Source organism: Streptomyces sp. x-19, assembly GCF_046549115.1.
Lineage (GTDB): Bacteria > Actinomycetota > Actinomycetes > Streptomycetales > Streptomycetaceae > Streptomyces > Streptomyces albulus_C.
The window spans coordinates 1-56,588 of the sequence record NZ_JAJPWK010000015.1; the positions used below are offsets into that span (position 1 = coordinate 1).

At 69.4% G+C, this 56,588-nt stretch carries 50 protein-coding genes and 7 pseudogenes (1 of these 57 running past the window's edge); 29 read left to right on the forward strand and 28 right to left on the reverse strand.

Features of this window, described 5'->3' with window-relative positions:
• Positions 1-722: 722 nt before the first annotated feature.
• A complete protein-coding gene (locus ACLJT4_RS27825; RefSeq protein ID WP_411126270.1) occupies positions 723-1,112 on the reverse strand; it encodes a hypothetical protein in 390 nt (129 codons plus the stop codon).
• Between the two features lie 2,887 nt (positions 1,113-3,999).
• Complete coding sequence (locus ACLJT4_RS27830; RefSeq protein WP_411126272.1) at positions 4,000-5,481, reverse strand: MFS transporter; 1,482 nt, start codon at positions 5,479-5,481, stop codon at positions 4,000-4,002.
• 666 nt (positions 5,482-6,147) lie between these two features.
• Between ACLJT4_RS27830 and ACLJT4_RS27835 the strand changes: the two genes are divergently transcribed.
• Complete coding sequence (locus ACLJT4_RS27835) at positions 6,148-6,777, forward strand: hypothetical protein (protein WP_411126274.1); 630 nt, start codon at positions 6,148-6,150, stop codon at positions 6,775-6,777.
• 105 nt (positions 6,778-6,882) lie between these two features.
• A pseudogene (locus ACLJT4_RS27840) lies at positions 6,883-6,996 on the forward strand (IS5/IS1182 family transposase); the annotation flags it as partial.
• A gap of 19 nt (positions 6,997-7,015) precedes the next feature.
• Here ACLJT4_RS27840 and ACLJT4_RS27845 read toward each other — a convergent pair.
• Positions 7,016-7,504: a GNAT family N-acetyltransferase gene (locus ACLJT4_RS27845; protein ID WP_411126276.1), complete on the reverse strand. Its 489-nt coding sequence runs from the start codon at positions 7,502-7,504 to the stop codon at positions 7,016-7,018.
• Positions 7,505-7,645: 141 nt separating this feature from the next.
• Here ACLJT4_RS27845 and ACLJT4_RS27850 point away from each other — a divergent pair.
• A pseudogene (locus ACLJT4_RS27850) lies at positions 7,646-8,158 on the forward strand (GNAT family N-acetyltransferase); the annotation flags it as partial.
• Between the two features lie 54 nt (positions 8,159-8,212).
• Complete coding sequence (locus tag ACLJT4_RS27855) at positions 8,213-8,761, forward strand: AAA family ATPase (protein ID WP_411126577.1); 549 nt, start codon at positions 8,213-8,215, stop codon at positions 8,759-8,761.
• 310 nt (positions 8,762-9,071) lie between these two features.
• On the opposite strand, the gene ACLJT4_RS27860 is transcribed toward ACLJT4_RS27855, so the two are convergent.
• From ACLJT4_RS27860 to ACLJT4_RS27895, 8 genes are all read right to left on the reverse strand, one after another.
• Entirely contained in the window at positions 9,072-10,001 is a 930-nt protein-coding gene (locus ACLJT4_RS27860; RefSeq protein ID WP_411126579.1) for an NADP-dependent oxidoreductase, read from the reverse strand.
• A 385-nt stretch (positions 10,002-10,386) separates the two neighbouring features.
• Positions 10,387-10,887, reverse strand: a complete 501-nt coding sequence (locus ACLJT4_RS27865) for a hypothetical protein (protein WP_411126278.1) — start codon at positions 10,885-10,887, stop codon at positions 10,387-10,389.
• Between the two features lie 261 nt (positions 10,888-11,148).
• On the reverse strand, positions 11,149-11,679 hold the full coding sequence (locus tag ACLJT4_RS27870; protein WP_411126280.1) for a hypothetical protein: 531 nt from the start codon (positions 11,677-11,679) through the stop codon (positions 11,149-11,151).
• A gap of 6 nt (positions 11,680-11,685) precedes the next feature.
• Positions 11,686-12,384, reverse strand: coding sequence for a DNA/RNA non-specific endonuclease (locus tag ACLJT4_RS27875; protein ID WP_411126282.1), 699 nt, complete (start codon positions 12,382-12,384; stop codon positions 11,686-11,688).
• Entirely contained in the window at positions 12,381-13,805 is a 1,425-nt protein-coding gene (locus ACLJT4_RS27880) for a PrsW family intramembrane metalloprotease (RefSeq protein ID WP_411126284.1), read from the reverse strand. The genes ACLJT4_RS27875 and ACLJT4_RS27880 overlap by 4 nt, the downstream gene beginning before the upstream one ends.
• A gap of 50 nt (positions 13,806-13,855) precedes the next feature.
• Positions 13,856-14,239 (reverse strand): hypothetical protein, encoded by a 384-nt coding sequence (locus tag ACLJT4_RS27885; protein WP_411126286.1) that lies wholly within the window; start codon positions 14,237-14,239, stop codon positions 13,856-13,858.
• On the reverse strand, positions 14,232-15,614 hold the full coding sequence (locus tag ACLJT4_RS27890; RefSeq protein WP_411126288.1) for a PQQ-binding-like beta-propeller repeat protein: 1,383 nt from the start codon (positions 15,612-15,614) through the stop codon (positions 14,232-14,234). The genes ACLJT4_RS27885 and ACLJT4_RS27890 overlap by 8 nt, the downstream gene beginning before the upstream one ends.
• A 140-nt stretch (positions 15,615-15,754) precedes the next feature.
• Positions 15,755-16,072 carry a hypothetical protein gene (locus tag ACLJT4_RS27895; protein WP_411126290.1) on the reverse strand — a complete coding sequence of 106 codons (318 nt, stop codon included), beginning with the start codon at positions 16,070-16,072 and terminating at the stop codon, positions 15,755-15,757.
• Between the two features lie 557 nt (positions 16,073-16,629).
• On the opposite strand from ACLJT4_RS27895, the gene ACLJT4_RS27900 reads away from it, so the two are divergent.
• The 3 genes from ACLJT4_RS27900 to ACLJT4_RS27910 all read left to right on the forward strand — a co-directional run bounded on the left by ACLJT4_RS27900 (position 16,630) and on the right by ACLJT4_RS27910 (position 17,948).
• Positions 16,630-16,938: a hypothetical protein gene (locus tag ACLJT4_RS27900; protein WP_411126292.1), complete on the forward strand. Its 309-nt coding sequence runs from the start codon at positions 16,630-16,632 to the stop codon at positions 16,936-16,938.
• Between the two features lie 75 nt (positions 16,939-17,013).
• On the forward strand, positions 17,014-17,451 hold the full coding sequence (locus tag ACLJT4_RS27905) for a hypothetical protein (protein ID WP_411126294.1): 438 nt from the start codon (positions 17,014-17,016) through the stop codon (positions 17,449-17,451).
• A gap of 38 nt (positions 17,452-17,489) precedes the next feature.
• On the forward strand, positions 17,490-17,948 hold the full coding sequence (locus ACLJT4_RS27910) for a hypothetical protein (protein WP_411126296.1): 459 nt from the start codon (positions 17,490-17,492) through the stop codon (positions 17,946-17,948).
• A 98-nt stretch (positions 17,949-18,046) separates the two neighbouring features.
• On the opposite strand, the gene ACLJT4_RS27915 is transcribed toward ACLJT4_RS27910, so the two are convergent.
• From ACLJT4_RS27915 to ACLJT4_RS27935, 5 genes are all read right to left on the reverse strand, one after another.
• A complete protein-coding gene (locus tag ACLJT4_RS27915) occupies positions 18,047-19,663 on the reverse strand; it encodes an MFS transporter (RefSeq protein WP_411126298.1) in 1,617 nt (538 codons plus the stop codon).
• An 87-nt stretch (positions 19,664-19,750) separates the two neighbouring features.
• Positions 19,751-20,101 (reverse strand): DoxX family protein, encoded by a 351-nt coding sequence (locus ACLJT4_RS27920; RefSeq protein WP_411126300.1) that lies wholly within the window; start codon positions 20,099-20,101, stop codon positions 19,751-19,753.
• A gap of 47 nt (positions 20,102-20,148) precedes the next feature.
• Positions 20,149-21,027: a fumarylacetoacetate hydrolase family protein gene (locus ACLJT4_RS27925; protein ID WP_411126302.1), complete on the reverse strand. Its 879-nt coding sequence runs from the start codon at positions 21,025-21,027 to the stop codon at positions 20,149-20,151.
• A gap of 71 nt (positions 21,028-21,098) precedes the next feature.
• A complete protein-coding gene (locus ACLJT4_RS27930) occupies positions 21,099-21,785 on the reverse strand; it encodes a VOC family protein (RefSeq protein ID WP_411126304.1) in 687 nt (228 codons plus the stop codon).
• The gene (locus tag ACLJT4_RS27935; protein WP_411126306.1) at positions 21,782-22,627 is read right to left on the reverse strand and encodes an alpha/beta hydrolase; all 846 of its coding nucleotides are present in this window, start codon (positions 22,625-22,627) and stop codon (positions 21,782-21,784) included. Before ACLJT4_RS27935 ends, ACLJT4_RS27930 begins: the two co-directional genes overlap by 4 nt.
• Positions 22,628-22,722: 95 nt before the next feature.
• On the opposite strand from ACLJT4_RS27935, the gene ACLJT4_RS27940 reads away from it, so the two are divergent.
• The 6 genes and pseudogenes from ACLJT4_RS27940 (at position 22,723) to ACLJT4_RS27965 (ending at position 27,933) form a co-directional block, all read left to right on the forward strand.
• Positions 22,723-23,403, forward strand: a complete 681-nt coding sequence (locus tag ACLJT4_RS27940; RefSeq protein ID WP_411126308.1) for a TetR/AcrR family transcriptional regulator — start codon at positions 22,723-22,725, stop codon at positions 23,401-23,403.
• On the forward strand, positions 23,400-24,041 hold the full coding sequence (locus tag ACLJT4_RS27945; protein ID WP_411126310.1) for a polysaccharide deacetylase family protein: 642 nt from the start codon (positions 23,400-23,402) through the stop codon (positions 24,039-24,041). The genes ACLJT4_RS27940 and ACLJT4_RS27945 overlap by 4 nt, the downstream gene beginning before the upstream one ends.
• Before the next feature lie 1,238 nt (positions 24,042-25,279).
• Positions 25,280-25,411: a hypothetical protein gene (locus ACLJT4_RS27950; RefSeq protein WP_411126312.1), complete on the forward strand. Its 132-nt coding sequence runs from the start codon at positions 25,280-25,282 to the stop codon at positions 25,409-25,411.
• 254 nt (positions 25,412-25,665) lie between these two features.
• Complete coding sequence (locus ACLJT4_RS27955; protein WP_411126314.1) at positions 25,666-25,875, forward strand: hypothetical protein; 210 nt, start codon at positions 25,666-25,668, stop codon at positions 25,873-25,875.
• Between the two features lie 287 nt (positions 25,876-26,162).
• Positions 26,163-26,719: pseudogene (locus tag ACLJT4_RS27960) on the forward strand (IS5 family transposase); the annotation flags it as partial.
• 266 nt (positions 26,720-26,985) lie between these two features.
• Positions 26,986-27,933, forward strand: a complete 948-nt coding sequence (locus ACLJT4_RS27965; protein ID WP_411126316.1) for a bacteriocin fulvocin C-related protein — start codon at positions 26,986-26,988, stop codon at positions 27,931-27,933.
• 228 nt (positions 27,934-28,161) lie between these two features.
• Here ACLJT4_RS27965 and ACLJT4_RS27970 read toward each other — a convergent pair whose 3' ends face one another.
• Together ACLJT4_RS27970 and ACLJT4_RS27975 are read right to left on the reverse strand one after the other, a co-directional pair.
• Positions 28,162-28,533: a winged helix-turn-helix domain-containing protein gene (locus tag ACLJT4_RS27970; protein ID WP_411126318.1), complete on the reverse strand. Its 372-nt coding sequence runs from the start codon at positions 28,531-28,533 to the stop codon at positions 28,162-28,164.
• Positions 28,530-29,141: a hypothetical protein gene (locus ACLJT4_RS27975; RefSeq protein ID WP_411126320.1), complete on the reverse strand. Its 612-nt coding sequence runs from the start codon at positions 29,139-29,141 to the stop codon at positions 28,530-28,532. Before ACLJT4_RS27975 ends, ACLJT4_RS27970 begins: the two co-directional genes overlap by 4 nt.
• Positions 29,142-29,366: 225 nt before the next feature.
• Between ACLJT4_RS27975 and ACLJT4_RS27980 the strand changes: the two genes are divergently transcribed.
• Complete coding sequence (locus ACLJT4_RS27980) at positions 29,367-29,678, forward strand: helix-turn-helix domain-containing protein (RefSeq protein WP_411126322.1); 312 nt, start codon at positions 29,367-29,369, stop codon at positions 29,676-29,678.
• A gap of 286 nt (positions 29,679-29,964) precedes the next feature.
• Here ACLJT4_RS27980 and ACLJT4_RS27985 read toward each other — a convergent pair whose 3' ends face one another.
• Positions 29,965-30,387 (reverse strand): Rid family hydrolase, encoded by a 423-nt coding sequence (locus tag ACLJT4_RS27985; protein ID WP_411126324.1) that lies wholly within the window; start codon positions 30,385-30,387, stop codon positions 29,965-29,967.
• A gap of 75 nt (positions 30,388-30,462) precedes the next feature.
• Positions 30,463-31,137 carry an HD domain-containing protein gene (locus tag ACLJT4_RS27990; RefSeq protein ID WP_411126326.1) on the reverse strand — a complete coding sequence of 225 codons (675 nt, stop codon included), beginning with the start codon at positions 31,135-31,137 and terminating at the stop codon, positions 30,463-30,465.
• A 71-nt stretch (positions 31,138-31,208) separates the two neighbouring features.
• Between ACLJT4_RS27990 and ACLJT4_RS27995 the strand changes: the two genes are divergently transcribed.
• The 4 genes and pseudogenes from ACLJT4_RS27995 to ACLJT4_RS28010 all read left to right on the forward strand — a co-directional run bounded on the left by ACLJT4_RS27995 (position 31,209) and on the right by ACLJT4_RS28010 (position 35,317).
• Positions 31,209-32,189 carry a GlxA family transcriptional regulator gene (locus ACLJT4_RS27995; protein ID WP_411126328.1) on the forward strand — a complete coding sequence of 327 codons (981 nt, stop codon included), beginning with the start codon at positions 31,209-31,211 and terminating at the stop codon, positions 32,187-32,189.
• Between the two features lie 281 nt (positions 32,190-32,470).
• Positions 32,471-33,597: pseudogene (locus tag ACLJT4_RS28000) on the forward strand (IS630 family transposase).
• Positions 33,598-33,922: 325 nt separating this feature from the next.
• Entirely contained in the window at positions 33,923-34,432 is a 510-nt protein-coding gene (locus tag ACLJT4_RS28005; RefSeq protein WP_411126581.1) for a helix-turn-helix domain-containing protein, read from the forward strand.
• Between the two features lie 474 nt (positions 34,433-34,906).
• Positions 34,907-35,317, forward strand: a complete 411-nt coding sequence (locus ACLJT4_RS28010; RefSeq protein WP_411126330.1) for a RidA family protein — start codon at positions 34,907-34,909, stop codon at positions 35,315-35,317.
• Here ACLJT4_RS28010 and ACLJT4_RS28015 read toward each other — a convergent pair.
• Complete coding sequence (locus tag ACLJT4_RS28015; RefSeq protein WP_411126332.1) at positions 35,263-35,832, reverse strand: WD40 repeat domain-containing protein; 570 nt, start codon at positions 35,830-35,832, stop codon at positions 35,263-35,265. The two genes, ACLJT4_RS28010 and ACLJT4_RS28015, sit on opposite strands and share 55 nt — an antisense overlap.
• A 463-nt stretch (positions 35,833-36,295) precedes the next feature.
• On the opposite strand from ACLJT4_RS28015, the gene ACLJT4_RS28020 reads away from it, so the two are divergent.
• Both ACLJT4_RS28020 and ACLJT4_RS28025 read left to right on the forward strand, forming a co-directional pair.
• Positions 36,296-36,673 (forward strand): hypothetical protein, encoded by a 378-nt coding sequence (locus ACLJT4_RS28020; RefSeq protein WP_411126334.1) that lies wholly within the window; start codon positions 36,296-36,298, stop codon positions 36,671-36,673.
• Positions 36,674-37,097: 424 nt separating this feature from the next.
• Positions 37,098-38,552: an FAD-dependent oxidoreductase gene (locus ACLJT4_RS28025; protein ID WP_411126336.1), complete on the forward strand. Its 1,455-nt coding sequence runs from the start codon at positions 37,098-37,100 to the stop codon at positions 38,550-38,552.
• Between the two features lie 562 nt (positions 38,553-39,114).
• Here ACLJT4_RS28025 and ACLJT4_RS28030 read toward each other — a convergent pair.
• Positions 39,115-39,612 (reverse strand): GNAT family N-acetyltransferase, encoded by a 498-nt coding sequence (locus ACLJT4_RS28030; protein WP_411126338.1) that lies wholly within the window; start codon positions 39,610-39,612, stop codon positions 39,115-39,117.
• A 92-nt stretch (positions 39,613-39,704) separates the two neighbouring features.
• Here ACLJT4_RS28030 and ACLJT4_RS28035 point away from each other — a divergent pair, with 92 nt between their 5' ends.
• The 4 genes from ACLJT4_RS28035 (at position 39,705) to ACLJT4_RS28050 (ending at position 44,646) form a co-directional block, all read left to right on the forward strand.
• The gene (locus ACLJT4_RS28035) at positions 39,705-40,049 is read left to right on the forward strand and encodes a hypothetical protein (protein WP_411126340.1); all 345 of its coding nucleotides are present in this window, start codon (positions 39,705-39,707) and stop codon (positions 40,047-40,049) included.
• A 6-nt stretch (positions 40,050-40,055) separates the two neighbouring features.
• A complete protein-coding gene (locus ACLJT4_RS28040) occupies positions 40,056-41,465 on the forward strand; it encodes a hypothetical protein (RefSeq protein WP_411126342.1) in 1,410 nt (469 codons plus the stop codon).
• 672 nt (positions 41,466-42,137) lie between these two features.
• On the forward strand, positions 42,138-43,355 hold the full coding sequence (locus tag ACLJT4_RS28045; protein ID WP_411126344.1) for a cytochrome P450: 1,218 nt from the start codon (positions 42,138-42,140) through the stop codon (positions 43,353-43,355).
• A 325-nt stretch (positions 43,356-43,680) separates the two neighbouring features.
• Positions 43,681-44,646: an alpha/beta hydrolase gene (locus tag ACLJT4_RS28050; RefSeq protein ID WP_411126583.1), complete on the forward strand. Its 966-nt coding sequence runs from the start codon at positions 43,681-43,683 to the stop codon at positions 44,644-44,646.
• Between the two features lie 417 nt (positions 44,647-45,063).
• Here ACLJT4_RS28050 and ACLJT4_RS28055 read toward each other — a convergent pair whose 3' ends face one another.
• The 6 genes and pseudogenes from ACLJT4_RS28055 to ACLJT4_RS28080 all read right to left on the reverse strand — a co-directional run bounded on the left by ACLJT4_RS28055 (position 45,064) and on the right by ACLJT4_RS28080 (position 52,226).
• Positions 45,064-46,611, reverse strand: a complete 1,548-nt coding sequence (locus ACLJT4_RS28055) for an MFS transporter (RefSeq protein WP_411126346.1) — start codon at positions 46,609-46,611, stop codon at positions 45,064-45,066.
• Between the two features lie 355 nt (positions 46,612-46,966).
• Positions 46,967-48,460 carry a bifunctional transcriptional activator/DNA repair enzyme AdaA gene (locus ACLJT4_RS28060; RefSeq protein WP_411126348.1) on the reverse strand — a complete coding sequence of 498 codons (1,494 nt, stop codon included), beginning with the start codon at positions 48,458-48,460 and terminating at the stop codon, positions 46,967-46,969.
• A 175-nt stretch (positions 48,461-48,635) separates the two neighbouring features.
• Positions 48,636-49,982 (reverse strand): phospholipase D-like domain-containing protein, encoded by a 1,347-nt coding sequence (locus tag ACLJT4_RS28065; protein WP_411126350.1) that lies wholly within the window; start codon positions 49,980-49,982, stop codon positions 48,636-48,638.
• 278 nt (positions 49,983-50,260) lie between these two features.
• Positions 50,261-50,458: pseudogene (locus ACLJT4_RS28070) on the reverse strand (alkanesulfonate monooxygenase); the annotation flags it as partial.
• A 155-nt stretch (positions 50,459-50,613) separates the two neighbouring features.
• Positions 50,614-51,131, reverse strand: a pseudogene (locus ACLJT4_RS28075) (acyl-CoA dehydrogenase family protein); the annotation flags it as partial.
• Between the two features lie 243 nt (positions 51,132-51,374).
• Entirely contained in the window at positions 51,375-52,226 is an 852-nt protein-coding gene (locus tag ACLJT4_RS28080) for an SDR family oxidoreductase (RefSeq protein ID WP_411126352.1), read from the reverse strand.
• 124 nt (positions 52,227-52,350) lie between these two features.
• Here ACLJT4_RS28080 and ACLJT4_RS28085 point away from each other — a divergent pair, with 124 nt between their 5' ends.
• From ACLJT4_RS28085 to ACLJT4_RS28105, 5 genes and pseudogenes are all read left to right on the forward strand, one after another.
• The gene (locus tag ACLJT4_RS28085; protein ID WP_411126354.1) at positions 52,351-52,764 is read left to right on the forward strand and encodes a winged helix-turn-helix transcriptional regulator; all 414 of its coding nucleotides are present in this window, start codon (positions 52,351-52,353) and stop codon (positions 52,762-52,764) included.
• A gap of 224 nt (positions 52,765-52,988) precedes the next feature.
• Positions 52,989-53,965 (forward strand): annotated as a pseudogene (locus ACLJT4_RS28090) (AraC family transcriptional regulator).
• A 267-nt stretch (positions 53,966-54,232) separates the two neighbouring features.
• The gene (locus tag ACLJT4_RS28095; RefSeq protein ID WP_411126356.1) at positions 54,233-55,090 is read left to right on the forward strand and encodes a helix-turn-helix domain-containing protein; all 858 of its coding nucleotides are present in this window, start codon (positions 54,233-54,235) and stop codon (positions 55,088-55,090) included.
• Positions 55,077-55,937 carry an oxidoreductase gene (locus ACLJT4_RS28100; RefSeq protein WP_411126358.1) on the forward strand — a complete coding sequence of 287 codons (861 nt, stop codon included), beginning with the start codon at positions 55,077-55,079 and terminating at the stop codon, positions 55,935-55,937. Before ACLJT4_RS28095 ends, ACLJT4_RS28100 begins: the two co-directional genes overlap by 14 nt.
• Before the next feature lie 299 nt (positions 55,938-56,236).
• Positions 56,237-56,588: the 5' end (the start) of a dienelactone hydrolase family protein gene (locus ACLJT4_RS28105; RefSeq protein ID WP_411126360.1), read on the forward strand. The gene runs 371 nt beyond the window's last position; 352 of the gene's 723 nt are visible here — the first part of the coding sequence; the start codon lies at positions 56,237-56,239; its stop codon lies beyond the right edge, outside the window.

The following is a 56,588-nucleotide window of genomic DNA, read 5'->3' on the forward strand; positions in this document are numbered from 1 at the left end:
GCGCGCGTCCTCCTCCGGAGGAACGACGCACGCCCCTACGGGGCGTCAAATGCTATTCCCCTCCGGGGAATTACCAGCCCCTTCGGGGCTTGCTATTCCATCGGAATAGCTGGGGAATTCCTCCGGAATTCCGCGCTGCATTCAGTGTGGCTCGCCTCGTGTGGCGTCTGGCGGGCCGTCCGTAGTGCCGGGCGTGAGGCTGGCTACGGGACGGGGTTCCCGTGTCTGGCTTGGAGTTCCGTCTCCGGGGCCCGGTCGCTGCTCCGGCCTCGGGAGCCTGGCGCAAGTCACCCGCATTCCGTCGCCCGGCAGTTGACGGCGGAATGAACCGCTCGTCTTCGAGCCTACCGCAGGTCTTTAGGGAAGCGCGAGACTTACGCGCCGATGCATCACAACATTGCCCGGGGTGGAGACTGGGAAAACACACCACCACCTCCGAGCCGAAAACCCTGCCCTGTATTCCTCTTCAGGCAGGCTGTAATTCCCGCTCAAACAGCTGGACATGACACCACTAAAAACCGGGTGCGCTCCAGTGCAGGCGCGCCCCGCAGGACCGCTGCAACTCACCACCGACCACACCCCGAGGGACCTCGGAAAAGCGGTAGAGATTGCCGGTCAATTCGCAGCGGCTCACTGCTGGTTCGGGTGGGCGGCGGCCGAAGCGACCGCGAGACGGTCAGCGGCGGGCTGCCGGCCCTGGTTGTCGAGGTGGCAGCGGGCGGTCAGGCGTCAGGGGCGACTTCGGGGTGCGTGAACCGCACGGGCTTGCCCAGCGACCGGGCGTAGGTGATTTCGGCTCGGGTGCTGTCTCCGATGTAGTCGCCGACTACGAGCACCTCATCAGCGAGCCGGATCTTCGCCCGGTGCAGATCGTCGAGTCGAACCTTCAGCGCCTTGGCCTCGACAGGATCGGGCCAAAGTTCGTGCGGCGACTTCATGTCAATGCCCGGTTTGACAACAATCTTTCCTGCTTTGGTCTCCCGCAGATCGGCCTCGTTCATCTCGGTCATGAAGCGGGTGGAGCCGCAGATCACGACGATACGCGGGAGGCTCAACAGCTTCTTCGCGTCGGCGAGCTTCCCCTCGGGGGTGAGCGGTTGCGGGTATGACACTGGTTTCTCCTGGTGGTGTGGTCCAAGGGGTGCCTGCGGAGACGTACGGGAATACCCACGCGCGCGTGTAGGGCGCCGGAGGTTCATCGATTCTCTCGATGATGAACGGCCTTGACGAACGCCCCGGGCTTACCGCCTTCACGTCACCAGGCCCAGCTCGGACCCCGCTCGCCGGCCGCTCTGGACCCGCTCACAGACCGCTTCGGTCGAGCGGGGACGACGCGCCCCGCGAGTGGGCACGACAGGGCGCTGACCAGCAGTCGAGCGGGTAGAGCGGGGCAGCTGATTGGATTGATCGGTTTTCGCTGGTCAGCATCGGTTTTCCGATTCGCAGCCGATCGGCCGCCGATTGGCCGGGCCCGCCGATCAGGAGCCGATCGGCGGCGGTGACCACGACGGCCTGGCCCTCCAGCAGGTGCGCTCGCGTGCACGCGAGCGCACCCTTTCGTCCCCGCCCCCCAGCCCAGGACCGAGGCCGGCTCGGGAGGCCCAGGCCGCCGTCGGCTCCCCGGCAGCGGCCCGCCCCTCGTACGACGCGGACGGGTGTCCGCGGTTGCAGGGGCGCGAGCCGGCGCTGCCGCCCTCGCGCACGCATGCACAGCACGGGGGACATGCGGCACGCGGTGGCCGCCCGATTCGGCGGCCTGGAGCGGGACTTCATCCGCCGGCCGGCGACGGCACCGCGGCCACCCCGGCGCGACGGCCGCGGTCCGGCCCTCAACACCCCAAAGGCGCTGTGCGGCCGCCAGACGCCCGAATGGGACCCGTCTCGCCTGGGGGGGGGGGAGGCCAGGGCTGGACGAGAGGGTGGGAGACGGGCGTGCAGACCCCTTGGCGGGGTGATGGCGGGGAAAGTACGGCTCCGCCGTGGTCCGAGGGCGTCCTTCGGGCGCGCCGCAGGCGTACGTGGCACGCGTAGTTGAGCCCCTGAAACCCGGCCGCTCACTGGTGACGATGACGGTGCGGGGACGAAAGCCACCTCGGCGGCACTGCCGAAAGCGCACTCATTTCGCACGACCGCATCCTCCCGACATCCCTTGCGAACGTCCTGGAGAACTCTCTTAATTCTCGCTTGTTTCATTGCACTTGATTACCAGAGAAACGTCCGTGTGCACAATTCGATATGCACGGTTAATTGCGCTCTCAATCGGCCCGTAAGTGGCTGGGGTTGGGTGCCTCGCCCGCGAAATTCCCGGCGAGGCACCCGACACCCCGGCCACTACCGCCGGTTGCCTCGCCGGCGGTCACGGGAAGCGTCGGCCGCCAGCCACGTCTTGGCGGTGCCGGCGAAGACCGCGACCTTGCTTATGACCTGCCACAACGGAGTCAGACGGAGGTAGACCGCCGTCAGCACTCCGCAGGCGATCGCGACCATCAAAAGCGCGCACACCGCCACCACGGCACGCCACGAACCCTGGGCGGCAGCGGCTCGGGGACGTCAGCCGGGGTGGACGGGCTGGCAGGCGGACCGGCTGACGAGTTGAGGCCCGCGGCCGGCGCAGCAGCGGGTACAGGGGCAGTTGCCGTGGCGGAGTGGCCGATGGCCACGGCGAACACGGGAGCGCCGTCAGCGCCCGTCGCAGGCAACCGCCACCACCGCCCAGGGGGCTGGGCGCCTGCGGGCCGCTGAAGGGCCTCCAGGGCCTGCTGTGCGGCCAACGTGGGCAGCGGAGCCGGGGGATGGAGTATCGGGCGGGAAGAAGGCCGCGGGGGCGGTCTGCGGTGGGGTGGTGGTGACGGGCTGGTGGGTCGGGCCCGGCTGGGCCGGCGACTGGTGGGTCGTCATGGCTCTTCTCTCTCGGTCGGTGTGCCGTGTGCAGTGCCCGGTTGGGCGCGATGGGGGCCACCGTCGCCATCGGATCCGCGCTGATCCAGTTCTCGCGAAAATCCGCAAACACCCCGTCAGAGCAGGTTCTGACGGGAATTCGCGAGGAGTGGACCGGCAGGCTCGAGGGGCTAGCGACGGTGATGTCAGCACCATCGAGCAGGCAGGGGTTAGCCACGCAAGCGACCCGAAGCCGGCAGTTCACGACGGCGAGGTCGGGGCGTCGAGGACGGTCGTACGAACACGCCCATGCGCACCACACGCCGCCGGCCCCTCGACCACGGCCCCCAACGCCGCGACACCACCGCCGCGGACGACCTCGGGGCCTCCAACCCCGGGTGCGCACCCTCGACGCCGACATCGAACTGACCCCGATGCGCCTCGCCGCCCGCCTCGACGACGTCCTCGCTCACTTCCGCGACAGCGGCACCCTCAGCCCGAAGGGCAACAACTGAGGGCCCAACACCAGTGGAACGGCCCGAGGTAGCCGGTTTGTTCGAGCGGCCCCGGGCCGTCGTGCTGGACGCCCTCTTGATGGCCAATCGGAGGGAACGCGGCGGAAGGGATCCCGGCGCGCTCACCAAACTCACATCGAGGCCAACCGTCGGCCGCCGCGCGCCCCACGAGTCGCGCAGCACGTCCTCTGCGTCGGCTACCGCGGCAGTGGAGATGCCGGCACGTGCTGCGGTCGGCGTGCAGCGGGCGACCGCGGGCCCCGGCGAGCGGCGGCCAGCAAGTGCTCGGTCCCAGCCGGCAGCGGCCGGCCAGCGACAGCACGCGGAACTGAGGCGCCGGGCTCATCGTGTGGAGTGCTGGCCGCCAGCTTCGAGCCGGCCCTCAAGGCGAAGGTCAGGACCGCCTCCTGCGCGTCCTCGATCTCGTGGCCGTCGCGGAGGTGGAGCAGGTACGGCAAGCACGCCGATCCGGGCGAGATACTCGGCCCCTGCCGGGCGGGGGTCAGGTCGTCGGCGACGACCGACAGGACCTCGATCGCGGCGGGCCCGGCTCGTGACTGCGTGAGGTGTACAGGGAGAGGGGGTGTCGCCGCCCTGGGGAACCGGCTTACCCGGCCCGGCTCTTGGTTCGCTCGGGCAGGCAGAACATCAGGGTCCACATCAACACGAGGGTGCCGCCGACCCACCAGAGGATGTCGGTGAACGCGTCGCGGTTGATCGCGCCGTCGGGTGAGCCGCCGGTGGCGGCGAAGAACACGAGGGCGGTCAGCGCGGTGCCGAGGGCGATGCCCAGGTGCATTGCGGTGTTGAACAGGCCCGAGGCGGAACCGGCGTTCTCGTGCGGGATCTTGGTGAGGGACATGTCGGCGAGCGGGCCGCCGATCATGCCGAGGCCGAAGCCGATCAGCGCGACCGGGATGGTCATCGCGAGGAGGGTCAGGTCGGCCTGTCGACTGCTGATCTGAAGTCCGTAAGCCGCCATCGAAGCGAGTGTGATCAGGGCTCCGGCCTGGGGCAGGCAGCGCCCGAAGCGCCCTGCGCTCTTCATCGCGGTCGTCGCGCCGGCCAGCTCGCCGAGAGCGAGCAGGACGAAGGCCGCGGCCGCCGTCAGCGGATTCATGCCCAGGCCGCGCTGGAGGTAGAGCGTCCAGGTCATGAAGAACAGGCCGCACAGCAGGCCGAGCATCAGCTGCGCGGACAGGCCGCCCGAGAACTGCTTGCCCCGGAAGAGGGAGAGCGGCACGAGCGGGGAGTTGTCCTTCCTGCGCTGCTGGTGGCGCAGGAAGACGCCGAGTACGAGGAGTCCTGTGGCGAGCATGGCCAAGCACCACAGCGGCCAGTGGTGGGAATGGCCCTCGGTGAGCGGGAAGGTGATCAGGACCATGGCCAGTGCGGACAGCAGCATGCCGGTGAGGTCGAGGCGGTCGGCCTTCTGCGCGGTCGACTCGGGGATGAACCTCCGGCCGAGGAGGATCACGGCGAGGCCGACGGGCATGTTGATCAGGAAGATCGGCCGCCAGCCGAGTGCGAACAGGTCGGCCTCGGTGAGCACGCCGCCCAGGACTGGGCCCAGGACGTTGGCGAGCGACAAGACGGCCCCGTAGAGGCCGAAGGCCCTGCTGCGGATCTCGCCGTCGAAGATGACGTGAAGGGTGGCCAGGACCTGGGGGATCATCATCGCGACGCCGGCGCCCTGGATGACGCGGGCGGCGATCAGCACACCGGGGCCGGTGGCGATCGCGCACAGCAGCGAGGCCAAGGTGAACACCACGGCGCCGATGAGGAGGATCTTGCGTCGGCCGTGGATGTCGCCGAGCCGTCCGCCGGTGATCAGCCCGACGGCGACGGTCAGCGAGTAGCCGGCGGTCAGCCACTGCACCGCCACCGGTCCGGCGCCAGTCGACTCCTGCACGGCGGGTAGAGCGGTAAGGACGACCGACTGGTCGAGGATGTCCATGAACTCGGCGACCACAAGCACGACAAGGGCGATCCGAGCGGCGCGGGTCATCTTCGACGACCGGTCCGGCACGTCATGGGCCGGCGGCTCGGCGGTGTGCTGCGGCTCGTTGCCAAGCGCGGGGGAAGGCACTGCGGGCTCCTGATGCAGGGAAGCGGGGAGCCCTGCCGTCAGCCGCGCCGGGGCCGGAGAACACGAAACCCGGGGCAGTCGGCAGAGCTGCACCCGGAAAGTGACAGGGAAATGCGGGAGTGGGCGACGCAACTCAGGCCAGCGCAACGTCCGCCCCGGACACGTTCGAAGCCTCAGAACGTGGGGAACTGCGGACGGCTACTTGGCCTGGGAGATAAGTCGTCACCTCGAAACACAGCGCCGGGGCCCCGGAACGGACACAGGCGGAACCCAAGCAGGGTAAAGGCCCCTCTGGCGCCCGTGCAACGCGATAACTCACCCCACCGCACCCGTCTCGCCCGGGCGGGCGGCCGGGCGCCAGTAGCGAGAGGGCCAGGCCGCGGCGGCGGGCCGACGGAGGCGGCGGGCCGACGCCAGCCGGTTCAGAGCAGCGCAACGGCCGGCGCAGTCGAAGAGACCGGGCCGGCCGACCTGGCGCTGGTCATCTCCTCCTTGGCCAGCAATCGGGCGTACACCGTGCTCCTCCAGGAAGCCTGCGGCCGGGCCCGTTCAGCCCGCACGACACCGGTCCGCGGCCGCGTACCGGCCACCGGCACCCAGCGACCGGACAGCCCGGGGGGGGAAAATTGGTAGGCGGGCAGGATCGCCCGCAGCGAGAATGACGCGGTGTTGATCGTGAATGCCGTCCTGGAGACCCCAGGCATCGTTGACTTCTCCTTCTGGCCGGTGGCCGACCTGCCTCCGTACCAGTTCATGGCTCTGTCGGGCAGTATGTCCCCGCTCGAAGTCGGCAGCGCGCTGGCCATGTTGGCTGACTGCAACTCGCGTGCAGGTGCAGGCGATCGCCCTTTGTCAGGCGCCAGCGAGGCAATTCGCCGCCTGCTGGAGGCAGACAAGGTCATCGCACCAGGAGGGCTGCGCGTCCACGACACCCGAACCAACGTCACCGTCCGGCCAGGATGTTGTTGTGGCCTGGAGGACTGGCGCGAGTGGCTCGACGTCGCAGACGGAGAGACCCGGTGGCTCGGCCATGACCCTTCACCAAGGCTTGAGCATGCCGACGAGGTCGTGCAGCTGTGGCCGGACAGCATAGACGCTCAGAACGCTCCTTCCGGGCAGCCCATCAAGATCGTGATGGGTGACCTACCCGGGATCCTGCATACCGTGCAGGAGGGACTGCAAGGCTTTCTCTCCCTCACCAAGCAGTGGGCCAATCGCCATGTTCCGACTCTCGCCGAGGACCTGGCAGCGAAACTCGACGAAGATCTGGCCATCAGTGAGCCTTTTCCAACCTGATCGGTGTGGTGGGGTGCTCGGCGGGTGGGGGCGGTGTCTGGACATGAAGAAGCTCCTGGTAGACGGGTTCACGACCAAGATCGCCTGTCTCCCAGGATCTTCCGCGTGCTTGTGTACCCCTCCGGCGTCGATGTGTCCACTTCGACCTTGCGCTACCTGGCCGCTCGACTGCGGACCCGCCGTCAGGAACGCGGAACGCGTTGGCGTCGTGTAAGCGCGCCCGGAGAAGGGCGAAGCTCTACGCCAGGTCCTTGCGCATCATGGTGCACATCGTTTCGTGGCGGTGCAGCGTTCCGTCGAGGGCCTGCTCTTCCCACGCGTCCGGACGGTGGTCGTAGGCGCGGTAGCCCAGCCTCTCGTAGAGGGCACGGGCACGTGGATTGCCGTCCTCCACGCCCAACTCGGCCTGGTACAGATCCCGATTCCTGATGCGCTGTTCCAGGGCCTCGACGAGAACCGTGCCCACGCCACAGGACTGCAGCGCGGGGTGGACGGCGAGTTGCCACAGCGTGCCTACGCCGTCCTTCGCCCGGTAGTCGACACCGCCCTTGGCGATCGGAATCCCGGCACGGGCGCAGACGGTCAGATAGTCGACGTCGCCGGACGGCCTGCGATCCAACTGCATGGCGACATTGTTGAGATGATGCGCAGATCCGGCCCAGCCGCACGACTCCAGATCCGCGTGCACCAGATCTCGCACGGTCAGTCCCAGCACGACGCTTGTCACGTGGAGCACCTCCGCAAGGCAGCATCCTCCCGCGTCCCGAACCGGTGCAACCCGGATTCGGCCGCTCCGTACCGTCTCCCCGCGCACCGCCCCGCGCGGGAAGTATGAGGGGGACACGCACACGAAAGGGGTCGGAATTCCGTGAAGGACACACCAGAGGGCGGCATCGAGGGCGAGGCCGTCTCGCTCATCCCCGCCACCGAGGACCACCTGCCACTGCTCGCCGGGTGGTTCGCCGATCCCGAGTTCGTCCGCAACTGGGGCGGACGGCCTCTCACCCGCGAGGAGGTGGCCGCCAAGTACACCGGAAGGCGGCGTCCCGCAGTGGTCTCGTGGCTGGTCCTCCGAGGCGGTGATCCCGTGGGGTATGCCCAGTACGTCGCCTCCGGCCCTCGCGAGGGCGGCGTGGACATGGCGCTCCTGCCACACGCACAGGGTCAGGGGTATGGCCCTGACGCCGCCCGGGCCCTCGTCCGGCACCTCCTAGCCATCGTGGGATGGGACCGGGTGACGGTCGATCCCGAAGCAGCCAACCGCCCGGCGATCAGGGCATGGAGCAAGGCAGGCTTCCGCCCGGTTGCCGCACGGGGAAGCCGAGTTCTGATGGAGTGCAGGACCGCACGGAACGGCCCGTCACAGACGGCCCCGGCGGGTCTCCCCTCTGAGGGAACCCGTCCAGAGCCTCACGGGCCGGCACCGTCAGGGCTGATGCGAGTACCCGCGGGACTCGTGGTCCTCATCGGCCCGCCGGCTTCGGGCAAGAGCAGCTTCGTCCGAGCACTGATCGCCCACGGGCGTATCGACGAGGACGCCGTGGTGTCCAGCGACGAGATCCGCGCGGAGCTCTTCAGCACCGCACCCACCGAGGCGCACACCGACGCGGCGGACGCTCGGATCTTCATGGAACGCGACCGACGGGTCGTCGCCCGGCTTGCCCGCGGACACACAGCAGTCGCAGAGTCCACGAACGTAACCCCCCAGGCACGCACCCGCCTCATCGCCATCGCGAGGCGCTTCGACGTCCCGGTGACCATGCTGCGGTTCAACCCGGACCTCGGCGTACTCCTCCAACAGCAGGCGGAGCGTGGCCGGACCGACATCACCACCGCCGACGTCCACGCCTTCGCCGCGCTCATGGCCCGGCACGCCGGCACCGACCAACTGCGCTCGGAGGGCGCACACGTAGTTCACGACGTCCCCGGGCGTAGTCAAGGGGTGACTCCCGCCGATGCCGCGACGCGCTTCTCGTTCAGCTGACAGGCCGGCCCCGGCCCTACGCTCACGCAGCCGTCTTCTGCCGCCCCCACGGACTTGCGCGGAGCAGCACCGGGGCTTCCCGAAGGCACGGCGGGGGCCAGACACCTGGCCGGCCAGGCTGGAAAGGCTGACTGCATAATGACGGCCCGCCGGCCTTAGGACGACGGGCCGTTGAGGTAGGGACCCGGCAAGGTCAGCCGACCTTGGCCGGTTACTCGGCTAGAGCTCGCGTGCCGACGGGGCGGCAGGAGTCGGTACCGGGCTCGATGAAGGCACCGTTGAAAATGAGGCGGTCGACGACGGCCAGGGCTCAGCTCGTGTCGACATCCAGCACGATCTTGCCGCGGGTGTGGCCTTCCTGGACGGCCTGCCAGGCATCGGCCGCCTCGGCCAAAGGGAAGGTGCGGTCCACGGTGACGGACAGCTTGCCGGAGTCCGCGAGGGAGCACAGCGCGGCGAGGTCGTACGAGCTGGGGCGGGCCCACACGAGGTGGCCACCCTTCTCAGTGACGGTGGTGTCGACGATGGAGGCGACCCGCTTCGGATTCTTGAGCACTTCCTGGGAGACAGTCACCGCGTCACCGCCGAAGAAGTCGAGTGCTGCGTCGACGCCGTCGGGCGCCAGCTCGCGTACCCGGTCTGACAGGCTGTCGCCGTAGGTGACGGGCTCGGCGCCGAGCCCGCGGAGGTAGTGGTGATTGTGCTCGCTGGCGGTGCCGATGACGCGCGCTCCACGGGCGACAGCGATCTGCACGCCGAACGAGCCGACACCGCCGGACGCCGCGTGGATCAGCACGGTATCGCCCGTGCCGATGCCGAGCCGCTGGATGGCCTGGTAGGCCGTCAGCCCGGCCAGCGGCAGCCCGGCGGCCTGCAGCCAGTTGAGGGACTCGGGTTTGCGGGCGAGAGTGCGCACCGGGGCGGACACCAGTTCGGCATAGCCGCCGTTTTGTGCCCAGTCCTTGCAGATGTAGCCCATGACCTCGTCGCCGACCTCGAACTCGGTGGCGTCGAAGCCTCTGGCTTCGACGACGCCGGAGACCTCCCAGCCCGGGATGAAGGGGAAGTGCGCTTCCATGACGTCGTCGAGGTAACCGGCGGCGAGCTTCCAGTCCGCCGGGTTGACGCCCGCCGCCTTGACCCGGACGAGGACCTCGCCGGGGGCGACCTTCGGGGTCGGCAGCTCTGTGAGCTCCAAATCTACCGGGCCCCCGTACTGCTGCAGTGTGATTGCCTTCATGATCAATAACAACGGGACGGCACACGATCCGTATTCCCGTTCCCACTTCGACATCTGCGCCATGCAGACACAAGCGGCTGAAAACTCCCCCACACTACGCGCGTTGAAACTGAACATGACACGACCTTGGGCTGCTGGGAGTGGGCGGTTCTACCGTCCAGATCCTTCCGACTTGTTGAGGAGAATTCCCGAGGGCAGGTGCACCACCCACCCCAGCCCGGCCACCGACGGCCCAGCGGCAGCGACAAGCCCCCTGGGCGGCCACGAGCCGGACGCCAGCCGCGGCTCTGCCCAGGAATGCCCACCGGCGGGTCCCCGGCGAACGCCGGAAGGGCCGCTGCGAGCCCCGCTGCCCGGATGTCTTCGGCCCAGGTCATCCCCACACCTACTCCCGGCTCCTCTCCGATGCCTTGACACGGAGCGTGATGACGGCCCCGAGGAACACGGCGCCGCCGATGCCCACCAGGAATTTGTCGATGGTCAGCGAGGTCTCCATGCTCTGCTTGCTTCGTTCATAGCTCCAGCGGTCGTCGCTGGTCGCCGATATCTGTCCGGGCCTGACGGTGACGCAGGTCTGACCAGGATGCATCTCCCTGCCGTCGCACATGGGGACGGCATCCGGGTTGTGCAGTATCACCAAACCACCGAATACGGCGGCGACCAGGCCAATTGCAGCGAGAACCCGCAGAGTGACTTTCAAGGCTTTCGGCACTGTTCCTCCTGTTGGATGGCGTGCGGCCGTGAAGGCCGCAACGGCGCGTGCGGCACACCACAAGATGATCGGAGCGTGGCCACGGCCATGAAGCTTGCATGTGCGATCTCTCGGCTGGCCGGGCAGGTTGTGCATTGGTCGGTGGATGGTGATGGGTCGGAGCGTTGCTGTCATGGGATGGATCGTGTCCAGCCGTGGCCGCTCGGGGGGGGAGGACCGAGCGCTTCAACCACTCCCGCAGCACGGGCCGTTGCTGATCCGGCCAGGGAAACCCTCAAGATCCTCGGCATCAGGCATCACCTCCACTGGGGGTAGACCCGAACCGAAGACCTCGCCCCCCGAGACCGCTCAGGCGCGGCGAACAGGCCGGGATCGCCCGCAGCCCGCGCTCACCGGCCGCTGCGGCTCACTGCACTCGAAGCTCAGGAATCTGGCTCAAATCCAGGGACTGTATTGGACGGTGGGTCCTTCGTCAGGGAAATCGTCGGGGAACACCTGGCTCACCAGCCTGCCGCGCAGGACGCGCAGCAAGTAGCTCTCGGGTGGGCCCTCGTACAGATCGTATTCGGGGCCTCGCCCGATCACGGTGAGGACCGCCCACCGATCGGGGTCGGGGTGGGGGATGAGCAGAAGCATGTCGGCATTGTCGGTACCGCCCCACCGGATCACCTCGGCGGTGTTGGTTCCTCGGTCTGCGAGGAGACGGTGGAGGTGAGGGCGGGTCTCTGCCAGGGTGTGCCGGGCGGCAAGGGTTCGAGCGATCAGGTCGGCGTTTTCGTTGTGGGCCCCGGCGCGGTAGACGCGCAGAAAGTCGTCGAACTTCGCGCCGCCGAAGGTATTGAGGAAATTCTTGAAGGTCGGTGGAAAGGTCGTGTGGAGGCTCTTCTCCGCGCGTGCCCAGTCGTTGAGCACCGGCTCGTTGTCACCCGTGTAAGGCAGGGAGGCCAGGAGGCCGAGATCGGTCACGTTTGCCTACCTCTTGTTGATGATGGTCTGGTCTATGTCCAAGCCGGGGCCGGTGGCCTTTACATGGACCCCTGCGGGCACCTGGTCGTTCGGCTGGCGGTATACCGGGGTCGCGGAGTACTCGACACTGCCGTGATCTCTGACGGTTTCGTAGATACGTTCTTCCAGCTTCTCCATGACCTCGTTGTTGGCCGTGTCATACATGATCACGATGTTGGCGGGCGAGCGGCCGTCTCCTCCCAGACTTCTGGCAAGGAGATGACCTCGAGTGTGCCCAGCTGCTTCCCCCTGCCATCCTGGTGGTTTGATGCGCCGTGATGCCTTGGTTCCAGCGTCCAGCATTCCGCGGCTGACCGTGGTCTCGACCCCCGTGGCCCGTCCCAGGGTGTCCAGCGGCTTGGCATACGACGGGGTCGGCTGGGCTACTGGGCCTGCCGTCCGCCCACGGACAGCACTGGCCGCGGCAGCAGCCGCAGTGACAGCGGCCGCTCCGGCGGCGACCGTGCCCGCACCGGTCTTGGCTTGTTTGCCGCACGGATCACCCGCGGGCGGTTTGGGGGTGGGCAGCTGTTTCGCGTTTCCGCCGTCGTTGTCGTAGCTGACGTCGGCGCAGGCGGCGTAGGCGGGCATCGGCAGCAAGAAGAGGAACGCGAACAGGACGCCGGACAACGCTGTGACGCACCTCAAAAGCATGCGTGTGGTCATGTCACCGCCTGGGGTGGGCGCGGGGAGGTCGTGGATGGGCCGTGTTGGTTTTGGACGCTGATGACGTGCTGGCGGAGTGTGTGTTCGTCGGTTGCGGTGGGGTCGTATTCGGCTCGGCTGCGGTGCCAGCGGGCCATGCCGAGGCGGAGCTGGGCTTGGTGGAGCCGGCCGAGATGCTGGTAGGCGGTGATGCCGCCGTGACGCAGCGCCTTCAGCCGGAGGTAGAAGCGGCGTGCCGGGTGGAGCAGCACCGGGATGTCGTCTTGGGTCACCGCTCCGTATCCGGTGGCTGCCTCGGCGGCGAGTTCGACGGCGAGGGCGGCGGCTTGGTCGCGTGTACCCCGCCGGAGCAGCAGCAGGTAGAGCAGGACCAACGGGCCTTGCAGCACCAAGAACGCGAGGGGGGTGAGGATCAGGAGGTCGATGGTGGGGCTCGGGTCGAACCAGTCTTGTTTGCCCCGGCTGTAGGCGGTGATGAAGACGTCGTTGGCGAAGTGGGCGGCGATGGCGATGCCGAAGCCGCAGCTGACGGCGATCCGGCGGGCCCGCTTGTCCCGCAGCTGCCGTGCGATGCCGAAGCTCGCGCCTATTGCCGCGGTGAACGCCATGTGGGCGGCCATCAGGCCCAGTGACTGGCGTAGGAAGTACTGCGTGGAGGCGCTCGCGCCGTCGTGCAGGGCCATGTACTGGGCGCTTTCGGCGAGGTTGAAGCCCACGCCGGTGGCCGCACCCAGGACGATGCCCGAGACTACGTTGTCGACGTGCCGGCGCAGCAGCAGGAAGGCGATGGCGACTCCGGCGCCCTTGCCCAGCTCCTCGAAGACGCCGGCGGAGACCGCGATGCCGGACATCACCTGGAGTTTGGTTCTTGCCAAGTCCATGAGCGTCAAGGCGCCGTTGTCGGGTGAGAGGTAGTTGTAGGCGTAGTCGGTCCACCACTGGTTCATCGAGCCGCCGAACCCTGCACCGACGACCGCGCCCCACCCTGCTGTGGCCAGCAGGGCCGGCACGGGGAGTCGGGAGAAGCGCTGCATGCGGTGGACCAGCCAGAGGGCGTAGGCGGTGCTGGGCAGGCAGAACAGCAGGTAGGTGATGTTCCGGGTGAGGGTGCCCAGCATCCACACTGGATAGGGCAGCAGTAGGACCACGGTCGCCGCTGCCTGCCAGTGGGCTCGCTGATGCCCGGGGCGCCGGCTGAGCAGCCAGAAGGCCGAGGCGGCGGGCAGGCTCAGGACGTAGCACCAGAAGGAGACCTTGTACCAGCCGAACGGCGGGGAGGGTTGCCCTTTGAGGGGTGGGTTCAGCCAGCCGACCAGCGCATGGCCTTCCTCGTATCCGAGGTGGGGACGCAGGATGTCGATGATGACGTGGACGGTGTAGACGGCCGACAGCGTCACGGCGACGAGCAGTATCGCGCGCATCCGGATATCCCGGCTGTCGGCGGCCGTCGGGGCTGGAGGAAATGCCTGGCTCACGACGTCCTCCCGGGGGCGTCCGGAGCACCGGTCGGCACGCCCGTGGGGAGTTGGGTGGGGAAGCTCGGCAGACTCGTCGGGATGTGGCTGGGGAGACCGGTCGGAAAGCTGGTGGGGAAGCCGGTGGGCAGGCTCGTCGGGAAGTTCGTCGGCAGCCTCGTGGGGAAGTTCGTGGGCAGGCTGGTGGGGAGGTTCGTCGGCAGACCGGACGGCCGCGCGCTCATCCCGGGCGGCACAGGCACCTTCGGGTCCGGTCTGGCCCCGAAGTTCACCACTGCGCCGGTCACCGCAAGTACCGCCGCTGCCGCCCCGCAGCCCAGGAGGAGCCGGTAGTGCGGGGCGCGTTGGTAGCCCGGCCGTTGTGACGTCGGGTCAGCCATGGCTCGCCTCCAAGGGCAGTACGCCGAGGGTTGTTTGGCCGGGCCGGTACGAGCCGGGGAAGGCGATGGCGAGGTGGTCTCCCGCCCGCACGGCCCGCGGAGGGTTGAGGTCGGGGTCCACGCCGAGGGACGTGGCCTTCCACGACGGAGGGGTCACCTGATGGGCACCGGTCACGGTGTGGAGCGAGAGCGAAGTGGGGCTTCGCGCACCGGCCAGCACCTGCACACCGGAGTCGGTGGGTGCCGCCAGGGTCACCGAGGAGGAACTAGGCAGCGTGCTGCTCCAGCGCTGGCGCCCGGTGGCGAGGTCGACCGCTATGACGCCGTCGGTGCGGCCGGCGTAGCGGCCGTTGGCCTTGGCCAGGTACAGGGTGTCCGCGCTCAGCACGAGGTCGGCCGGCTCGTACGTGACCCCGGAGCCGAAGGCCACGGCGGTGGTGGCGGCCCCGGTCGTGTCCAGCGGAACGGGCCGGTCCGTGCCCGCGGACAGCAGGTAGAGCAGGCCGCCACCATGATCCGACAGGTAGCAGCCGACCAGCAGGCGGAAGTCGCGAACGGTCATGAAGCCCGTGAGCTTTCGGCGCACTGTCGTATGGGGCCTGATGCTGGTGCACCCGGGTAAGGCAGGCATCCCGATCGGCCGGGTCGGCGGACCGTCACCAAAGGACATCAGCCTGGCCTGGTCGCCGCACTCGGCCAGGGCGTAGACCGTGGCCAACAGTGCCTGGGCCTGTCCGGTGAGGCGGCATCCGCCTTGCATGGGGCCCGGACCGAAGTCGGTCGTCCACTTCACCCGGCCGGTGCGCACGTCGGCGCTGAGCAAATCCGTGACGTGCTGGTCATGGGTTCGGGAGCCTGCGAAGGGGGCTGTCACCACGTCGCCGCTGATGGACAGTGAGGTGCCACCGAGCCGGTCGGGAAAGCCAGTGGAGCCGTCCGCGACCAGGCTGACCGCCCGCGTCCAGCCGAGGGTGCCGGTGGCCGCCGAGACGGTCTGGAGGTGATCGCACCTCTCGCTGCCCGGGGTATCGGCCCACATGCCGTAGGTGAACGCCCCGATTCCGCGCGATGTGCTGTGGCTCATGTTGCACAACAGCCCGCCCCCCGGCGGCTGCCAGGACCAGATCCGGTCGCCGGTGGCGGCGTCGTACGCGGTCAGCCCGGACTTGCTGCCCAGCACGACGGACGACGATGTGCTCCACAAGCCCACGAAGGTGCTGGTCTCCGCGTGGCTCAACGACCAGGCGAAGTTCCCGTGGGGGGCTTGGCCTGGCTTGGCCGAAGGGGAGGCGGTGGCGGTCGGCGGGGAGCCGGGGCCCCAGTACGTGAGGGCAAGGGCGAGAGTGAGGATCGCGGTGACCACCCCCGCGAGCACCGCCGCCGGTCCGCGTGCCCCACGTGTGCGGCTGGGGGAAGTCGGGGCAGGAGGCGGCAGGGGCGGTAAGGGGGGCGGGGGTGGGACAGGAGGAAGCGGCGGCGGGGGTGGCTGCCCCTGCGGGCGGTGGCGGTATGACGTCACGGCAGCGCCGCCTCGGTCCGGGCGGCGAGATCCGGCGCGGCGTCGGCGCGCAGCGTCCGGCCGTCCGGGGTGGCGCGGTGGAAGGTGCGGATGAGGAGTGCCGGGCCCGGGGCGAGCGGTTCGGCGGTCAGCGGCCGGTCCACCTGCCGGGTGTGGCGCAGCAACGCCTGCGCGGGGCCCTCGACCGGAGCCGGCGCGACCGCCTCCGCCCTCGCCCCCTTCTTCTTGCGGTGCTGCACGCGCAACCACCCCGCGGGTGCGATCAGCCCGTCCATGAAGACCTCAGGAACCAGCTTGTGCGGCAATTCGTCCACCGAAGACTCCGCTCCCCCGTTCGCCGCACGTGGCAGGCAAGGGCCCGCGCGGTGGCCAACACGTCGGGCAAGACGTTAGGAGCGGCCGATGAAACCGCCGTGAAACGGTGAGCGCGCTCAGCTCGGTCCGCAGCGCTTCCGCCCACTGCCGGGCCGCCTCACCGGCCAGATCACCGCCCTCACCGACCTGTCCACAGCCGCCCGCCGCCCTCTCCGCGAGCTCCACGCGGCTGACTCGGCGCCGCTGGCGAGCCACCGCTGCTGCCAGGAGGAGCCGGGGAAGTCCTCCAGCCAGTCCAGCAGGTGGGCCAGGCCGCGGACCCGGTTGGCCTGGACCACGGGGTTCGCGAGGACGAACGGCGTGCCGGTCGTGTGCTGCCAAACCGCCGCCCGTTCCAACCGGGTGGCGGCCCAGTCGCCGGGGACGGTCCTCGCGGGGAACCGGTCGCGCGTGGTCGGCGGTCGGGTTCGAGGTCGGCAGGCGACCAGCGGGTGGTGTAGAGGTGGTAGGCCGGCATCCGGCCGCGCAGCGTCTTCGGCTCGCTGATGTCCAGGCAGTGCGTGGCGCGCGCGGCGTCCACGATCGCGTTGTCCAGGCCCGGCTCGCGGCGGCGGCCGCGCAGGACGAGAGCGAGGTGACGACGAGCTTCGGCGAGCAGGGGACGGCGATGGAACCAGCCGCCACCGTTCATGACGAACACCATCGCGGTGACGTCAACGGCCGCCAAGGCGACGTCGACCACAGCCGCGACCCGGGCCGGATCGCGGCAGCCGCGGCACGGGCGTACTCGAGGAGGGAGTCGATGACGTCGGCGACCACCCCGGAGGTGATGATCGCGCTCGCCTTCCACCCCGCCCGCTGCTGAAGACCGGCGGCCGGCGGAACGGCGGGACTCGGCCTCAACCACCCGACCCACTCCCCCGCTCCTGCGGCGCCGCCGGTGGCTGCGGCGTCCGTGCCCGCGGTGCCGGCGGCAGGTAGGAATGCGACTGGCACCGCGGAAGCCGACCTCGTCCAGACCGACGTCGAAGGCCACGCGCCGCACGGCGGGCGCGGCGGCCTCGACGTCGCGGCGCAGCAGACCCGCGAACGCACCCCAGACCGCGCGGACCCAGCAACACGGGCTGCCACCGACGCCATGGACGATGCACGCCAACTCCCGCAACAAGCCCACCACCTCGCGGCCCGGCAGACGAACAGCCATCTGCCGGGCCATCACCTCCTCCAGCTCCAGAACGCCGAGCACTGCGGCGCCCTCGGCGGTACCGTCCAGGCCCGCGCCGGCCGCCGCCGCTTCCTCGGCGGCAGGCGCACGCTCCAACACCGCCTGCAGCGCCAGATGGCCGGCGTGCTCAGCGTCCACGGCTGCCCCTGGTGACCGGCTGCTTCGAGCACGGGTGCCGCCTGGAGGACGCCGTGCAAGTCCACCGGTCGGTTGCCTTCGGCCACGAGGGTCCGGTCCCGACGCCGCTGGCCGGACCTCTGGCCACCGTGGACCGCTACACCTCGAAGGGCTCGCCACCGGGCGGGTCGTCCTCTCGGGCCGCACCGTGCACGGCGGTGTGGTTCCGGCTGCTGCGGTTCCTGCTCGATGAGGTCAGCCTCTCGTCGACGAGCGGCCGGGGCAGGCAGGGCCGGGCCGTCCTGGAGCACATCTGGCAGGCCACCGGCCGCAAGTACCGCGCCGGCCTGAACATCTGGCGGCCGTACGAGAACCTCAAGCCCGACATCCAGGAAGCGATGCTGCACGCCGCCGGCGCCGCGCTGCACCTGGCCGTCGCCGGAACCATCACCGTCCGCGGCCACCTCGCCTCCGCGCTGCGGACCCCAGGTATCCGGTACGTCTACGACGGCGACGTGCCTGGGGCGGGTTGACCGCGCAGGTCGGCCGGGGTGGTGGTGCCGCGGGCGGAGTTGGGGCCGCCCGTCAGCGGGGTCGTCGGGTCGGTTCGGTCAGCGCCGGGTGACAGCGTTCACCGGGTTGCCGTGGTCGGTGCGGGGGTGACTGCCGGGGTGTTCGGTTCCGGCTTCTGTGCGGGCGGGGTGGGTTGGCGGGTGGGGAGGATCAGGGTGACCAGGATGGTTCCCGCGGCGAGGATGATGCCGCCGATGAGGCTGGTGTGGGCGATCGCGTGGGCGAAGGCGTGGTCGGCGGCGGCGGTGAGGGCCTGGGCGGGCTGGACGCCAAGGGCCGGGTCGTGGCTGATGTGCTCGGCGACGGCCCGGGCACCGCCGATGGAGTCGGTGGCGGTGTCCAGGGCGGCGGGCGGCACGTGGCCGGTGAGGGTGCTGGTGAGGGTGTCCTTGTAGGTGGTGGCCAGGATGGAGCCGAGGGCGGCGATGCCCAGGGAGCCGCCGAGTTCGATGGCGGTGTCGTTGATGCCGCCGCCGACGCCGAGGTCGGCTTCGGGGAAGGCCCCCATGATCGTGTCGGTGCACGGTGCGGTGCTGAGCCCGATGGCCAGGCCGAGCAGCAGCAGGGTCGGCAGGAAGTCGGTGTAGGTCGAAGCGTCGTCGATGCGGGTGAGCAGGAGCACCGCGACGGTGCCCAGCGTCATGCCGGCCGTCACGACGTACCTGGTGCCCAGTCGCGTCGTCAGCGGGCCGGTCAGGGCCGCGCCGGTGAACACGGCGGCGCCCAGCGGCAGCAGCCGCACTCCGGTGGTCAGCGGGCCGTAGCCGAGGACGAATTGCAGGTGCTGGGTGGTGTAGTAGATGGTGCCGAAGGTGCCCAGGAAGAACAGCAGCACGGCCAGGACCGCGCCGGTGACCGCCCGGTCACGGAACAGGTCCAGGTTCAGCAGCGGGCGCGGGTGACGCAGTTCCCAGGCGATGAAGGCGGCCAGCCCGGCGGCGGCGACCGCGGCGGCGGTGAGCGCGGGCGCTCCCCAGCCGTGGTGCGGGCCCTCGATGATCATGTAGACGAGGGAGCCGACCGTCACGACCGACAGCAGCCCGCCCACCAGATCCAGCCGCCCCATGCCCACGGCCCGCGACGGCGGCACCAGCACCAGCACGGCGGCGAGTGCGAGGGCGGCGACGGGCACGTTGATCAGGAACGTCGAGTTCCAGTCGTGGTCCTCCAGCAGCCATCCGGCGAGCAGCGGACCGGCGGCGATGGCCAGCCCCGAGGTGGCTGCCCAGACGGTGATGGCCCGTGCGCGTTCCGCGCGGGGGAAGGTCGCGACCAGCAGCGACAGGGTCGCCGGCATGACCACCGCCGCGCCGATCCCCATCACCGCGCGGGCCGCGATGACCGCTCCGGCGCTGTGCGCCAGGCTGCCGGCCACCGCACCGCCCCCGAAGACCAGCAGGCCCGCGACCAGCGCACCGCGGCGGCTGTACTTGTCGCCGAGGGCGCCCAGCACGAGCATCAGCGCGGCGTAGGGGACGGTGTAGCCGTCGATGACCCACTGCAGGTCGCTGGCGCTCAGGCCCAGGTCCCGGGTCATGTCGGGTGCGGCGACGATCAGCGAGGTGTTGGCCATCACCACGATCAGCAGGCTCAGGCACAGCACCAGCAGCGCCCACCACCTGCGGGCGTAGGGACCGTCCATCCGGTTCACCGGAGTGTTGGCTATCAGCGGCATCGGGGGCCTTTCGTGTCTTGCGTGGGGCGGGCCGCGCCGGGCCCGCGAACGTGCTCGTCCGTGTGCGGTGCCGTGCTGGCGGCGCGGTCAGACGGTGAGGGTGAGGAGCAGCAGGGCGGTGGCGACGAGGGCGGTGACGACGGCGGGGGCGACGGCCTTCGCGGGGTCCTGGGCCTTGAGGTGGGAGCCCGCGGCACCGATCATGAGCAGGCAGATCGCGGCCGCGGTCACCGAGGCGAGGGGGGTGATCGCGAGGCCGGCCAGCAGGCCGATGACGGCGGCGAGTTCGGCGACGCCGATGAGCCGGCTCAGCCGCGGGCTGATGCCCAGGTGCACGGCGTGCTTGCGGGCGGTGGCGGTGGCGAGCGTCTTGCCGGCTCCGGAGAAGGCGAACACGACGGACAGCAGGATGGTCAGGGTGACGATGGTGGCGTGCATCGGTGGTTCCTAGGGGCGGATTGTGGGGGCGTTCTCGGACGGGCCGATCAGGGCGCGCTGCCGCGACCGGTACTGGTGCAGCGGTTGCGCAGCTCGCCGAGCCCGGTGATGGCCGAGCGCAGCGTGCTGCCGGGTGTGAGGTAGCGGGCGGGGGTGCGGGCGTAGCCGACGCCGGAGGGGGTTCCGGTGAAGATCAGGTCTGCGGGGCGCAGTTCGCACACCCGGGACAGGTGGCTGATCAGGGTCGGGACGTCGAAGATGAGGTCGCGGGTGCGCCCCTGCTGGACGATGTCGCCGTCGAGGGTGCAGGTCAGGGTGAGGTCGGCCGGGTCGTCGAGTTCGTCCGGTGTGGTGATCCAGGGGCCGATCGGGGCGAAGGCCGGGTGGCTTTTGGCGAGGCTGAACTGCGGGGGCCTTCCCGCCATCTGGCCGGTGCGTTCGGAGATGTCCTGGCCGACGCAGAATCCGGCGACGTGGTCGAGGGCCTTGTCGGCGGGGATGTCGCGGCCGCCTTCGGCGATGACGACGACGAGTTCGACTTCCCAGTCGCAGGTGGGAGTGGGCAGCGGGATGTCGGCTGTGGGACCGGCCAGGCTGGAGGGGAACTTGGTGAAGACGAGCGGCTCGTCGGGCAGGGCCAGGCCGGTCTCGGTGCTGTGGTCGCGGTAGTTGAGGCCGATGGCGAAGATCTGCGACGGGGCGGTCACGGGCGGGCCCAGGCGCGCGGCGTCGGCCTCCAGCGTGGCCAGGGTCACCGTCGGGTCCTTGGCAGGCTGGTCGGTGGCGAGCCAGTCACGGATCTGCGCGACGTGCGCGACGCAGGCGTCGGGGGACGCGGGGAAGCGGCCGCCGGAGGCTGCTGCCACGTCGATCACACCGTCCGGGGTGATCACGACGGCCCGTCCGTCCAGGTTGGCGATTTTCATCGAATCGAGGGGCCTTTCTTCTCTTCCGGGTGAGGGCCCGCGGCAGCGGGAGGCCGTGGGCCGTGACGGGGTCAGTCGTGCGGTGCGACAGGGGGTTCGGTGTCGCTGAGCGTCGCCCGCACCTGTTCGTCGGAGGCAGTGGCGAGCACCTGGTAGATCTCGTCGGGGAAGTTGAGGTGGGGCTTTCCGCGGTCGAGGGCCGGCTGGGCGACCGGTATGCCGGGCTGCTGGTATGGGGCCGGTTCGCGGTAGCGGGCGAGTTCGTCCGGTGTGATGCCGGCCAGCGCGACGACTTCCGGGTCGATCCACGCCGTGTCGTCGATGGCCTCACCGGTGGTGAGTTCCAGGGCGAGTCCCTCGGGTCCGCCGAAATAGAGGGACTGGCAGAAGCCGTGGTCGACGGGGCCGATCGCCATGACGCCGCGGCTGCGGATCCGGTCCCGCAGGGCCAACAGCTCCTCGACACTGCCCAGGTCGAAGGCGACGTGCTGCATGGCGCCCGCCGCGACCGGCCCGGTGGGCGTGCCGGCGTGGGTCAGGCCCCACTCCAACGCGTCCGGGTTGTCGGGGTGTTGGACGAAGGCGATGTAGGAGTGTGGGTTGAGTTCGAGGAAGGCGTGCCAGGTGCCCTCGGCGCCGTGCATCCAGTACAGGGCCTTGAGCTCGCAGCCCAGAACGTCGGTGAAGAAGTCGATCTGGGCCTTGACGTCGCGGGTGGCGATGGCCAGATGGTTGACTCCGCGCGGGTGGATGGTCACGGTCGGGCCTCCTTGGCCGGGGTGGGCAGGGTGGTGCGGCACCAGGTGCTGACCACACGGGCGTAGTCGGCGGTGTGGAAGAGCATCAACTGGTGGACCCCTTCGGGGTGGACGTGCAGTTCCACCGGGCCGGCCGTGGCGGCGACGACGACGCGGGCGATCTCGGGGGTGAAGACCGGGTCCTTCTCGCCGACGGTGAACAGGATGGGCTTGGTGTTGGCCGCGAGTGGCACGGCCGGGTCGTAGCGCATCAGCGATCCCACGGACGCCAGGTCGTAGGACCAGGTGTTGAGCGGGTCCTGGCGCTTTTGCCGGTCGGCGCCGGTGTAGCCGTAGTCGGTGTCGAAGTCGTAGGAGCGGCCGATGTCGAACTGCAGGGCATCCCCGAACGTCTCGATCATGCGCTCGAAGGCGAGGGTGCGGAACGGGTTGTCGGCGGGGACCAGCGGCGAGGTCGGGATCATGTATCCCATCAGCACGGCTCCGGCGAAGGTCTCACCGGCGGCGTGGGCGCAGTAGGCGGCCGCCGCGCCGAGCGAGGACCCTTTGATGAACACCGGCAGGCCGGTCTCGGCCGCGATGTACTCGCCTGCCTCCACGGCCGCGTCCACCCATTCCTGAAGGGTGAACCGGCCCGCCGGGCGGGTCGTGCGGGACTGCCCGTGGCCGGGCGCGTCCATGCACCACACCTCCGCGCCGAGTCCGGCGTAGGCGGCGGCGAAGGTGTCGTAGATCCCTCCGTGGCCGCCGATGCCGTGCTGGACCAGCAGCACGTGATCGGCCTGCGGATGGGCGAAGCGGTAAGCGAACGTCTCACCGATCACATGGTTCTCACGTCTCATGGCTACCTCCGACGGTGGGACGGGCGCACCACCGACTATGTTGACGACTATCAATTAAAAATTGATGCACGTCAACATGGCGCTAGAGTGGACCCATGAGCACGCAGACGACCCCACCCGCCCGACGCGGCGGACGCCCCCCGGCACAGCTCGCCCCCGCCACGCTGGAGCAGATCCTCGGCGGCGCCTTGCGGATGTTCGCCGACAAGGGCTACGACGGGACCTCGATCGCCGCGCTCAACCGCGAGCTGGGCGTCAGCCACAACCTGATCCACCAACGCTTCGGCTCCAAGGAGAAGCTCTGGTACGCCACCGTCGACTGGGCCTTCTCCCGCATCACCACGCAGCTGGCACCGGAACTCAAGGACCCCACCGGCGGACCGCTGGAGCAGACCCGCCGCATCATCCGCCGCTTCGTCCTCGTCCACGCCGAACACCCCGAGGTGCTACGGCTGGTCAACATCGAAGGCGTCGCGGAGACCCCCCGCCTGGCCCACCTCTACGAACACCACGTCGAGCCCATGCTCGACACGCTCACCGCGCCCCTGCGCCGGCTGATCGACCAGGGACAGATCGCCCCCGTGCCCGTGCGCACCCTGCACTTCCTCCTCGCGCACGGCGCCGGCGCCCCCTTCAGCCTCCTCGGCCTGGCCCGCCGTATCGGCCCCGGCGACCCGCTCGACCCCCAGGCCGTCATCGAGCACGCCGACGCCGTCGCCGACCTGCTCCTGGCCGGGCTCACCCACCGCACTCCCCCCGCCCAGGGCGCAGCATGAAGATCACTCTGACCTTCGACAACGGCCCGACCGCGCCCGTCACTTCACAGGTCCTGGACACCCTCGCCTGCCACCAGGCCAAAGCCACCTTCTTCCTGGTGGCCGAGAACCTGAAGGATCCGGCCAACCGCGCCGCCGCCGAACGTGCTGCGGCGGAAGGCCACCGGATCGGCAACCACACCCTCACCCACACGATCCAACTCGGCGACAGCGACGACCCCCACCTCCCCGAACGCGAGATCGGCCAGGCACAGCACCTCATCGGCGACCTCGCCTCACCGGACCTGCTGTTCCGCCCCTACGGACGCGGCGGCATCCTGGACCACAAACTCCTCAGCCACACCAGCCTCACCTACCTCCAGCAGCACGCCTACACCTGCGTGCTGTGGAACTGCGTCCCCCACGACTGGGACAGCCCCGCCACCTGGGTCGACCGCTGCCTGGCCGACCTCACCACCCGCGACTGGAGCCTCGTCGTCCTCCACGACCTGCCCACCGGCGCCATGTGCCACCTCCCACGCTTCCTCGACAGCCTCGAAGAACTCGGCGCCGACCTCGTCCAGGACTTCCCACCCGACTGCGTCCCGATCCGCCAAGGACACCTCCTCCACCCCGTCGACCACCTCCTGGCCAGCTAGGAGACGCCCCGACCGGGCGCGCGGGTCGGAGAAGCGGTGCGAGGGGGACGCGAAGATGTTGCGAGGCTTGTTCCGGCGATCTGGCCCGGCTGACCTGGGAGGCGTACACGAAGCCGAACGGCGCCCCGCCCCACGTGCCAGAGGCCCCGGCACCCGTCCGAGCTGTCACACCGGCCGAGCTCACGTCCCCGGTGCCTCCCAAGCCGAGTTCACCGCCTATGGAGGAGCGAGCTGAAACCCCAGTGAATCGTCCTCCGTTGGCGACTTGCACTACCCCGCTTCCCCCACGACCGGCACAACCGCCTTCCGTCGGTGTGCCTGTGGAATCCGCATCTGCGCCGGCCTTGTCGCCACAGCCAGAGCAGCCGGCCGGGGTGCCGCGAACAGGAATCCGCGGGCTGTTCACCCGATGGCGGCGCAAGCGATAGTCACACCCTGCGCAGCTCAGCGTGCGGATCGGCTGGCCGGACCCGTCGTCCGTCTCGAAGAGCGTGGTCAGGGGATGCCGCCGGAGTAGTAGGGGCGGCATCTCGTGCTCGGACCGGGCAAGCGTGGCTCGTTGGGTCCAGGCCGTACGGGGTGCGGCACCCTGTCCATCGTCCCAGCTCGGTGGGCAGGGCGACGCCGTTGTCGGCTTCCGGCAGTCGCCAGTGCGTGATGGTCAGTAGCGATCCGTCCAACGGCCCGCCGGCGAGCGTGGCGTAGATCCGGTGCGGAAAGGGTCCGCAGTTGAGGCCGTCGTGGACGTGGCCCGCGGCCGACAACACGGGCTTGCCAGGGCAACCTTGGGCTTGACCGCGGCATCGACGGAAGGCTTGCCCGGGTCAGGTGCGGAAGCGAGAGAGCCAGCCGCGAGACTTGTTCGCGGCCTGCTCGGCTTGCTGCTCCTGGCGGATTCGTTCCTGCTCCTGGCGTTTGCGCTCTTCGTCCTTGGCCTACTGGTCGGCTTCGACGGCCCGGCTCTGACAGTCCTCGCACAGGTGCGGGTGCGGCCAGGACATCGGCACCTGGCTGCACACACAACGCACGGGGTGGGAGCAACTGGGCGAGGAGCAGCGCGAGCTCCTGACCGCACTCGGCGTCAAGCCGCCGCCGGTCGCCGAGAAAGAAGCGCCCGTGAAGGAGACGAAGGCCCGGAAGGGGGTCTCGGCGGCCTTCGAACGAGGCATCGCGGCCCTGGCCCAATACAAGTCCCGCGAAGGCACCTGAAGGTCCCCCGGGACCACGTCGAGACCCTCGTGACCGACGACCAAGAACACACCGTCAAGCTCGGCATCTTCCTCTCCGACACCAAGACCCGCCGCGACAAACTCACCACCGACAAACTCACCGCACTCGCCGAACACGGACTGGAATGGGCCATGGCGTAAAAGCTCGGACAGAGGGGAGGCGCCGGCCCTTCGGCGCCGGCTCCTCCCCTGCGTTTCACTGTCGGTCGACAGCCGTGTTCGACAGCCCGGCGGCACGCACCGGGACACCGAAGCCGCGCGCTCCGGGACAGCGAAGCGCGCGGCATATCGGGACCGTCAGGGTGCCAGCGGTAGCGGACCAGCAACTCGTCTGGTCCCGGTGTCCAAGGGGCCGGGCGGGACGGGTCGTCGAGGACGATCGTACGATCACGCCCATGAGCAGCACACGCCGCCGGCCCCTCGGCCACGGCCCCCAACAGCACGCCGCCACCGCCACCGCGAACGAACCACGGGAGCCCCAGCCCCGGGTGCGCGCCGTCGACGCCGACATCGAACTGACCCCGATGCGACTCACCGCCGGCCTCGACGACGACCTCACCCACTTCCGCGACAGCGGAACCCTCCACCCGAAGGGCAACAACTAACCGCCCAACACCAGTGGAACGGCCCGGGGCAGCCGGATTGTTCGAGCCGCCCCGGACCGCCATGCTGGACGCCCTCTGATGGCCAATCGGAGGGAACGCGACGGAAAGGATCCCACCGCGCCCACCACACCCACACCCACATCGAGGCCACCCAGGAGCCGCTGCCCTCCGCAGTACACGCCGCATGGGGCCAGACCGGCTCGGAGCCGTCCGCGATCCGGTGCAGGACCAGCCATCGACCTGCCCGTCGGCGACCACGTCCAACGAGCGTGCCAGGGCACCGGGTGGCCGTCGCTGTGGACTCCACGATCGTGCGGGCGCACCAGCACGTGGCCGGGGCCCGGCAGGCGAGCCGGACAGCCACGCCATCGGCTGGCCCCGCGGCGGGCTGACCACGAAGATCCGCCTTGCCGCCGACGACCGCTGCGGGCCCTTGGCCTGCGTCCTCACCGCCGGACAGGCCGGCGACGCACCCGCCTTCACCGACGTGATGGCCCGACTGCGCGTTCCACCACACCGTGGCCGGCCCCGCACCAGGCCCGATGCGGTACTGACCGACAAGGCGCACTCCTCCCGCGCGATCCGCGAGCATTTACGCAAGCGCGGCATCCGGGCCGTGATCGCCGTCCCTGCTGACCAGCACGACCACCGGCTGCGTCGGAGCAGCCGGGGCGGCAGGCCACCGGCCTTCAACCGCGAGACCTACCAGCAGCGCAACACCGTCGATCGGTGCCTCAACCGCCTGAAGCAGTGGCGAGGCGTCACCACCCGCTCCGAGAGGACCGCAGCCCTCTACCTGGCAGGACTCCATATCGCAGGCATCTACCTCTGGTTCGCGCGATGATCCAAACGAACGCGGTCATCACTCATGCGTAAACCGAGTTTGTACAGGCGCATTGGCTACGGAGGTGCTCCCGTCGTAAGCATGTCCTGTGATTGCGCAACGTCTCGATTCCCGTCGAAATGATTGACGCTTCCAGACGTCCCGGTAAATAATTTCCCTTCGGACAGGCCCAAAGCGCGCAAGAGTACAGAACAGCGCGCTACGGCTCGGCGTGAAAACCCACACCGGACGGGCACCATGGGGCGGGTTGCCACACGAACATGGGGGTGAAGATTGTGACCGAGTGGGTATTAGCATTCGACGCCGACTGCCGGTTCTGTAAAGAAGTGGTGGAGCGGGTCCGTGGGTCCGTCGACGGTACGTTGACCACCGCGGGGCTCACGGACCCCCGTATTCGCGGCCTGCGCGCGCGTGCTCTGGGGGAAGGAGCCGAGTGGGCCCCGACCCTGTTGGCAGTCGACGGCGACCAGGTGCGGGCCTGGACCGGGACCGCGCTGTCCCTGCGCCTGGCGCGGCTGCTGGGGCCGTCGGACTCACTGCGGGTGGTGCGCGCCCTCCGCGACCTCGATGTGCTGCGGCCCCCGAGCCGCCGAGGGATCCTCCGGGCCGTCCCGGGGCTGGCCCTGGGAACGTTCCTGGTCACCGGCGGCCTGGCCGCCTCACCCGCGCAGGCTGTGACCCGTGTCAGGGGCAGTAAGGCATCGCGATGGGTGAAGGCCAACCACGACCGACTGCCCTCCGGCTACTCCGAGTTCGCTTCCTACCCCGCGGACTATCGGCGCGCCATTTACGGCGCGCTGTCCGCTTCGGCTCGGAGTGATCTGTGGGTGGCACACTTCGCGAACTACCGGAAGACACACCCCGGTCTGTCGGCCGAGCAGTCCGCCGTCCTGGACGACGCGACGCGGCTGGCACCGCAGATCATCGCGGGACGCAAGCAGGGAACAGCCGTACAAGGGCTGGAGACGGCGGCTGTGGCGGCGTTCGGCGAAAGCGGGGCGCAGGCGGTTCTCATGACGCTGGGCCCTGCCGGTACGCAGAGCGCGGTGCCTCGGAGCGACCAGAACATTCAGGTACTCGACTGCAATTCCCAGTGCGCAGGGACGGGAAGCTGCGACACGACGTGTTACGCATCACCCTATTACTGCAACTGGACCGACCGTGGCTGCGGTCCGCTGTGGCTGGGACCGTGCAGTGGGTTCTGCGTCCCCTAAGCTTGTTCTTTATCTACCGGCCTCGTCCGCGCAACTGGACCTTGATCATTACCATCGACGTTAGACGGGCGAGCGTGAAGTTGCGTCACCGAAAGTCGGAACAGATGGTCGCGTGGCCGTTGACCTGTGACGGTCAATAGTGCCCTGACCTGGCGAGATATCCATATGGACACTGGGCCCCCCTGGCGTCTGCACCAACCGTCGAGATGGCGTGGCTCCCGCCCGGCGTCAGCCGTCGCCACCACCCGCTATGGCGCGCAGGGCGCGGCAGTGGTCGGCGAACACGGCCCGGCCATCCGCCGTGAGGGCGAGCCAGGTGCGCGGACGCTTGCCGACGTAGCCCTTGGTGACGGCGACATAGCCGGCCTTCTCCAGGGTGGCGACCTGCCGCGACAGGACCGAGTCGCTCACCTCGACCGTATCGCGGACGAACGCGAACTCGGCCTTCTCGGCGGCCGCCAGGGTCGCCACGATCGAGAAGCGCACCGGGGCGTGGATGACCTCGTCCAGCCCGTGGCGCGGATGGCTTCCGGCGCGTGCGGCGGCTCCCGTAGCCGCGCCGGCGTACGGTGCCGTGATCGCGTCGTGCGGGCCCGTCATCGTCGGGCCTCCAGGTATCCGCCGATCAGGCCGGGCAGAGCGACCGCCACTGCACCTGCCATCCACCAGGCCGCGGCACCCTGGAAACAGAGGAAGCCCGGCACCAGCACCGCCGCATAGAGCAGCGCCCAGGCACCGACCGTGATGGCGATCCGCTTTCCGAACCCCCGTCGGACGACGGGCTGTCGGCCCGCGTACACCCCCAATCCCGCCATTACCGCACCGAAGACCACACCACTGAACGACGCCGCGTACGGCGGCTTCAGCAGCCCGACGATGAGCAACTGCAGTCCCGCACCACAGCCGAACACGACCTGATACCAGGCAAACCACCGTGTGCCTCTGCGGACCACGGAACCCAGCTCCTCCGCGCGAGCCAGCGTGGCAGCCGCGTCGCTTGAGGCGTATCCCCCCATGTCGATTCCCCCTCGTCGTTCATGTTTCCGATGCCCATCATACTGACAAGAACTTTCCAACCCGACAAGTAATTTCCAGTAAGTGGTCCCCAGTCGTTGGGGTTTCGCCGCGAACACGGTCGTAGCAAAGAGGTCCGGAGTTGCCCCTGACCCCAGGAAGGACAGGTACTGGTACGCCGGCTGGAGGGTCATCTACTGAGGCTTGATGCTCGGGTTGACGGCTCGTCTGGTGGTGCTATCCCGTGGTGATGGAGGAGACGGGATTGACGCGGGAGGGGCGTCTATAGCGGGAGAAGCTGCGGTTGCAGGCAGCCGAGTGGTTCGAAGAGGGCGTTCCCCAGGCGGAAGTAGCCCGGCGGTTGGGGGCTTCCCGACAGGCGGTGCAGCGTCTGGCACAAGAAGTGGGAGAGCGGCGGGATGCAGGCATTGCACTCCGCAGGGCCGTCGGGCAGGCGTCCGCTGGTCTCGGAGGACGCATTCGCGCAGGTCGCGGAGGCGTTGAAGCAGGGCCACGCCGCGCACGGCTTCACTGGGCAGGTGTGGACCCCGGCCCGGATCCGCCGGGTGATCCAGGAGACGACCGGCGCCGACTACACCACCCCGTCCGGGGCGTGGCGACTGCTGAAGCGACACGGCTGGTCGCGGCAGACCCCCAGGCGCCGGGCCTACGAACGCGACGAGGAGGCGGTGATGACCTGGCGGAGCGAGGTGTGGCCCCAGGTAAAATGACAGCCGAGCACAGTGGAGCAGTGATCGTCTTCTCGGACGAATCCGGTCTGTCGCTGCTGCCACCGGTGCGACGGACCTGGGCACCCGCCGGCCAGACCCCCACCATCGAGCTGCGGATGGGACAGCGGCCCAAGGTCTCCGTCGTCGGCTGGTGCTGCTATCGACATGGCCGTCCATGCCGGCGGCGCGAGGCCGGGCGGGCCGGGAGGCCGAGCGGTCTTCATGACGGACTGCACGTCCGCCGCGACGGGCTCCTGGGCCCGGGAGCGGGCCCAGGAGCGGCGGTCTACCGGGATGCGTCGGGATACGCGGCGGTCGCGCGGATCTCGACGAGGAGCCCCGCACTGGCGAGGCCGCTGACCCCGATGATCGTCCAGGTCGGGTAGGGCGCTTCGACGAGGCGCTGCTTGGCCTTGATGAAGCCGGGCAGGTGCTGGCGGATGTCTACGTGGTAGCTGGTGACGTCGACGAGGGCGGACATGTCGAGGTTCTCCATCCGGAGGATCTCCTCGATCTTCCGGATGGCGATCTCGGTCTGCTCCTCGATGGTGTCCGGGATGGTTCCGTCGGCGCGGCGACCGATCGTTCCGGCGATGAACAAGAGGCCGTGCGCACGCACCGCGGCGGAGTAGCCGAAGCTTGCGAAGGCGTTGGTGGTCTCTCCGAAGACCGCGTTGTTCTCTGGGACTTCGACGGTGTGGATGGTCATTGCGGTGCTTCTTCCTGTTCTTTGTTGAATCTCTGTTGGCTTTTTTGTTGGCGCGTGATGGTGGAGTCCGTGGAGTCAGTCGCCCCAGCGGGACGAACGGTAGGTGTGCTCCAGGCGGGTCCGGCCGAAGCTCTGGCGTTCGCGCAGGAGTTCGCCGGGGGTGGTGTAGCGGGGTGCGTTCTTCGGGTCTTTCGCGGCTTGCTCGACGATCGCGTCGGTGAGTGAGCGGATCATGTCCAGCCGTGGATAGGCGGTGTGCAGGGCATCGGCCTGCTCGTCGGTGATTGCGTCGAGGTGGTCGGTGCCCGCCGGGCCGCCGAAGTCGAGGGCGACGCCTTCGCGGACGAGCACGCACAGCGTGCCGCGGCGTTCCGCGATGCCCCGGGAGGTGTGCAGGGCGATGGCCTGCCAGACCTGGTCGGCGTCGGTCGTGGACGCCCCCTGTTGGACGAGGAGTTCGGCGGCTCGGTCGGCGCCTTCGACCTCGAACCGCTGCCGGTGCGGGCCGTCCGACGCCAGCCCGAGGTCGTGCATCGCGCACGCGGCGAACAGCAGGTCGTCCTGGTAGTCGTGGCCGGCGGCCAGGCCGAGGTGGCCGGCGACCAGCCGGGCGAACAGATAGCTGCGGATGCTGTGGTTGAAGACGGACGGCGTTTCCACCGGTCGGATGAGGTTTATGACGGCGTCGGCAAGTGGCGTGCTGGGCAGCGCGATCAGGTCGGCGGTCGCCTCGCGGGTAGGTCGGGTCATGTCCTCAGCCTGGCCGCGACCACCCTGACCTGGCGAGAGGCAATATTTCCTTACTTCGTTAGAATCTTGCCATGGCAGCCCATCGAGTCGCGGTTCTGGCGTTGGACGGGGTCACCCCGCTCGACCTGGCGATCCCGACGCAGATCTTCACCACCCGACCGGAAACCCCCTACGAGATGACCCTGTGCGCGCTGGGCCCGAAGGTGGCCACCACCGCGGGTTTCGCACTGATCGCCGACGGATGCCTGGAGCAGGTGCGCACCGCCGACACCGTGATCGTGCCGGGCTTCGAACCGATCCTCCCGTTGCCGAACGCCGTGCTCGACACACTGGCCGAAGCCCGCGACCGAGGCAGGCGTGTGGTGTCGATCTGCACGGGCGCCTTCGCGCTGGCCGCGGCGGGCGTACTGGACGGGCTGCACGCCACGACCCACTGGAAGCACATCGACGCGTTCGAGCGGGACTTCCCGGCCGTCACGGTCGACCGCGACGTGCTCTACGTCGACGAGGGCGACGTGCTCACCTCGGCCGGGGTGTGCTGCGGCATCGACCTGTGCCTGCACATCGTGCGCCGCGACCTGGGCGCGGAGGTGGCCAACCAGATCGCCCGCGGCCTGGTCGCCGCCCCGCACCGGGACGGCGGACAGGCCCAGTACGTGCCGGCTCCCGTCGCGGTGGCCGGTGAGGCGTCGCTGTCCGGTACCCGTGGATGGGCCCTGCACCGGCTCGGCGAACCGCTCACGCTACGCGTGCTTGCCCGGCACGCGGGCCTCTCGCAACGCACCTTCATGCGCCGGTTCACCGAGGAGACAGGCACGACCCCGTTGCAGTGGGTCCTCAACGCCCGGCTCGGCAGGGCACGGGAACTACTGGAAACCACCGGCCTCTCGGTGGATCAGGTGGCGCGGGACTGCGGGCTGGGCACGGCAGCCAACCTGCGGCTGCACTTCCGGCGCACGCTGGACACCACCCCCACCGCCTACCGCCGCACCTTCACACACTCGACACCGCACGGTCCGGTGTCCTCACCAGTAATCCCGCCCACGGACTGAGAACAACCACCACGACCTGAAGGGGTTCGCCGACGGGTCGCCGACGGGTCGCCGCCGCCCAAGCCGCCGAGCAGAGCGGCGGGACGCGGACGGCGGCGCTCGTCGACGGTTTCCTCTCGGGTCAGACGTCGTTCGTCGCCCCGCTCGACGGGTGAGGCGAGAGCGCCTCACCGGTCGACAGGATGTCGGCTCCGGCAGGGGCCGTCTGGCCCGATGAACCTTCCGCGCCAGGCGTTCTGACGAAGAGTTGCGAGTGACCCGAGTCGGAGATTCTTCGTTGGTTGGGTACGAGTCGTCCGGGTCCGAAGATTCCACCGTTGTCGGTAACTGATGCCCAGCGGGCTGTGCTTGAGGGGTGGGTGCGTCGGCGTACGACCGCTCAGGCACTGGCTCAGCGGTCGCGGATCGTGCTGGAGTGCGCCGAGGGACACTCGATCATGGAGGTGCCGCGACGTCTGGGCGTCGCCCCGGAAACGGTCCGCACCGGGCGGCGACGTTTCCTGGAGCGTGGTCTGGACGGCTTGTGCGACGAGCCGCGGCCGGGTGTTCCGCAGAAGATCACCGACGCGGACGTGGAGCGGGTGATCGTCAAGACACTTGAGGAGACACCGAAGAACGCCACCCATTGGTCGACCAGGTCGATGGCGGCGGCCACAGGCATGTCACAGTCGGCGATCTCGCGGATCTGGCGGGCGTTCGCCTTGGCCCCACACCGCACGCAGACCTTCAAGCTGTCCACGGACCCGCTGTTCATCGAGAAGGTTCGCGACGTGGTGGGGCTCTACCTGGATCCGCCGGAGAAGGCCCTGGTGTTATGTGTGGACGAGAAGTCGCAGATTCAGGCGTTGGACCGTTCCCAGCCGGTGTTGCCGATGATGCCCGGCGTTCCCGAACGCCGCAGTCACGACTATGTCCGGGCCGGCACCACCACCTTGTTCGCCGCTTTGGAGGTGGCGAGCGGGAAGGTCATTGGATCCCTGCACCGCCGGCACCGGGCCGTGGAGTTCAAGAAGTTCCTGGCCAGGCTCGACAAGGAGGTGCCGGCCGGCCTCGGCGTGCATCTGATCCTCGACAACTACGCGACCCGCAAGACGCCCGCGGTCAGGAAGTGGCTGCTGGCGCACCCGCGCTTCCACCTGCACTTCACGCCCACGAGCTCGTCCTGGCTGAACCTGGTGGAGCGGTGGTTCGCAGAGCTCACGCAGAAGAAGCTCAAGCGTGGCGTCCACCGCTCCGTCCAGGCTCTCGAACGTGACATCCGGACATGGCTGGCCGACTGGAACGAACACCCGCAACCGTTCGTCGGGACGAAAACCGCCGGCGGGATCCTCGACAAGTCGCCGCCTACTGCCACCGAATCCCTGACTCAGGTCACGAGAAGTGGACCGGCAGATGCGGGGGGTGCTAAGCGCCGGGGATTCGGAGGGAGTGCGGCGGAACCCCGGGTCCCGCCGCACTCGCCAAGCCGACGCCGAGGAAGCCCGTCGGCCCCTGCGCGCCACCAGTCGCGCAGCACGTCCTCTTCGTCGGCTACCGCGACAGAAGAGATGCCGGCACATCACCCGACCTGCCCACCAGCCCTGAACTATGCTGACAACCCGCCCGCCCTTCGAGGGCGCCCCGCCTCCAGCCGGATCTTCAACGCGACGATGAACCCCACGATTCCCAGCTTGTTCTTTACTGAGGCTTGATGCTGGGGTTGACGGCTCGTCTGGTGGTGCTATCCCGTGGTGATGGAGGAGACGGGAGTGACGCGGGAGGGGCGTCTGCAGCGGGAGAAGCTGCGGTTGCAGGCAGCCGAGTGGTTCGAAGAGGGCGTTCCCCAGGCGGAAGTAGCCCGGCGGTTGGGGACTTCCCGACAGGCAGTGCACGTCTGGCACAAGAAGTGGGAGAGCGGCGGGATACAGGCATTGCATTTCCCCGTGCATGAGGCTCAACCTGATCGGCCCCGCGCAGGTCACCGCCGCCGGGGAGGATCTGCGGCGCGCTGCGGGACCTGTTCGCGATATTCCAGCGGTTCGAGGCTTCCGGGCCACCTGAAGAGGAGCTCGCTCCGCCTCTCGCGGAGCTGCGCGCCGCCGTCGAGATCATCAAGAGCAGGTATCTGGAGTTCATGGCTGCGAGCCAGCAGGTTCTCCTGTCCGGCGCCGACTGACGACAATCTCGGGTGGAGTGGGAGCAAGCGGGGCCCGGTGACAGTCACCCAGCAGGGTGGGTGCACTGGCAGTTGGGGCGGGCGGTGAGCCCAACCGGAGCTTCGTTGCGCTGGTGGCGGCCTTCTGACGGGTAGGCAGTCCAACCTGGTCTGCGAAGCCTCGCGATCACTCGGAGAATGAACCAGCACTTGGTCAGGTAGGGGCCGGCGGCGTCGAGGCTGTGGTGCCGGCCTCGGCGCCGACATCTGGCAGCTGCATCAGCACGTGTTCGGCGCGGTGCTGGGCCGCAAAGCTCGCGCGCAGGGGCTTGAGCGGGGAGAGGCGGGCGACGTCCTCGTCCTTGATGTCGTGCTCCTCAGGACTGAGTTGGGAGGCTTCGTTGTTCTCCAGGAGCAGCGTTTCTCGACGGGTTCCGAAGGCGGTTGGTGATCATCCGGTCCAGGTGTGTCGCCCAGAGATGACGGCGTTGGCGTCGGAGCGGCGAGAAAAGGGGAGGCGGGGGCCGCCGGACGTTGGCAGGATGTCGGCGCTCAGCACTCGATGGGAAAGGACCCGACGATCGTGGCTCGTGCCATCACTCTCATCCGCTCCGCCGCCCTCTCCGACGTCGCCGAGTACGCCTACGCGGCCACGGCGCCCGCCGACTCCCGTCTGATCTTCCTCGCCGGTGCCTGTCCCCTGAACGACGACGGCTCGACGGCAGCGATCGGGGACTACGGGGGTCAGGCACTGAAAGCCGTCGAGAACATGCGGACGGCGCTCACGGCCGCCGGCGCGTCGCTCCAAGACGTCATCAATACACGGGTTCTCGTCGCATCGGGCCGGCGGGAGGATCTGGTGACTGCCTGGCAGGTGGTTCGGGACTCGTTCGCTGACCACGACGTTCCCAGCACCTTGATGGGCGTCACGGTGCTCGGCTACGAGGACCAACTCGTCGAGATCGAGGCCGTTGCCGCCGTACTCGACGCCTGAGGGCTGCCGCCTCCGCTGGCGAGCAGCGGGCCCTCGGGCCGGGGCAGTGCGCACACTCCGCACCAGACCGGACCGGTGTGCCCCTGCAAGGTGTGCAGGAGCTCACCGCTCTCCGCGTCCCACAGCCGCAGGTCGTCGTTACCGCCGCCGACGGTGGCCACCAGCGCCCGTCCGGCCACCTGCACGGCGCACACCCCGAAGCTCTGACTGGCGCAGTCCAGCTTGTGCAGCAGCTCGCCGGTGGCGGCATCCCACAGACGTACCGTCCCGTCGTCCCCGCCGGTGGCGAGGACGTCCCGGCCGTCGAGCTCGAACGCGCACAGCCCGCGCCGCGGGTGGGTGCCGTCGTCTGGTTCGGTGCCGGCGTCGAGGACCAGGTGCGGCCGGCCCGTCGCGGGATCCCACAGTCGGACCGTCCCGTCGTCCCCGCCGCTCGCCACCAGCTCGCGGCCGCCGAACGGCACCGCGCACAGCCCGTGGACCAGTCGGCCTTCATGACCGGGCAGGGTGCGCACCGACGCGCCGGTGCGGGGACCCAGAGATGCACGGTCGCGTCCGCGCCGCCGCTCGCGAGGAACGTCTCGCCGCCGACGGACACCGCACACCGCGCGAGGACCGCGGAGCGCTCCTCTCCGAAGACGAGACACTGCTCGCCGGTGAGCGGATCCCAGTCCTGGATCCGGCCGTCGCTCGACGCGGCGGCCACCCGCATCCCCTCGGCCGACGGCAGCGCGCACACCGCCCCCACCGCCTCCGCCCCGCTGTCGAGCACGGTCACCTCGTCGCGGCGCGGGCCCGCCTCCCAGAGCTCCCGGTACGACATCAACGCTCCCTTCACGATCTCGCACGGGCGAGGTTACTCTGACCGGATTCGACCCTGGTTGGCATCAACGCCTCAGAGGACAGGCCGTGTTGGGACCCTTGGGACGGGCATACCGCGAGTGGCGACGCCGCCGGGCCTGGCACAGGTACGTGGACATGGTGGAGCCGGTCCTGCTGATCGGCGCACGCCGCGCCCTCGTTCCCGGCCTCTACGAGGCGCAGTCGTCCCCCACGGGCCGCGGATTCGTCTCGGTCCGTAGCGTCATCGACGAGGTCCGCACGTACATGGGGATGGCGGCCATCCGCGAGGCCTTCGATGAGGCGAACGGCCCGGACCGCAGGTTGGAGGCCGCGACGGGGCGTGGTCCTGACGACCTCGACACCCTCCCTGCCTGGATGGCCGCGGCCGCGCTGCGGCACGTCCTCGGTCGCCGCGCGCAGCGCAACGCTGCACTGCCGATCGACTCGGACGCCTACGACCCCGACTACGAGCGGCCCGCCACCGCCTACCCCTCCCGCACCTTCCGCCCATGAGACGCACCGGCAGTGCTGGGGCGTGGCGGCGGCCGCCCACCATCCCTCCCACAAGCATGTCGATTTCGTCCATGGCCGGCTGCGGTTCGACGCCTCGCTCGACGACTGCCAGTCCCCACGGCGGCCAGCCGGCCGGCGCCAGGGCCTGGGGCAGGGTCGCGGACCGCTACCAGGACGCCTTCGTCGGCCACGGGGCCATCCCTCTCGGATCGTGGTCGCGGAAGTGGGAGGAGCGTACGGCGTGCCGTTCCCGCGCGGCATCCGCTGCTCCCGTTGAGTGGGAGCCAGTCGCCGGGCGGGGCCGCGGCCGCACGATTCGGACTTGCCCGCGCGCCGTTTCCCGGTCACTGGGAGCTGGGCCGTGTGCCGCTCGCTGCGGCCCCCTACGCTCCTGCCTCATTCCGCGAGGCGAGGGGAGAACGACATGAGACCGTACGCAGCAGCGGAGATCGGCACCTGGGACCACACTGCGGACGTGGTGATCGCCGGGTACGGAGTGGCCGGCGCCGCGGCCGCCGTGGAGGCCGCACGGGCCGGCGCCGATGTCCTGGTACTGGAACGGGCCGGCGGCTGGGGCGGGGCCGCGGCCCTGGCCGGCGGCTTCATCTACCTCGGCGGGGGCACCGGGCTCCAGCGCGCCTGCGGGTTCGACGACTCGCCGGAGGAGATGGCCACGTTTCTCACGGCAGCGATGGGACCGGGGGCCGACGCCGCGAAGATCTCCGCGTACAGCGAGGGCAGCGTCGCGCACTTCGACTGGTTGGTCGAGTGCGGCGTGCCCTTCAAGCCCGTCTTCTACGGCGAGCCCGCCTGGGAACCGGCCGGCGACGAGGGCCTGATGTATTCCGGCGGCGAGAACGCCCACCCGTTCGCCGAACTCGTCCGGCCCGCGCCGCGCGGCCACCTGCCGCAGATGGAGAACAAGCGCACCGGCGAGCGCGGCGGCGGCTACATGCTCATGAAGCCGCTGGTGGAGACCGCCGAGCGACTCGGCGTCAAGGCCCATTACGGCATGCGGATCGAGGGGTTGGTGACCGAGCGGGACGGCACGGTGTGCGGCGTGGTCGCCCGGAGTTACGGGGAGCGGGTCACCGTACGGGCCCGGCGCGGGGTCGTGCTCGCGACCGGCAGCTTCACCTACAACGAGGAGATGCTGGCGGCTCACGCCCCGCTGCTCCTGGACCGTCCGGGCTCGGCGGTCGAGGAGCACGACGGTCTCGCCGTGCGGCTGGCCCAGGCGCTGGGCGCGGGGATCGCGCACATGGACGCCTGCGAGGTCGCCCTGCACATGGACCCGCAGTACCTGATCCGCGGGATCATGGTCAACGGTCGGGGGCAGCGATTCATCAATGAGGACACCTATCCCGGACGGATCGGTCAGGCCGCCCTGTTCCAACAGGCCAACCAGACGTTCCTCGTCCTCGACGAGGAGGGTTTCGAGGAAGCCCGCCGGGTCTCGTCCGCGCCGGAGATGCTTCGGCTGCGACCGTCGTGGGTGTGCGAGACAGCGGCCGAACTGGCCACCGAGATGGGGCTGCCAGCCGGCGCCCTGGAGGCGACGCTGGAGGTGTACAACCGGCACGCCGCGGAGGGCCGCGACCCTCTGCTGCACAAGGCCGCCCGCTGGCTGCGGCCCCTGCGCGGCCCGCTGGGCGCCGTGGACCTGCGGGGCATGACGTCGGGCTTCGCCCTCGGCGGACTGACCACCGGCGCGGACGCCGAAGTGCTGCATGTGGACGGCGAGCCGATCCCCGGGCTGTTCGCGGCGGGCCGGGCTACCGCAGGCATCGCCGCCTGGGGTTACGCGAGCGGCGCGTCGCTCGGTGACGGCAGCTTCTTCGGCCGCAGGGCGGGCCGGCGTGCGGCGTTGAACCGCTGACCGCGGGTGTGGGTGGCCGTGGGTCACGGGTCGCAGGTCACGGCCCGCCCACACCGCGGGCTTCCGTTGCCGGACAGGTCGCCGCCATACGCCCGTTCGCTGCTCCAGGATGTGTGCGGCGCGCTCGTCCAGGACCTCAAGCCGGGCCCCGGACGACAGCCTCCGCAACCACGGGCCGGCCGCCGGCACCCAGACAACCGAACAGCAGCAGCGTCCAGTTCCGCGCGACGGCCAGACGGCGGCGCCTGGCCGGCAGGTATCGGGTGACGAGTGATGGCAGACCCGACGGGCAACGACGGCACGGCGATGCCGAGCGTCACGGCGACGGCAACGGCTCGCCCGACGATCGGCGAGTTCCCGGCGAACCGTTCGGCCCCGATGAGGTCCGGTTTCCGGCCGGTGGCCAGCAGCGCGGAGTCGACACACGTCGCACGACGGCAGTCCAAGAGCCAGCCAGCTCGCACCCGATCGGATTGGCGAGGCTGCTCCGCCTACCGTTGCCTCCGGACGTTGGCGCCGCGCCGCCCGCCTACTGCGTAGGTCGAGCGGCCTTCTGCGCGTATCAGCACGGGCGCTCGTATTCGACTTGGTCGAGGGGATTCCCATCGCCAAAGTCGTGGGTGCGTGCGGTGCCGCACTCGGTGAAGCCGCACTTGGTGTAGAAGCGACGGGATTGTGGGGTGTCGCGCAGTGTCCACAGGTGTACCTGGGTGAACCCGACGTTGCGCAGGTGGTGCAGTGTCTCGGTCATCAGCGTGGTGGCGATGCCGCTGCCCCAGCTGTCGGGGTGACTGAAGAAGGTGAAAATCTCGGCAAGTCCCGGCCGGGTCGTGGAGGGGCCGGAGACGGACATTGCCAGCGGCTGGCTGTCGTGTTCGGCCAGCAGGATCGTCCGTGGTCCCTGTGCGAGCCTTTCGTGCCATCGTGTACGTCTGCTCTGGACCGCACGTGCGGCGAACTCCGGGGCAAAGAAGGGGGCATAAGCCGCCTCCCAGGCCGTGGCGTGGATCTCGCCGAGGATGTCCCCGTCGTTCTGGCAGGCGCGACGAATCGTGAACATCCCATCAATCTATCCACAAGGCGCGAGGCCGGGTAGACGTGCATGGCGGCGAGGAACGCCCGGGTGTACAGGTGTTGTGCCGACTGCCTGTGGTGTTCGATGTGGTCGTGGACGATCCGGCTGTCGGCGGCGGCGCGTTTGCGCCAGTCCAGGACCTGCTCGCGGGTCAGGTCCTTGCGGAACAGCTGCTGGTCGTCCTCGACGTCGTCGAGCTCCATCTGCTCCGCAGCCGGGGCGGGGCGGTGACCGGGCGGAGGACGCAAACAGGTCGCGAACCTGGTCGCCGTGCTGCGGCCCGCATTGCCGAGGCTGGTCGAGCCGGACGAGCGGGGTGGTGCGATGTCGCCGCCACAAGTCGTTCGTCGGTGCCGGCCGGTAACGCCTACGATCGATCATCCACACGATCGGCACCACGCGCGATCGACATCGATGTCTGAGGGACGATGAGTACGTCGCACGAACCCGTCTTCCGCCTGCTGAGCGGCGAACCGCTCCGGAAGTCCCTGGACGCGGCGGATCCCCAGGCATGGGTGGATTTCGATCTCGCGGTGCGGTCACTGCCGTATGTGCGACGGGGGGCGCTGCGCTCGCTGACCGGGCTGCGCACTCATGCTCGTGGGGCGCTCAGCGAGTCGCAGCTGGCCGTCGCCCTGTGTCATCCCGACGGCCGGGTCCGCGAGGCCGCTCTGGAGTGGGCCCCGGCCGTCCCGGCCCTGCTGCCGCTGGTGGTGATCCGGTCTGCGGACTGGGTGGCCGCGGTGCGTGAGGAGGCGCGAGAGCTGCTGGCGGATCTGCTGCCCGGCGTGGCACGCCAGGCGATGGCGCCGTTCGCCGCTCTCGTGTTGCGCATGGCCCGTCGTCAGCACGGTGACTTCGCACCGGCACTGTTGAGGCAGAGCCTCGTGGAAGGGCCACCCGAAGCCCTCACTGCGCTGCTCACCGGTGGCGACCGTGCCGCGCGTCGTTTCGGCCATCGGATCGCCGTCGAAAGGCATCTGCTCGCTCCCCTCCAGCTGGCCCGGATCGCCGCATCCGATGACGATGTGGTCATCCAGGGCTTGTGCGCCGAGGCCGCGTTGGCGGCGGTGCGGGAGGGCGCACATGGCGAGGCGCTGGAACTCCTGCTCGGATCGCGGCAGCCGCAGGTCCGTGCCGCAGGCGTGACCGCGCTGCGGCGGACGGGGCGCTTCGCACAGGCCGAGCCGTTCCTCTCCGACCGGGCCGGCATCGTACGGGCCTGCGCACGCTGGGTCCTGCGGCAGAACGGCATCGATCCGCTGCCGCTCTACCGTGCCCTGTGCGCGGATCCGACGGACGAAGACCTCCCGCCCGGTGCCACGCTGGGCCTGGCCGAGTGCGGCACCCGCGGGGACGCGGAGCTGCTGTGGCCGCTGATCGGCCATCCCGTCGCCGCGGTGCGTGCCCGCGCCGTCGCGGGCCTGCGGGTGCTGGACCTGACCGATGCGGCGCGGCTACGTCCGTTGGTGGACGACCCCGCACCGGCCGTAGCCCGCGAGGTGACTGGCGCCCTGATACCGGACGCCGACCAGCTGGCCCCGCAATGGTTGGAGACGAGACTGGCGCCGGAGCGGCCCGCACACACCCGTACCGCGGCCTTTCGACTGCTGTGTGCCCAGGGCGGAACCGTCGAACTACGGTCCGCGCTCATGCTGTTGACCGACCGGAACCCGAAGCTGCGCTTCCGTGCCGAACAAGCCGTACGTCGCTGGACGCCGTCACCGACCACAGCGCTCGGCGACCAGGAACTGGCCACACTCATCGACCGCCATGCACCCGCGCTCGGCCGCCAGACGGCACTGCTCCTGCGCCGAGGACTGGGCATCCCCAGTTGATACCACCAAGCCGCCGAACCGCCAAGGTGAGGCCGCGAGGGTTGATCCATTTCTGCGATCCCCCTTGCTGTGCTGGTCTTGGCCTTCATCGCCGGCACCAGGACGGTGCCGTGCGGGCAGTGCTAGCATGCCCGCGTGATCATCGAGGTCGACAGACTGTAGCCGCTTCGAAGGCGGCGTTCCCGGGTGCATGTTCACCATGTGTGGTGAGCGTGTCGTACCGCGCGTCTTGACGCGGGGCCGCTTGCGTGTGTGCTGTCGTCCTCCCTCTGGACCGTGAGTGTGGTCACCGGTCCTCTCGTGGAAACCGTTCCCTTCCATTCCTTCCGCACCGTTTGCGCTGATCCTTTTCGTGCCGGGTGCGGAGCAACGAAGGGCGCGCGCGGGTAGCGGCGGCATCGCGCTGGGCGGGACCGGGTCAGCGGCGCGCCGCGCGATATCGGTCTCCTCATGGAATATGACGGACTGTCACTTCGCGTGGTGCCGTGGGGTGTCGCTGTCGGCCTTCGAACCTGTTGTTCTCCGTGCGGGTCAGCCCCGGTCGGCTTCGGCTGCCGGAGGTGACCGTGCCTGCCCGCCCGCTGCGGTACGCCACGCGTCCCCAAGGGGCCGGCGTTGGCCCCGCAGCCGGCCGCTTCCCCCATCACGCTTTGATCATGAGGAGAGACACCAGTGCCGCACACCACGATTCCCGACTTCCCCCTCGACCGCGCCCCCGGTTGCCCTTTCGACCCGCCGCCGCACTTCGCCGCGTTACGCGCGCAGGCCCCGCTCGTCCGGGTACGGATCTGGGACGGACAGACGCCCTGGCTCGTCACCCGTCACGAGGACCAGCGCGCCGTGCTGGCCGACCCGCGCTTCAGCGCCGACCCGAGCAGGCCCGGATTTCCCGCACCGACCGAGGGCTTCAAAGCCCAGGGCCGCGAGGAGGTGCAGGCCCTGAGCATGCAGGACGATCCGGAGCATGCACGTCAACGCCGCATGCTCATCGGACGCTTCACGGTCAAACAGGTCACCGCGATGACTCCGCGACTGGTGCAGATCATCGACGACTTGTTGGACCGGATGGAGGCCGCCGGGCCGCCGACCGACCTGGTCGCAGCCTTCGCGCTGCCCATGCCCTCCCTGGTCATCAGCAAACTGCTCGGCGTCCCCCGGCAGGACCATGCCCTCTTCCAGCGCGCGGCCGGCACGATGATCTCCCGGGAGAGCACCGTGCAGGAGTTCACCGCCGCCCGCACCGAACTCGCCGACTTCCTCGGCGACTTGATCCGGCGCAAGGACGACGATCCGGGTGCCGACCTGCTCAGCTCCCTGGTCGTCACCCGCATGCGCACCGGCGAACTCACTCCCGCGCTCCTCGTCGAGACCGCGATGACGCTGCTGGTCGCGGGGCACGAGACCACCACCAACCAGCTCGCCCTCGGGACACTGGTGCTGCTGCGCAACCCCGACCAGCTCGCCGTCGTCCGGGACGGCGACGATCCCGCCCGGGTGGCGTCGGCCGTCGAAGAGCTGCTGCGCTACCTGTCCATCACCCAGAACGGGCTGTCCCGGGTCGCCACGGAAGACGTCGAGATCGCAGGCCAGCTCATCCGCGCGGGCGAGGGTGTGATCGTGCCGAACGCCTCAGGCAACCGCGACGCGGCCGCCTTCCGCGACCCCGATCGGTTCGACATCGGCAGGCCGGACGTACGCGGACACCTCGCGTTCGGCTACGGCACCCACCAGTGCCTGGGACAGAACCTGGCCCGCAAGGAACTCCAACTCGCCTACCCGGCCCTGTTGCGCCGCTTCCCCGGGCTGCGCACCACGCTCCCGGACGAGGACATCCGCTTCAAACACGACATGATCGCCTACGGCGTGCACGAGCTGCCCGTCACCTGGTGACTGGAACTCCCCGCCGCCGGAGCGTTCCTGCAACCTGTGCGCCCCTGGCCGCCTGCATGCTCCTCACCGGCCCCGCTCGGCTCGGCTGCCCGCACACCCGGAACGTTCCGACGCACGGCCCGTCCCCGTCCAGAGAGAGGAATCCATGAACACCCGTCCCCTGCCGGACAACGCCCCACAACAGAACCCCACAACTCCCCCACGGATCGACGGCCCAACACCTCCGACCGATCCGGCCGCCTCCACCGCTCCCGAGACCCCCGCGACTACCGAGGCATCCGCGGCCCCGGCGAATCAGCCGGATCAGGAAGACCGGCCCGCTCCCGTGGCGTTCGACCCGGAAGCAGCAATCGTCCTGGACTGGCTGGGCGACCTGCGCGGCGCCGAGCCGTCGTCGCCCGCGGACGTGCCGCGGTGGCGCGCGCACCTCACCGAGACCGCTCCCGATCCCACACTGGAGGAACTTCGCGGCGGCGGGAGCTTCGAGGTGGTGGAGCGTGCGGTACCGGGACCCGACGGAGCGCCGGACGTCCCGCTGCTGATCGCTCGCCCGGCGGGCCTGTCCGACGGCGCACCCGTCATCTACCACCTGCACGGCGGCGGCATGATCGGCGGGACCGGTCGCACCGGCATGGCCGGCATCCTGCGCGAGTGGGCCGCACCCCTCGGGCTCGTCGTGGTCTCCGCCGACTACCGCCTGGCTCCCGAGCACCCGTACCCGGCGGCCGTCGAGGACTGCTACGCAGGCCTGGTGTGGGTGGCACGGCACGCCGCCGAGATCGGCGGCACCCCGGAACGGATCGTGATGGCGGGCGGCAGCGCGGGCGGCGGGCTGACCGCGGCCGTCGCGCTCATGGCGCGCGATCGGGGCGGGCCACGCCTCGCCGGCCAGCTGGCCATGTGCCCCATGCTCGACGACCGCAACAACACCCCCTCCGCCCGGCAGATGGCCGGCCACGGCGTGTGGGACCGGCGCGCCAACGAAGTCGGCTGGACGTCGCTGCTCGGCGAGGCCCGCGGCACCGACCGGGTCCCGCCCTATGCGGCACCCGCCCGCGCCACCGACCTGTCCGGCCTGCCGCCGGCCTACATCGACGCCGGCGCAGCCGAGACCTACCGCGACGAGGGCATCGCCTACGCCACCCGCATCTGGCAGGTCGGAGGCGATGCCGAACTCCATATCTGGTCGGGCGGATTCCATGGCTTCGACCAGATCGCACCCGATACCGCCGTCGCCCGCGACGCCCGCCAGGCCCGCGTCCGCTGGCTACGCCGCATCCTCAACCGGTGAACCCACACCGCTCCCCCACGATCCGCTCCCCCACCGGCCTCGTGGGGTCTGGTGCTCGCCGGACGACCGATCATTTCGGAACGAGGTTCCGCGCTTCCACAGCGGGCTGCGAGCCGCGGTGCGTGTCGACGTCGTAGCCCCGGTCGGCGCACAGCCGCCGGGGCCTACGGCGGGGCGTCACTCCAGCCCCCGGATCGACGGGACCGCGTCCAGCAGGGGGCAGGGCCTCAGGGGGCAGGGCAGCCTGAGGCATGTTCCAGCGGTTCAGTACGGTTCGTAACCGTCGAGGAAGGCGCCGATGCGAGACAGAGAAATGCCCCGGTGGGTGCTCTGGGAGATTCGGGCACCCACCGGGCTCGGGGATGGGCTCCGCCCGAGAGACCGCATCCCTCTGGGAAGAGGGATCGCGGGGTCTGTTTACGGCTCTGCGTCGGCGAGCGGTTGCGCCCCAGCAGGCTCCGGCGCCGTGGCGGGCGGGGGTCGGCGGATGAGCGCGAAGCTGGCGACGGCGCCCAGAAGAGCTACGCACGCGCCGACGATGAAGGCAGTGCGCATGCCGGTGGCGAAGGCGTGGCCGGCTACCGCACGGAAGCCGGCGCGCACGGGGGCCGGCACAGCGTCCGCCGTGCCGTTGATGTTTCCTGTGGCCACTTCGATGGCCAGGGCGCTCAGGTTTTGGTGCAGGCCGTGGATCCGACTGGCCTGGGCGGTCAGGTCGAGGGAGACGGCTACGGCCATGACCGCGCCGATGCCTCCGAAGCCGACGTTCATGCCGACGATGCGCATGGTGGCGTTGATGCCGGAGGCCATACCGGACCGAGCAGCGGGCACGATGCTGATGGCCACGTTGCTCATCTCGCCGTTGATCAATCCTGTTCCCAGGCCGCTGACCAGTCCGCCGATCGCATAGTTGGTCCAGTCGCTGTCAAGTGGGGCGAGGGCCAGGAGAGTTGCTCCGGCTGCAACCAGGAGTTGGCCAATGACGAGTAGAGCGCGCGAAGAGATGCGGTTGGCGAGGCGTGCTCCCAGAGGGCCTGCGCCGAACAAGGGGATGGCGAAGGGCAGCATCGCCATTCCTGCCTGCAGAGGGCTGTAGCCGAGTACGCCTTGGAAGTAGAGCGGCGTGTAGAGGAACAGACCCCAGAAGGCGACGGACAACACCAGGGGAGCCAGACTGGCCCCGAGGAACGTGCGTTGGGTGAAAAGTCGCAGGTCGATCAGCGGGTAGGTCTGCCGCAGTTCCACGAGGACGAAGGCGATGGCGAGCACGGCCGCTGCGGCCACCGCAGCGATGATGGCGAAACTGGTCCAGCCGACCTGCGGCGCCATGACGATGGAGTAGACCGCCAACAGGACCGCTCCGCTGAAGAGCACCAGACCTTTGAGGTCCAGGCGGGTGGCCTGGGGGTCCTTGGACTCCCGAGTGCGCGTCAGTCCCAGGATGAGCATGGCGATGCCGCACGGCGCATTGAGCAGGAAGGCGCATCGCCAGCCACCCAGGTCCACGGCGAGTCCACCGATGAACGGTCCCAGGGATGCGCCCAGACCGGAGGCGACGCCGAAGACCGCGAAGGCATGGATACGGCGAGGTCCCGTGAACTCCTGGACGAGGAGGGCGAGCGAGGAGCTGAACATCCCTGCTGCACCGATACCTTGGGCGACCCGTCCGACGTTGAGCCAGAGCATGGCGGGGGCCAGGCCGGCGAGCAGGGACGCGGCACTGAAGAGGGCGAGTCCCGACAGAAAGACCCTCCGACGGCCGAAGAGGTCTGCCAGTCCGCCGCCGGCCATCAGCAGAGCGGCGAAGGCCATGGTGTAGCCGTTGATCACCCACTGTTGGTCGCTGAAGCTGACGGAGAAATCGCGATGGATGTCTCGCAGGGCGACCGAGGCGACCGTGTAGTCCAAGGGGAGCAGAAACGTCGTCACGCTGCTGACGATCAGTGTGCTGACCGCGTAGCTCATGCGCAGTTTCGGGGGCATGTAATTCCTAGTTCAGCTTCAGGGTGCATTGGGGGTGCGCCCGCGGTGCGAGGTTTCTCAGTCCCTCATGCGGCGGAAGGCTCCCCGGTGAAGGCCGCCGTCTCTGTCCGGCCCGTGCCAGATCTGACAGGAGAGCCCAGAGACATGAGATCCGGTTAACCGTTCGCCCATTCTGGTCAGCTCTTGACTTTTGTTGTGCAGACGCCCGCGGTTACCAAGCAGGGACCCTTGGCTGGGGACGGCTTCGATTTCACGGTATGGCGTCATGCGATTCTGGAGTGGCATGACCTCCTTTCTCGCCCTCGTCTTTGCCTATTCGCGTGGACGGGAGTGGAGATCATGCGGTCAAAGTCGCTGACCGTGGTGATGTCCGGTGCGTCGGCGCGAAGATCTGGGTGTCGCCGGGGTGGAGGTTCCACAGCTGCATGAGGGCGTAGGAGCGCCAGGGGCGCCAGTGTTCGGCGCGGCGCATCGTCGGAGCCAGGCCGGTCGGCTGGCCCAGGCTCTGCAGCGCCCGGCCGGTCGCCGGTGCCTGGGTGAGGAAGACGTCGGGGTCTTTGAGGGCTCGCATGACGAGGTAGGCGGCTCCGTCTCCGCTCAGGCCGGCCTTCATCAGCTGGCGCTCGGTCTCCGCACGGTCATGGCCGTCGCTCGGTGTCAGGTCTCCCGTGGCCAGGTCGGTGGCGATGCGGCGCAGGAGTTCGGCTGCCTCGTCTGGGAGTAGGTCGGTCGTCGGTGCCTCGGCCAGGGTTTGGGCAGTGGGGAACAGGTGGGTGACCAGTCCGATCGGGATCGGCAGGGGTCGGCCGAAGCGACGTGCCAGTGCTGCCAGGGCCATCGTGGCCTGAGGCGCGGGCATGGTTTGCCGAAGGGCAGTGCACAGGAGCAGTTCCTCGGGATCCGCCGCGCCGGGAACGCGCAGGCCAGGGTTGGCAGCGGCCAAGGGAGCCATCAGAGGTTCGCTGGTGAGGAGTTCCGTGACGGCCAGTGGGTCGGCGTCCAGGTCGAGCAATCGGCGACAGCGGTGGATGGCCGTGGCCAGATCCCGTATGTCCTCCAAGCGGAACTGTGCCGCGACGTAGCCGGGGTGCGGGGTGAGGGCGATCGCGCCCGCTCCGTGGGGTAGCCGCAGGCTCCTGCGGTAGGTGCCCGTGTCGACCTCTTCCATGCCTGGGATCGCTCGGACGGCGAAGAATCGTAGGAGAGCCGGTCCGTCGAAGGGCTCCCGGACCGAAAGACGCACCGTGATCGTTCCGGCGGCGTGACCGGCAGGCGAGGTGGCCATGTCCCGCAGGGCCGTGGGAGTACGGTCGAAGACGGATGCGATGGTGTCGTTGAACTGGCGCACGCTGGAGAAGCCCGCAGCCATCGCCACGTCGGTGATGCGCAGATCGGTCGTCTCCAGCAGGATGCGGGCGGTTTGGGCCCGCTGAGCGCGGGCGACGGCTTGTGGGCCGACTCCGACTTCGGCCGTGAGCAAACGGTGCAGGTGCCGTGTGGTGTAGCCGAGTTGGGCGGCCAGTCCGGCCACACCGTCGCGGTCGCAGACGCCGTCGGCGATCAGGCGCATGGCCCGGCCTACGACGTCGGCTCGCAGGTTCCATTCCGGCGATCCCGGGCTGGCGTCGGGGTTGCACCGCTTGCAGGCCCGGTAGCCGGCGTCCTGGGCGGCCGCCGCGCTTCGGTAGAAGCGGACGTTCTTGCGCATGGGGCAGCCAGGGCAACTCGGGCGGCAGTAGATGCCGGTGGTCACCACAGCGGAGTAGAACAGCCCGTCGAAACGGGTGTCCCGGCTCAGTGTGGCCCGCCAGCAGCGTTCGAAGTCAAGCACGCAAAAGACCTTTCCAGGAGGGAGGGAAAGGCGCTGGCAGCTATCGGACATCCAGGATGCTCTCCTCCTGGCGGGAGGCGAGCACGGCAGTCGATGCTGACGGTCAGGCAGCCAGACCGGGGGAAGGCGGAAGCGGGTGGCGGGCCGAACGGGTGGGGCGCCCCGAGGTGATTCCTCAGGAGCAGTTGCTCGGGGTCCAGGTGCCTTGGACCCAGGTGCAGGTGGCGTTCGGGAGTGCCGACTTGAAGAAAGCCTCGTACGCGTCGTACACCGAGCTGTCCTCCAGCTTCACGAATGCCTCGTCGCTGTAGCGCAGGGAGTTGAAGGTGTAGTTGTGACTGCCGGTCCAGAGGATCTTGCGGTCCTTCACCTTCGCCGAGCCGTCGTCGTAACCGCCCTTGACCAGGAGGAACTTGGAGTGGAAGGGCGTGGCGTCGTTCGCCGACTCGGGGAAGGTGTGCACGACCGGGCCGTTGTACGCGTTGAACGGGGCGGTGAGGGCCGCCTGGGTCTTGCGGGTCGAGCCGGTGGGACCCTCGGAGGCGTATCCCTTGGGGAGTTGGTGAAGCACCTCGACCCAGCAGCCCTCTTGGTCGAGGGACTGGAGCTTCTTGGCGATCTCGTAGCGGCTGAAGAGGTTCATGCCGACGCGTACGACGGTCCGGCCGTCCTCCGTGCCCCAGCCAGGCGTGTTGCCCTTGCAGACCACGCCGTTGAGGCGGTTGATCACGGCATCGGTGGTCGGCTCGGACGGCCAGTCGGGGTTCTGCGATGCCTCGGGGAAGAAGTACGCCTTGGCGTTCGCCGACTCGACCGTACGGTAGTAGTTGTTGTTCGCCTTCATCGCGGCGAGGTCGGAGTGGTACGACGCATAGCCGTCGTACAGACCGGGGTTCGCGTTGATCTGGGTAGCGCTGTTCCACGCGCCGTACCCGCCGACGGACGGCCGGGCGTCGAGATTCTCCGAGGACTGGAGGACGACGTCGGTGGTGCCGTCGGTGAGCTTGGAGAAGAGGAAGAACTTGTTGTGGTTGATCGAGTCGCCGTTCGTGGCGATCCCGATGCAGCCACGCTTGGCGGGGCAGGAGACGGCATAGGAGTTGGCCGAAGTCGAGCTGCCCAGATGGGACTTGAGGGCGGCGAAAGCCGCGTAGTGCGTGGAGCTCTGCCCCGAGATCGAGTCGACGACCACCTTGACGTGCACCCCGCGGTCGGCGGCGGCGTTCAGGGCGGCGGAGATGTCGGTGTCGTTGAAGATGTACATCGCCACGCGGATGTCGGCGCCGGGCGCGGTGCGGCCGATGAGGTCGAGCACGCGGTTCTTGATCCCGGCCGGCGCGGCCGGACTGCTGAACACGGCCGACGCACCGGTCGCGGCGGTCTGCGCGCCAGCCGGGGCCGCGGCGGCCCGCGCTCCGGATGCCGGTGGCAGGAGCGCCGCCGCGGCGCACAACGCGAGCGCGCCGGCCGCGCGGAGCCGCATGCGGCGCAGACGCGGGGCCGGGGATATGGGTAATGGCATGGAGTCCCTCCCTGAATCCAAAGTTCAGACAATATCGACAACGGCCCTATGGGCGGACGGACTTGACCGAGGTGTCTCCCTACGGGCGCGTCAATGGCGGCCGCTACGGCCGGAGCCCCGGGCGCCTGACTGGCCTCCCGGGGCTCCCGATGTGGTGCAGGACGTTCTACGCGGACCGCCCGGGCCTGGCACAGGCGGGGCCGCCTGCCGGTGGCGCGGATGGGCGGCGGCGCTCGGGGAAGGGTGGCACTCCAAGGGCGCGGCTGTGTTCGGGGTGGTCAGCCGGCGAACGGCACGCGTGCGGCGTCGGTGGTGGGCGTGCCGTGTGGGGGCGTCCACAGGCCCGCGGTCGCCAGTCGGGGCAGGACGCCCTCGCCGAACCAGTACGCCTCTTCCAAGTGCGGGTAGCCGGAGAGCACGAACTCCTCGATGCCCAGGGCGGCGTACTCCGTGATCCGCTCGGTGATCACCTCGTGGCCCTGGGCGGTCAGCCGTAGGTCGAGGTGGCGCAGCAGGCGGTTGGTGCGGGAGGTGGCGGAGGGGCTGCCGGAGACGGACAGGACGGTGGCCATGGGCCCTCGATTCGGGGGGGGGCGAGGCGCCGTCACCCGGCGACGGCGCCCCGCGGCGGTCAGGAGTACCAGGTGGGTTCGGGCAGCGTGCCTTCGAGGACCCAGCGGCCGACCTCGTGCCGCTTGTAGGCGACGGGGTCGTGCAGGGTGTGCGTGCGGACGTTGCGCCGGAACCGGTCCAGGCCCTCGGTGGTGGTCGTGGCGCGGGCGCCGGTGACCTCGAATATCCGGCTGGAGATCTCCAGGGCGACGTCGGTGGCGCGGGCCTTGACCGCGGCCACCCGGACTCGAATGCGCCGCGCGCCTGCTCGGTGACCGCGTCGGGGTCGTCGTGCAGGCGCTGTCCCTCGACGGCGACGGTGTCGGCGAGTGCCTCCACGGCCCACAGTTTCGCGGTGAGGTCGCTGTAGGTGTCGATGACGTGCGGCTCGTCGACGGCGCGGTCGTGGCCGCCGTGCAGCCAGGACCGGGACTTCTCGCGGGTGTAGGTGGCCGCGGTCTGCAGGGCGCCGCCCGCGATGCCGAGGTAGAAGCTGACGAAGACCAGTTGGATGGTGGGGACGTTGAGGGTGTTGTAGACACTGAACGGCGCCGCCTGACGCTTGAACGCGCGGACCGAGGGGTCAGGCCGGTGCGAAAGCTGCTCCAGGACCGTCTCGGCAGCGGCACGGGGGCCGGTCGAGGGACTGCGGCCTCGGTGCCGGTGGGAGTGTCGCCGGCGGCCTCGTACAGGCCAGGACAACAGACCACCGCCTCCCGTCCGGCATCGCCGGTCGCTGCGCTGGTGCTGCCGCGCGGCAAGCACCCTGACGGAGAACGTCTACTCGAACGCACCGACATGGTCGGCGACGAAGGTACGCAGACTGCGGGGGCTACGGCCCGTCAGGGTGGCGATGTCACCGGACAGCCACGCCGCATCTCCCTCGGCGATCAGCCCGAAGACCTGGGAGTTGGAGGCGGCGACCGGTTCGGGGAGCCCTGCCCGGACCATTGCCTCGCGGTGCTGTTCGGGCGTGACCCGGTGGTACGCGATCTCGTGGCCCAGGGCGCGGGTCAGCTCGGCGGCCACGTCGGCGTAGGTGACAAGCTCCGGACCGGTCAGCAAATAGGTGCGTCCCACATGGCCGGTGGGAGCGGCTGCCACGGCCGCCGCGGCTGCGGACACGTCGCGGGAATCGATCGCGCCGAACTGCCCGTCACCGGCGGACATCACGAACCCGCGCGTCTGCTTGATCACCGGAGCAACGAGGAACAGGTTCTGCAGGAGGAGGTTCGGCGCGAGCAGCGTGTACGCCAGTCCGCTCGCTTTGAGGTGGGTCTCGATCCGCGCGTGGTCGCGGCGGCGGTCGACGGGAGAATCCTCGGTCGCCTTGTGGTTCGTGACCTTGACGATGTGCTGCACGCCGTGACCGATGGCGCTGTCGATGGCCGCGATCTCCTGGTCAGGGGCCGAAGGGCTGATGAGCAGCAGGGTATCGACACCGGCCACTGCCGCGTCCAGCGTCTGCGGCCGGTCGAAGTCACCCACGGCGATCTCGACGCCGCTCCAACTTCCGTCCTGCGGGGCGCGCGACGCGTCCCGCACCAGGGCCCTGGCGGGAAGACCCTTGCGAGCCAGGATCCGGACCGCTTCAACGCCGATCTTGCCGGTCGCTCCGGTTACCAAAATCATGGTGTCTCCGTCGTCAGCTTCGAGGGGAGTGATCTGCTCCGCAGTGCGGCGCACTTCCCTGCATAGCCTGCACACGGCCGGTATCCATTGTGAAGTAGGCACCGTTTGGATATATAGGTACCTAATGGATACCGACTCTGACTCGAAGATCGCCTACTCGAAGGACTGCCCGTCACGCACGGTTCTGAGCGTGCTGGCGAACAAGTGGTCGCTCTACGTCCTGGGAGTGCTCGGCCAGCGCGACCGGCCCCTCCGCTTCACCGAACTACGCCGCCACATCGAGGGCGTGACCCAGAAGTCCCTCACCCAGGCACTGCGCAACCTCGAACGCGATGGCCTGGTCGGCCGCACCGCCTACCCGACCATCCCCCCACGGGTCGAATACGCCCTCACCGACCTGGGCCGCGAAGCGGAAGTACTCACCACCACCATCGCCGACTGGTCCAAGACCAACGCGGCCCGCGTGCAGGCGGCCCGGACCGTGTACGACACCGACCCGACCGACCAGCATGGCCGCAAGGACTCCCCCCGCCCCTGACGCGGCCCCACCTCCGCCACGACCCTGTCCAACCAGGGGCGGGAGGTGGTCAGGAGGGGGGCTGGACTGCAGCCCGGCAGTCGGGTCGAAAGCGTTCGAGAACGGTCACGGCGACCGCTCTCGAACGCACACGACGAGGTCGGTCCGGGCACCAAGGTGCGTTGTGCACCCTCGTCGTTACCTGTCAGATTGGCTGCCAGCAGACACGGGAGGAGGGGGTGCCGATGCTGGTCGAGTCGGTGTACCGGAGTGAGGACGTGCCGATTGCGGACAGGTTCGACGGCTGGAGCACGCTCGTTGGCCAAACGCACGCGCCGGTGGACGTGTTCAGCGACTACCGGGACGATTTCCGTGTCGTCCAACGCACGTTGAGCCTCGGTGCCGTATCGGTGTGGCCGGCGTCGTTCCAACCGGTGCTGTTTCGGCGCACCCCTCGACTCATCCGGGAGTCGGACCCCGAAGGACTGCACCTGACTCTCCCGCTCAAGGGGACGCTGCATGTCAGCAGGGAACGGGATGATGCGTCATATGCCCCGTACAGCCTGAACGTGGTCAAAACCTCTGACCCGTTCGAGATCCGCTCCATCGAAGGTTCCGATGGTCTGCACACAGGAGTAGGGCTGGAAGTACCCGCGGCGCTGCTCCCGATTCCGGGCCCTTCCTCGACCGGTTGACCGGGCTGCGATTGTCGGCCGAGGAAGGGTTTGGCGCCCTACTGGCACAGTTGCTCACTCAGTTGGCGAACGGCACCCATGCGTACCAGCCTGCCGACGGACCCCGTTTGGGGAAGGTCGTGGTGGACCTCCTGTCCGCACTGTTCGCTCACGCCCTCGACGCCGACACCCTCCTCTCCCCGGAAACCCACCAGCAGACCCTCGTCCTACGCATCCGTGCCTTCGCCCAAGGAAACCTGCATGATCCGGAACTGACGCCGGCTTCCATCGCCGCCGCGCACCACATCTCCACCAGCTACCTGCACCGCCTCTTCCGACACGAAGACGAAACGGTCGCGGCCTGGATCCGCCAGCAGCGCCTGGACCACGTCCGCCGCGACCTTGCCGACCCGGCTCTGCGCACCACCCCCCTCCACGCCATCGCCGCCCGCTGGGGCTTCCCTCGCGCTGCCGACTTCACCCGCGCCTTCCGCACCGCCTACGGCATGCCGCCCAGCGACTACCGATCCACGCTTGAGTCCGAGTAGCCGTGTGTCCGAGCCGATCGATGGCGGTTCGGGATCCTTCAAGGCGAGTTGGCGCCTGTGGTACAGGGTCGGGGCGCGGCGAACGCACCACGGCGAGCAGTGCGGGGGGCGGCGGGCCGAACGGGGCGGGTGGTCCGGTCGCGGTGGCAGGCGCGAGGGGCGTCAGGAAGTCCTCGACGGTCCTCGCGTCGAGCGACCGGCGGTGTCGGGGTGGGTGGGTGTGGCAGGACCACCCTGTTCGCGGTTCCGCCCCCTACGTTGGTCGACATGGACAAGAACCGGCTGAGTGAGTTCCTGCGGGCCCGCCGCGCGCTGGTACGCCCTGAGGACCACGGGATGCCCGCGGGGGCGCGCCGTACTCCTGGTCTGCGCCGTGAGGAGGTTGCCGTCCTCGCCGGGGTGAGTACCGACTACTACGTGCGGTTGGAACAGGGACGCGAACGCAATCCCTCGTCCCAGGTCCTGCGGTCCCTGGCGACCGCACTCCTGTTGGAGGACGAGGAAGCCGCCTACCTGCGCGCCATGGTCGATCCGCCGCGGCGCCGGCGGCCCCGGCCCGCTCGGGAGTACGCCAGCCCACAACTGGTGTCCTTGCTGGACACCTGGACGGACACCCCGGCTCTGGTCTACGGCCGGTACGTCGACCTGCTGGCGACCAACTCCCTGGGCGAGGCACTGTTCTCCTGGCTCGGCAGCGAGACCAGCCTGATCACCGCCATGTTCCTCAACCCGGCCGCCCGGGACTTCTACCGTGACTGGGCTGTCGTAGCGCAAGGTTGCGTGGCCGCACTGCGGGCCGCCAACCCCGCCCCGGACGATCAGCGACTGCGGGAACTGGTCGGCGAACTGTCAGTGCACAGCCCCGACTTCGCCCGTATGTGGGCACTCCACGAGGTACGGGCCAAGACGGCCTCGGCCAAGCGATTCCGGCATCCACTGGTCGGCGACCTCACCGTGGACTTCGAGACCTTCTCCGTCAACAGTGCCCCCGGCCAGCACCTGGTGGTCTACCGGGCCGAACCCGGCAGCCCCGCCGAACAGTCGCTGGCCCTGCTGGGCAGCCTCGCCCTCACCGATCTCCACGACATTCAAGATGAAGGACACCTCCTGCATGAACTCCCCTGACTCACCCGTGTGGTTCATCACCGGCTGCTCCTCCGGCCTGGGCCGGGCACTCGCCCGCACCGTGTTGGAACACGGGTGGCGTGCCGTGGTCACCGCCCGGGATGCCGGCAAGCTCGCCGACCTGGTCGCCGGGCACGAGGAACGCGCCCTCGCCCTGACACTGGACGTCACCGACGCCGACCAGATCGCGAAGGCGGTCGCCCAGGCACAGGCAGTCTTCGGACGGATCGACGTACTGGTCAACAACGCCGGCTACGGGTACCTCGCGGCCGTCGAGGAGGGCGAGGACGACGAGGTTCGCGCCTTGTTCGACGCCAACGTCTTCGGCCTGGTCAACACCACCAAGGCAGTCCTGCCCGGCATGCGAGCCCGGCGGTCCGGCCACATCGTGAACATCTCCTCCCTCGGCGGCCTCGTCGGTTTCGGCGCCACCGGCTACTACCACGCCACCAAATTCGCCGTGGAGGGACTCTCCGAGTCCCTCGCCGCCGAGGTCGCCCCGCTGGGCATCAACGTGACGGTCGTCGAACCCGCCGCATTCCGCACCAACTGGTCCGGCCCCTCCATGCGCCAGTCCGCCACAACCATCGACGACTACGCCCCCACCGCAGGCACCCGACGCGCCAGCACCCTGGCCACCTACGGCCAGCAGCCCGGCGATCCGGCACGCGCCGCCCAGGCCGTCATCGACGCCGTCTCGGCCGAAAAGCCCCCGCTACGACTGCTACTGGGCAAAGCCGCATACGACGACGCCACCGCCAAGCTCGACTCCCTCAAAACCGCCTTCGACGACTGGCGGGAGGTGACGCTCAACGCCGACTTCCCCACAGAGCGCACCGCGAGCTGACCACGCACCTCTCCCACCTCCAGGGCTGGCGGCGCCGCCCTGGGAGGCGCTGCTGAGCCCCGAGGCCCCAAGGTGCTCCGTGTGGTGTTCCGACTCCATCGCATCCGGCCACTGAGCCCGCGCAGGAAACCGTTTGGCGGAGCACGGCTACCGCTGCTACGTTTCCGGAGGCCGTGCGAGAGAACAAGGAGGTGGTACCCGTGAACGCAGTATCGACATGGGTGCTCCCCTCCGGGATCACGGTCGGACGGTAGGTCGTCCGGGAGCGCCGTTCAAGAGCCCTCCCGAAAGGCACGACCATGCACTTCACTTCCGAACGACGCCTCGACGACGGCGTCGTCGAGCGCGAATTCACCCTCGGCGAGATCCCCGGCACCCTGTGGACGCCTGAGTCCGCCGCATCGGCGCCGCTGATCCTGATGGCCCACAACAACGGCCTGCCCAAGGGGGAACCCCGGCTGGTGGCCCGGGCCCGGCACACCGCGGCGTCCGGCTACGCGGTGGCCACCATCGACGCCGCCGGGTGCGGTGACCGACCCCGTTCCGCCACCGACCAGCAGGCTCGCGCCGACCTCCACCGGGCGATGCAGGCCGGCGAGCCGGTCGACGAGATCTTCGAGTCCTTCATCGGCCCGCTGGTCGAAAAGGCGA

What these genes read in the sequence shown, in the direction of transcription:
- ACLJT4_RS27855 (WP_411126577.1), top strand. Translation starts at nt 8,213, where the DNA reads ATGCGAGTACCCGCGGGACTCGTGGTCCTCATCGGCCCGCCGGCTTCG.
- ACLJT4_RS27860 (WP_411126579.1), bottom strand. Translation starts at nt 10,001, where the DNA reads ATGAAGGCAATCACACTGCAGCAGTACGGGGGCCCGGTAGATTTGGAG.
- ACLJT4_RS27865 (WP_411126278.1), bottom strand. Translation starts at nt 10,887, where the DNA reads ATGACAGCAACGCTCCGACCCATCACCATCCACCGACCAATGCACAAC.
- ACLJT4_RS27875 (WP_411126282.1), bottom strand. Translation starts at nt 12,384, where the DNA reads ATGACCACACGCATGCTTTTGAGGTGCGTCACAGCGTTGTCCGGCGTC.
- ACLJT4_RS27880 (WP_411126284.1), bottom strand. Translation starts at nt 13,805, where the DNA reads ATGCGCGCGATACTGCTCGTCGCCGTGACGCTGTCGGCCGTCTACACC.
- ACLJT4_RS27885 (WP_411126286.1), bottom strand. Translation starts at nt 14,239, where the DNA reads ATGGCTGACCCGACGTCACAACGGCCGGGCTACCAACGCGCCCCGCAC.
- ACLJT4_RS27915 (WP_411126298.1), bottom strand. Translation starts at nt 19,663, where the DNA reads ATGCCGCTGATAGCCAACACTCCGGTGAACCGGATGGACGGTCCCTAC.
- ACLJT4_RS27920 (WP_411126300.1), bottom strand. Translation starts at nt 20,101, where the DNA reads ATGCACGCCACCATCGTCACCCTGACCATCCTGCTGTCCGTCGTGTTC.
- ACLJT4_RS27925 (WP_411126302.1), bottom strand. Translation starts at nt 21,027, where the DNA reads ATGAAAATCGCCAACCTGGACGGACGGGCCGTCGTGATCACCCCGGAC.
- ACLJT4_RS27935 (WP_411126306.1), bottom strand. Translation starts at nt 22,627, where the DNA reads ATGAGACGTGAGAACCATGTGATCGGTGAGACGTTCGCTTACCGCTTC.
- ACLJT4_RS27940 (WP_411126308.1), top strand. Translation starts at nt 22,723, where the DNA reads ATGAGCACGCAGACGACCCCACCCGCCCGACGCGGCGGACGCCCCCCG.
- ACLJT4_RS27945 (WP_411126310.1), top strand. Translation starts at nt 23,400, where the DNA reads ATGAAGATCACTCTGACCTTCGACAACGGCCCGACCGCGCCCGTCACT.
- ACLJT4_RS27955 (WP_411126314.1), top strand. Translation starts at nt 25,666, where the DNA reads ATGAGCAGCACACGCCGCCGGCCCCTCGGCCACGGCCCCCAACAGCAC.
- ACLJT4_RS27970 (WP_411126318.1), bottom strand. Translation starts at nt 28,533, where the DNA reads ATGACGGGCCCGCACGACGCGATCACGGCACCGTACGCCGGCGCGGCT.
- ACLJT4_RS27975 (WP_411126320.1), bottom strand. Translation starts at nt 29,141, where the DNA reads ATGACCCTCCAGCCGGCGTACCAGTACCTGTCCTTCCTGGGGTCAGGG.
- ACLJT4_RS27980 (WP_411126322.1), top strand. Translation starts at nt 29,367, where the DNA reads ATGCAGGCATTGCACTCCGCAGGGCCGTCGGGCAGGCGTCCGCTGGTC.
- ACLJT4_RS27985 (WP_411126324.1), bottom strand. Translation starts at nt 30,387, where the DNA reads ATGACCATCCACACCGTCGAAGTCCCAGAGAACAACGCGGTCTTCGGA.
- ACLJT4_RS27990 (WP_411126326.1), bottom strand. Translation starts at nt 31,137, where the DNA reads ATGACCCGACCTACCCGCGAGGCGACCGCCGACCTGATCGCGCTGCCC.
- ACLJT4_RS27995 (WP_411126328.1), top strand. Translation starts at nt 31,209, where the DNA reads ATGGCAGCCCATCGAGTCGCGGTTCTGGCGTTGGACGGGGTCACCCCG.
- ACLJT4_RS28005 (WP_411126581.1), top strand. Translation starts at nt 33,923, where the DNA reads ATGGAGGAGACGGGAGTGACGCGGGAGGGGCGTCTGCAGCGGGAGAAG.
- ACLJT4_RS28020 (WP_411126334.1), top strand. Translation starts at nt 36,296, where the DNA reads ATGGTGGAGCCGGTCCTGCTGATCGGCGCACGCCGCGCCCTCGTTCCC.
- ACLJT4_RS28025 (WP_411126336.1), top strand. Translation starts at nt 37,098, where the DNA reads ATGAGACCGTACGCAGCAGCGGAGATCGGCACCTGGGACCACACTGCG.
- ACLJT4_RS28030 (WP_411126338.1), bottom strand. Translation starts at nt 39,612, where the DNA reads ATGTTCACGATTCGTCGCGCCTGCCAGAACGACGGGGACATCCTCGGC.
- ACLJT4_RS28040 (WP_411126342.1), top strand. Translation starts at nt 40,056, where the DNA reads ATGAGTACGTCGCACGAACCCGTCTTCCGCCTGCTGAGCGGCGAACCG.
- ACLJT4_RS28055 (WP_411126346.1), bottom strand. Translation starts at nt 46,611, where the DNA reads ATGAGCTACGCGGTCAGCACACTGATCGTCAGCAGCGTGACGACGTTT.
- ACLJT4_RS28065 (WP_411126350.1), bottom strand. Translation starts at nt 49,982, where the DNA reads ATGCCATTACCCATATCCCCGGCCCCGCGTCTGCGCCGCATGCGGCTC.
- ACLJT4_RS28080 (WP_411126352.1), bottom strand. Translation starts at nt 52,226, where the DNA reads ATGATTTTGGTAACCGGAGCGACCGGCAAGATCGGCGTTGAAGCGGTC.
- ACLJT4_RS28085 (WP_411126354.1), top strand. Translation starts at nt 52,351, where the DNA reads ATGGATACCGACTCTGACTCGAAGATCGCCTACTCGAAGGACTGCCCG.
- ACLJT4_RS28095 (WP_411126356.1), top strand. Translation starts at nt 54,233, where the DNA reads ATGGACAAGAACCGGCTGAGTGAGTTCCTGCGGGCCCGCCGCGCGCTG.
- ACLJT4_RS28100 (WP_411126358.1), top strand. Translation starts at nt 55,077, where the DNA reads ATGAACTCCCCTGACTCACCCGTGTGGTTCATCACCGGCTGCTCCTCC.